Genomic DNA, 57,671 nt, shown 5'->3' with positions numbered 1-57,671 from the left:
GATCACGCCCGGCGCAGCCTCGGCGCTGTACGGCATGAACGCCATCAACGGCATGGCCAACCTGCTTACGAAGAATCCCTTTCAAAGCACCGGCCTCAGCATCTACCAGCGCACCGGCGTCAACCACGTCGACGGCATCGACGCCGCACCTAGCCTGCTCACCGAGTCTGCGCTCCGCTACGCGTACGCGTTCCGCCGCTTCGCCTTCAAGGTCAACGCCGCCTACCTGCAGGGCACCGACTGGCGCTCCAACACCCGCCTCGACCAGAATCCGAATGCCCTCCGGAGCGCCAACCCGCGCTTCCCCGAGCTGGCTACGGCCAACCCTGCCTTCGACGGCTGGAACAAATACGGCGACGATGCGCTGGCCGGCTCCAACGTGGTTTCGATCGGTGGGCTGACGATCAACGGGCAGGCCAACCAATCGTTGCGCGTGGCGCGTACCGGCTACTGGGAAACCGACCTCGTAAGCCCGCGCGTCGACAACCTGAAGGTGGACGTGGGCCTCTATTACAAGCTGGGCGGCGATGGCGAGCTCTGGTATACCTACCGCGTCGGCAAGATGGATGGCGTGTTCCAGCGCGGCAACAAGATCCAGCTCGATAACGTGTGGGTGCAGAACCACAAGCTGGAGCTGAAGGGTGGCCGCTACAGCGTGCGGGCCTATGTTTCGCTCGAGCAGACCGGCGACTCCTATAACGTGAAGCCGCTTGCCGACAATATGGACCTCTATAGCGGCGGCGCCTCCGATACGCGCACCCCTGCAAGCTGGGGCACCAAGTTCCGCAATGCCCTGAACGCCTACGGTGCGGGCAACGGTGGGCTCACCTCCGCCAACCTCGCGGCCGCCACGCAGTTTGCCCGGCAGCAGGCCGATGCGGGCCGCGTACAGCCCGGCACCCCCGAATTCGAGCGCCTGAAGAACACCATCATCCGCATCAACAACTGGGACATCCGCTCCGGTGCCATTCCGGGCGCACCCGAAACCGGCGGCGCCGCCCTTGTGCAAAACAGCCGTATGTACCACCTCGAGGGGCAATATGACCTGTCGCCCCGAAGCAAGTCCTGGAACCTGCTGGTGGGTGGCGATGCGCGCGTGTACGCCGTGATCCCGGACGGCAACAACTTCGTGGATTTCTCAAGGCCGCTCGAGGAACGCAACGTACCCCTCAAGGACGGATCCTTCGGCAGCAACGTATACTACCGGAAAGTGGGCGCCTTCGGACAGGCGAGCAAGACCTTCTTCGCGGAACGCCTGAAGCTGTTCGGCTCGCTGCGCTTCGACTACAATCCCGAGTTCGATCCGGAGCTGACGCCCCGCCTGGCGGCCGTGTACAGCGTGCGCGACCGGCACCACTTCCGGGTTACCTGGCAACAGGGCTACCGCTTCCCTGCGCTCTTCGAGGCGCTTTCCTTCGTCAACAACGGGCGTGTGAAGCGCGTGGGCTCGCTCGCTTATATCAACGAAGGGCTGGGCTACCTCGAGAACAGCTACACGCAAGCCTCGGTGATCGACTTCAACGCCGCCGTGAGCGCGCTGGGCAACACGGATGCCGCGGCGCTCGCCAACCGGAATCTATTGGTCGTTGCTAACCTTCCCAAAGCGCGTCCCGAGCGCATTAATTCCTTCGAGGTGGGCTACAAAAGCGCCCTCCTCCCGCAAAAGCTGTCGATCGATTTCGACGCCTACATGAACCAGTACGACGGCTTCCTGGGGCAGGTGCAGGTGTATGTGCCGAAAGGGGAGTTTGTCGGTTCCGACGCGGCCGTGATCGCGATGCTCGACCGCAACCGCGACGCCACGCAGGCGTCGGGTAGCAATGCCGCCTCGAAAGGGCAGGAGCGTTACCGGGTTTATACGAATGCCAAGAACACCTACTTCAATTACGGCTCCGCGCTTGGCGTCACCTGGAGTTTCTATAAGAAGTTCACCGTTGCCGGCAACCTTTCGTACAACAAGATGCGGAACAACGCCAGGGGCGACATCTTCGTTACCGGCTTCAACACCCCGGAATGGGCGGCGAATTTTTCTTTCGGCAACCGCGAGATCGTCAAGAACATCGGGTTCAGCATCGTCTGGCGCTGGCAGGATGCCTTCCTGTGGGAGAGCCCGCTCGTTACGGGCACCGTGGCCGCCTACAGCACCGTGGACGCGCAGGTCAGCTTCCGCGTACCGAGGTACAAGTCCCTCATCAAGGTGGGCGGCTCCGACATCTTCAACCGCCGCTTCCTGCAGTATGCCGGCGGCCCCACGATCGGCGCGCTGTATTACGCGGCGATCTCGGTAGAGGGATTACTCGCTAAAAAGTAAGCAATGCATTACCGCAATCATATGGTTCTTGCCCTGTTGCTCACGGCAGGTGGCGCCCGGGCCCAAACGAAACGGACGGAGCACGTCGGGCAGACCTGGCTCGGGTATTTCAACCAGGCGCGCCTGAGCGACCGCTGGGGCCTCTGGCTCGAAGCGCAGGGGCGCACCAGGGAGCGGGGCGTGGAGGGGCTTTCGCAGGGCATTGCCCGCCTCGGCCTGACTTATTACCTGAACGATGCCACTAAGGCCACGGCCGGCTACGCCTTTGTGAACCACTTTCCTGCCGATAACCATATGGAGATTTCGCAGCCGGAGCACCGCCTGTGGCAGCAGCTGCAGTGGCATACAAAGTACGGGCGGCTCCGTACGATGCAGTGGTTCCGGCTCGAAGAGCGCTACCGCCGCAGGATCCTCAACGACTCCACGCTGGGCAGCGGCTTCAACTTCAATCTCCGGGCACGCTACAATTTCCTGCTGCAGGTGCCGCTGGCCGCCGAAGTAAAGCAGGGCTCCCTGTCTGTTATCGCCAACAACGAGATCCATATCAACTTCGGCAAGGCGATCGTGAACAACTACTTCGACCAGAACCGCTTTTTCCTCGGTTTTGCCTACCACGTGAACGCCCACGACAACCTGCAGTTCGGCTACCTCAATATCTTCCAGCAACTGGCGGCCGGCAACCGGTACAAAGCAACGCACGCCGCGCGGATCTATTTCTTTCACAACCTCGACCTGCGTAAAAAACGCTCCTGACGAATGATGAAGCATTTGACACGCCTCGATTCGCCGGTGGCACTGCCCATCACCCTGCACGCACCGGGTCTGCGCTGGCTCCTGATCGGCGGCGGACAACAGGCGGCGGCTGCCCTGGAGCAACTGCTCGTGTCCGGCGGCCCACTGGCCGTCACCGTGATCGCACCTGCTGCCGGCACCGCCCTGCGCACGCTGCTCGACGCACAACCGGTTATCGAATGGCAGCAACGCGACTATACGACCAGTGACCTGCACAAGGCCGACCTGCTGATCGCAGCCACCGACGACCCTGTACGCAACGGTATCATCCGCAACGAGGCCGCCGACATCCGCCTCCTGGTATATGTGCCCGATGCGCCGGAAGCCGGCGATTTCAGCCTGCTGGCGATGCATCGCCTGGCACCTGTTGCTCCGACTGTAACCGGCGATAGAGGGGAAGCTGCCTGGAAGCGCATCGCCTCGCGCCTCATCATCGCCTTCGGCCTGATGGTGCTGGGGCATGTGCTGATCTCCTACCTGCCCATTCCGCCGGTGGCGCAGATCTGGCGCGACCTCGGGCCCACCTTCACCGGAGAGTTCTGGCTCTTCGTACTCGCCGGTTTCGTTGCGCAACTGGTAGATGGGCTGCTGAGCATGGGCTACGGGGTTACGTCAGCTACCTGTCTCATGTCGTTCGGCGTCAGCCCCGTGGCCGTGAGCGCGGCGATCCACACTTCCGAAGTGTTCACGACGGGCATCTCCGGGTATAGCCACTACAAGTTCGGAAACGTTAACAAAAAGCTGTTCCGGCACCTGGTGATACCGGGCGTGCTCGGGGCCATCCTGGGAGCCGTAGCGCTGGTGTACCTCGGCGAGCGTTCCGCCAAATGGCTCATGCCGGTGATCGCCCTTTATGCCGGCTTCCTGGGACTGAAGATCCTCGTAAAAGCCTTCCAGGCGGCGCCGGGAAACCGCAAGGTGAAGCGGGTGGGCTGGCTCGCCGGCGCTGGCGGCTTCCTCGACTCCTTTGGCGGCGGCGGCTGGGGACCCATCGTAACCAGCACGCTCATTGCCAAGGGCCGCTCCCCGAAATATACGGTCGGCTCCGTGAGCCTCACCGAGTTCTTCGTGACCCTCGCCAGCGCCTTCACCTTCCTCGTTACCGTGGGGGTGAGCCACCTCGGCATCGTGCTGGGCCTGCTCATCGGCGGCGTGCTGGCAGCTCCCGTCGCGGCGCGCCTCGCCGGAAGGCTGCCGCGCCGGACGATGATGATCTGCGTGGGGATCATGGTGATGGTCTGGTGCGTGCGCGTGTTTCTCAAAAGCATCTAATCAAAAGCAAAAACAACTCCTATGGATATTTTACGGATCGCCACCGCGGGCAGTGTTGACGATGGCAAAAGCACACTGATCGGAAGGCTGCTGCACGATACGGGCTCGATCGCAAAAGACAAGCTGGAAGGCCTCGAGGCTACCAGCCGGCGCAAGGGACTCGACTTCACCGACCTGTCGCTGCTCACCGACGGGCTCATTGCCGAGCGGGAGCAGGGCATCACCATCGACGTGGCCCACATCTACTTCGCCACCGCGCAACGCAAGTACATCATCGCCGATACGCCCGGCCACATCGAGTATACGCGCAACATGATCACGGGCGCCTCCAACGCGCAAGCCTCCATCGTGCTCATCGACGCGCGCAACGGGGTCATTGAGCAAACGCGGCGCCACCTCTTCATCTCCGCCCTGCTGCGCCTCGGTCATGTGTTCGTGTGCGTCAACAAGATGGACCTGGTGCAGTTTGACGAAAACGCGTTCCGCCGCATCGAGCGCGATATGAAGGCGCTGGTACAAAAGATCGGCTATGCCGGCGTCGTGCATTTCATCCCCATCGCGGCCAAGGACGGCGACAACGTCGTGCGGGCTTCCGCTCAAACCCCCTGGTATACCGGGCCTACGTTGTTGCACCTGCTCGAAAGCATCCCGGTGCTGCAGGCAGAGCCGGACCTTCCGGCACGCTTCCCGGTGCAGCTCGTGATCCGCCCGCACTCGGACGAATACCACGACTACCGCGGCTATGCCGGCAAACTGGCAAGTGGGACGCTGACGCAGCACGAGGAGGTGCTGGTGCTTCCCTCACTGAAGCAAACGCGGATCAAGAGCATCCGCTCCGGCATGAGCCCGGTACCGGTTGCGCTTCCGGGGCAAAGTGTGGCCATCGAGCTTGCCGACGATGTGGACGTGAGCCGCGGATCGGTGATTGTAAGCGCCCATACACCACACCGGCAGCTGCAGGCATTTAGCGCGGTACTCAACTGGATGGACGAGACGCCGCTCACTTCCGGGAAATCCTACCTCCTCCAGCACGGCGGCACCCGCGTAAAGGCTAAAGCGACGGCGGTGCAATCGGTACTGGACATCACGACCATGGAGCAGCAGGAAGCACCCGGCAGCCTGCGCCTCAACGATATCGGAACCGTGGAGATCAAGGTGGCCCGCCCCATTGCGGCCGACCCCTTTGCAGAAAACCGCGCTACCGGCTCCTTTATCCTCATCGACGAGTTCAGCAACAACACGGTGGCCGTAGGCTTCATCGGGGCATCCCGGTAAGCCGGGCCGTCGTAATTAAGGGAACCGTAACAGGCCCGCGCGCGGCCCGCACCTACTTTTAACCTGGCAGGAGCGTACTACAATCAACCCGGTATGACCAATGAACGACTGATCGATAAGCTGTGCGCTGCGGCACAACGCGGCTTCCGTACGTTGCCCGACAAGGAGCGGGGGCGCCGTTTCCTGGACGACCTGTTCGGCTTCCTCTTCGCCTGCACGAGTGCGGGAGCAACCGATCGGCCGGCACTGCAAAGCCGGGTGGACGGCTTGCGGAACGACCTCGCGCATTGGTTGCCGGAAGACGGTGCTGTTCATGCAGCCCACTTTTTCGAGGCCTTGCCCGCGATCTACGATGCCCTGCTCGAAGATGCTGCCGCCATCCTGGAGAGCGATCCGGCTGCGCGCTCGCTCGAAGAGGTGCTGGCCACCTATCCCGGCTTCTTCGCCACCTTCGTGCACCGTGTTGCCCACCAGCTCTGGGTGCAGGGCTGCACGCTCGGTGCACGCTTTTTTTCGGAGCATGCCCACAGCCGCACCGGCATCGACATTCACCCCGCCGCCCGCATCGGCAGGGCCTTCGCCATCGATCATGGCACCGGCATCGTGATCGGGGAGACCACCGTCATCGGCGATGGCGTTAAGATCTACCAGGGCGTCACGCTCGGGGCGCTGAACGTGTCGAAGGATGCAGCCAGCGCGCAGCGCCACCCGACCATCGGCGACGGTGTGGTCATCTATGCCGGCGCCACCATTCTGGGTGGCGCTACCCTTGTGGGTGCCGGAAGCATCATCGGCGGCAACGTGTGGCTTACGTACAGCATTCCGCCCAACTCGGTGGTGTATCATAAAAGCGAAGTGCACATCAAGAGCAACGACCCCTTCCCGGAGCCGCTCAATTTCGTGATCTGATTCTATCAACCCCCCAACAATAAACGCAAGCAAATGAAAGCCGCAAACATTCTCGGGATCATTGGCAACACGCCGCACGTGCGGCTCAACCGCCTCTTCGGTCCCGACCACGAAGTGTGGATCAAGCTCGAGAAGCAGAACCCCGGTGCGAGCATCAAAGACCGCATTGCCCTCGCGATGGTGGAGGATGCCGAGCAGAAAGGGCTGCTGCATAAAGACAGCGTCATCATCGAGCCCACATCGGGCAACACGGGCATCGGCCTCGCGCTGGTGGCTGCGGTTAAAGGCTACAAGCTGGTGCTGGTGATGCCGGAGAGCATGAGCATCGAGCGCCGCCGGCTGATGTCGGTGTACGGAGCCGAGTTCGTGCTCACTCCGCGCGAGAAAGGGATGAAAGGCGCCATCGAGCGGGCCCGCGAGCTCGCCGGAGAAACGCCCAACTCCTGGATCCCGCAGCAGTTCGATAATGCCGCCAACACGGAGATCCATCGCCGCACGTCGGCCCAGGAGATCCTTGCTGACTTCTCCGACGGCCTCGACTACGTGATCACCGGCGTGGGCACGGGCGGTCACATAACGGCGATCGCCGAAGTGGTGAAGGAGAAGCTGCCTGGTCTCCAAGTGTTTGCCGTGGAGCCGGAGCTCTCACCCGTGCTCAGTGGGGGCGCCCCTTCGCCGCACCCGCTGCAGGGGCTGGGCGCCGGCTTCGTGCCTTCCATCCTCAACGTGGCCGCCCTCGACGGCGTGATCCAGGTAGGGAAGGACGAGGCCTACCAGTATGCGCAGCGCCTCGCGCGCGAAGAAGGCATCTTCGGCGGCGTCTCGACCGGCGCGGCGCTGGCAGCAGTGGCAAAGAAGCTCCCTGAGATCCCCAAGGGGTCGAAGATCCTAACGTATAACTACGATACCGGGGAACGCTATTTCTCGATCGAGGGCTTGTTCTGATGCATGGCACTTCAATGGAAAGGCGGGCCGGCAGGTCCGCCTTTTTTTGTTCGCTCTTCCCGCGCCGACGCTGCCCCCCAGCCGGAAACGGGTGGAATTGCGTTTTTTTACTTGGGCATCACAAAATGACGTGGCGTAAGTGCTTTAAGGAGAATGGCTTGAGCCTCCGCGCTGCCGGTTTGGAAATCCTACATCCGGATCATTTACCGTTCGTTGCCGCCGGCGGATTGGTCTAGCTTGGGGGTGCCGCCCTACAGTCGGTCGGTCCTAAAATTCCCGGTTATGACCCCTCAGAAAGTCGTCATCTTCGACACCACCCTGCGCGACGGCGAGCAGGTGCCCGGATGCAAGCTGAACACCGCAGAAAAGGTATCCCTCGCCGTGCAGCTCGAGCAGCTCGGCGTAGACGTGATCGAGGCGGGATTCCCGATCTCGAGCCCAGGCGACTTCGAGTCGGTGCGCCAGATCGGTGCCACCATCAGGGACGCCATCGTATGCGGACTGAGCCGCGCGGTGCTCAAAGACATCGAAGTAGCCGCCGAAGCGCTGAAGGGCGCCCGCCGCCCGCGCATTCATACCGGGATCGGCACTTCCGACTTTCATATCCGGAGCAAGTTCAACTCCACGCGGGAAGTCATATTGGAGCGTGTGACGCAATGCGTGCGCTGGGCCCGCAACTTCACCGACGACGTGGAGTTCTATGCCGAGGACGCCGGCCGCACCGACAACGAGTACCTGGCGCGTGTGATCGAGGCCGCCATCCGCGCCGGCGCCCGCACCGTCAACATTCCCGACACCACCGGCTACTGCCTGCCCCAGCAGTACGGTGAGAAGATCGCCTACCTGGTCAACCATGTGCCCAATATCGACAAGGCCATCATCTCCTGCCATTGCCATAACGACCTTGGCCTCGCTACAGCCAATGCGATCGCGGGCGTCATCGCCGGTGCGCGGCAGATTGAATGCACCATCAACGGGCTGGGCGAGCGCGCGGGCAACACGTCGCTGGAGGAAGTAGTGATGGTGCTGCGCCAGCACCGGGACCTCGGCCTGTACACGAACGTTCGCCCGCAGGAGCTGAACCCGATCAGCCGGCTCGTTTCCGAAACGATGCGGATGCCGGTGCAGCCCAACAAGGCCATCGTGGGGGCCAATGCCTTTTCGCATTCGTCGGGTATTCACCAGGATGGCTTCCTGAAGAACGCACAGACCTACGAGATCATCAGCCCGGAGGAAGTGGGCGCGGAGCAGAGCCGGATCGTGCTCACGGCCCGCAGCGGCCGGAGTGCGCTGGCCTATCGCTTCCAGAAGCTGGGCTACCAGTACGTGCGCGACGACATCGATTTTCTCTACGAGGCCTTCCTGAAAGTAGCCGACACCAAGAAAGAAGTGAACGAAGAAGACCTGCTGCAGCTTGCGCAATCCTATGCAAGCGCGCAGGCCGTGTGAAACCAATAGCTATATGGCAAAAACATTAGTCGACAAGATCTGGGACCGGCACGTGGTGCGGTCCATCAGCGGTGGCCCCGACGTGCTCTACATCGACCGCCACTACATCCACGAGGTCACGACCCCACAGGCGTTTGCCGGCCTCCGGCAGCGGGGGCTTCCCGTGCTGCGCCCGGCGCAGGTGATCGCTACCGCGGATCATAATGTGCCCACCGAAAACCAGCACCTCCCGATCCGCGATGCGCTGTCGCGCCTGCAGGTGGAGGAGCTCGTGCGCAACTGCGCGGAGCACGGCATCGAGCTGTACGGGCTCGGGCATCCCTACCAAGGCATCGTACACGTGATTGGCCCCGAGCTCGGGATCACCCAGCCCGGGATGACGCTCGTGTGCGGCGACAGTCATACCTCTACGCACGGGGCGTTAGGCGCGATCGCCTTCGGCATTGGCACGAGCGAGGTGGAAATGGTGCTGGCCACGCAGTGCCTCCTGCAGGCGCGTCCGAAGCGGATGCGCATCCGCGTGGAAGGGACCCTCAGCAGGGGTGTGGTATCGAAGGACATCATCCTCCACATCATCGCGCAGCTCGGCACCGGCGGCGCCACCGGCTACTTCGTGGAGTTTGCGGGCACAGCCATCCGCGCCCTGTCGATGGAGGCACGCATGACCGTGTGCAACATGAGCATCGAGATGGGTGCACGGGGCGGCCTTGTCGCTCCTGACGAGACCACGTTCGCCTACCTGGAGGGCCGGCCGTTTGCACCGAAAGGCGCGGAGTGGGAGCGGAGCCTCGCGGGCTGGAAGGAGCTGTACAGCGACGCTGATGCCGTATTCGACAAAGAGCTGCTGATCGATGCCGCCGACATCGAGCCGATGATAACCTATGGAACCAACCCGGGCCTGGGGATGGCTGTTGGTGGCCGGATCCCGCCGGCCGACAGCATCCCGGACCCCGGTGAGCGCCAGGGCCTGCAAAAAGCGCTCAACTATATGGGCCTTAACAGCGGTGTGCCCATCAAAGGGCTTCCGGTGCAAAACGTGTTCATCGGCAGCTGCACCAACGCCCGCATCGAGGACCTCCGGCTGGCCGCAGGATTGGTGCGGGGTCGCCGCAAGCACGAAGGGGTGCGGGCCCTCGTGGTTCCCGGCTCGCAGCAGGTGGCCGCGCAGGCAGTGGCCGAGGGCCTCGACCGTATTTTTACGGAGGCAGGCTTCGAGTTCCGGCAGGCAGGCTGCAGCGCCTGCCTCGGGATGAACGAGGACAAGGTGCCTGCCGGCGAATACTGCGTCTCTACCAGCAACCGCAACTTCGAAGGGCGCCAGGGCGCCGGCGCGCGCACGCTGCTGGCCTCGCCGCTGACGGCCGCCGCCGCTGCCCTCACCGGCATGGTGACCGATGTCCGTGAATTCTTAAGCTGATACCCCATGCAACCGATCAACCGCATCACAGGCACGTTCGTGCCGCTGCCGCAGGAGAACGTCGATACCGACCAGATCATCCCGGCCCGTTTCCTCAAAGCCACGACCCGCGAAGGGTTCGGCGATAACCTGTTCCGCGACTGGCGCTACGTCAACGACGACGAGCGACAGCCGCGCGCCAGCTTCGTGCTCAATGATCCACGGTATAGCGGCAGCATCCTCGTGGCCGGTAAGAACTTCGGCTGCGGCTCCTCGCGTGAGCATGCGGCCTGGGCCCTCTGCGACTACGGCTTCCGCGTGGTGGTGTCGAGCTATTTCGCCGACATCTTCCGGGGCAACGCGCTGAACAACGGCCTGCTGCCGGTGCAGGTATCGGAGGCTTTTCTCGAGCAGCTCTTTGCGCTCGAAAGTACCGCCACTCTTACCGTGGATCTACGGGAGCAGGTGCTGCGCATCGACGCTAAGGGTGCATCCGAGCCGTTCTTCATCAGCGCCTATAAGAAAGAATGCCTGCTCAACGGATACGACGACATCGATTTTCTGATCAGCCTCCTGCCCGAGATCGCAACCTTTGAGCAGGCACAGGCACAACAACAGCCCGTATGAAAAAACAGATTGCCGTGATCCCGGGCGACGGGATCGGCCCGGAAGTGACGGCCCAGTCGGTAAAGGTGCTCGACGCCGTTGCGGCGCGCTTTGGACACGAATTCAGCTATACGTACTGCCTGATGGGCGCGGCCGCCATCGACGAAACAGGGAGCCCGCTCCCGCTCGAAACGATCGACGCCTGCCTCGATGCGGATGCCATTCTCTTTGGCGCCATCGGCCACCCGAAGTATGACAACGACCCTTCGGCGAAGGTGCGTCCCGAGCAGGGCCTGCTGCAGTTGCGCAAGGCGCTGCAGCTGTTCACGAACATCCGCCCCGTGAGCGCCTATGCCGCGCTGCGGCACCTCTCGCCGCTTAAGGACAAGCAGCTCGAGGGGGTGGACTTCGTAGTATACCGCGAGCTCACCGGGGGCATCTATTTCGGCGAGAAAACGCTGAGCGCCGACGGCACCGAGGCCTCCGACGGTTGTGTCTATACACGTGCCGAAGTGGAGCGCATTGCCCACCTCGCCTTTGCAGCGGCCCGGCAACGGCGTGGCAAGCTGACGCTGGTAGACAAGGCCAACGTGCTCGAGACCTCCCGGCTCTGGCGCCGGGTAGTGCAGGAGCTCGCGACGCAATACCCCGATGTGGCCGTCGACTTTCTGTTCGTGGACAATGCGGCGATGCAGCTCATACTGAACCCTGCGCAGTTCGATGTGCTGCTGACCGAGAATTTGTTCGGTGATATCCTGAGCGATGAGGCCTCCGTGATCGCCGGCTCGCTGGGGATGCTGCCGTCGGCCTCTGTGGGCAAGCGCACCGCCCTGTTCGAGCCGATCCACGGCTCGTACCCGCAGGCGGCCGGTAAAGACATTGCCAACCCACTGGGCTCCGTGCTGTCTGCGGCGATGCTGCTCGATCACTTCGGGATGACCGAAGAAGCGGCGCTCGTGCGCACGGCCGTGGACTGGTCCGTCAACGCCCCGTTCGTATCCAAAGACATCGATCCCGTCAACTTCTATTTTACCTCCACCATCGGCGACCTGTTGGCCGACTACGTGTCGGGCCGTGCCGCGGAAGACACGAACCCGGCCAACGTGGGCCTGCGGAAATCGACACTGATCTGAGGGCGGAAGCGGGGTCGCAGGCGGCAGGCGGGGGAAGCGCCCGACTCCCTACCTTTGTCCCGCATTTACCGTTTTCTCCCGCAAACAAAAAAAGCCGCAGCAACTCCCGGAGCTGCGCCCCAAACGCATGAAGAAATACAACCCCGGCGTCCTCTTCGGTGAAGAGCTCGAGGCGCTCTACAAGGATGCCAAGCAGAATGGCTTCGCACTGCCTGCCGTGAACACGATCGGCACCAACTCCATCAATGCCACGCTCGAGACGGCCGCGAAGGTCAACTCGCCCGTGATCATCCAGTTCTCCAACGGCGGCGCGCAGTTCATTGCCGGCAAGGGCATGCCCAACGACAGCCTCCAGGGCAATATCTCCGGCGCCATCTCCGGTGCCCTGCACATCCACAATGTGGCGAAGTATTACGGCGTTCCCGTGGTGCTGCATACCGACCACGCGGCGCACAAGTGGCTGCCCTGGGTGAGCGGCATGATCGACGCCGGCGAGCAGTATTTCAAGGAGAAGGGACAGCCCCTCTTCAGCTCGCACATGCTGGACCTTTCCGAAGAGCCGATCAAAGAGAATATCGAAACGTCTGTTGAGTTCTATAAGCGTATGGCGCCCCTCGGCATGGGCATCGAGATCGAGCTCGGCGTGACCGGCGGCGAGGAAGACGGCGTGGACAACAGCGGCGTCGAGAACGACAAGCTCTATACGCAGCCTTCTGAGGTGGCCTACGCCTACGAGGAGCTCCGCAAGGTGGGCAACCTCTTCACGATCGCAGCCGCTTTCGGCAACGTACACGGCGTGTACAAGCCCGGCAACGTGGAGCTGCGCCCCGAGATCCTGAACAACTCGCAGCAGCACATCCAGCAGCAGTTCGGTACCGGTGAGAAGCCCGTATACTTCGTGTTCCACGGCGGCTCCGGCTCGCCGCAGGAGCAGATCCGCGAAGCCATCGGCTACGGCGCCATCAAGATGAATATCGACACCGACCTGCAGTGGGCCTTCTGGGACGGCATCCTCGGCTTCTACAAGAAAAACGAGGGCTTCCTCCAGGGCCAGCTGGGCAACCCCGAGGGCGACGACAAGCCGAACAAGAAGTACTACGACCCGCGCGTGTGGCTGCGCAAAGCCGAGGAGAGCTTCAGCAAGCGCCTCGAGCAGGCCTTCGACGACCTCAACTGCATCAACCGCAACGCATAAGTAGATCTACTGTCTAACCTACAGAACGGGTCGCCCAAGGGCGACCCGTTCTTCGTTATGCTGTCTTTGAATCGTACCGAAAAATCGAACTGGCGTCCAACTTGTTTCGTTGGTATCAAAATCAACCAGCGTTCATCGTATCGATCCGATAAAATCTGCGTTCCTTCTCTCCCCGGCCCCGAATGCTGAACAGGACTCCTGCTATTTTCCGGTTTCTTTCAGCTCGATCCACACCGGTCCGTGATCGGAGCTCTTTTCCCAGCCACGCACGAAGCGGTCTACACCCGCCCCTTTCAGCCGCGTTTTCAGGTCGGGTGATAGCAGGAAGTGATCGATGCGGAGCCCGGCGTTGCGGGTGAAGGCGCCGCGGAAATAGTCCCAGAACGTATAGATCGTTTCATCCGGGTGCAGCGTCCGCAGCGCGTCGATCCAGCCGGCATCGAGCCACTCCTGGTAGGCGGCACGGACCTCTGGCCGGAAAAGCGCATCATCGACCCAGCGTTCCGGGCGGTAGGCGTCCTTTTCCGTGGGAATGATGTTATAGTCGCCGCACAGCACGGTGGGTCCGCCGCTTTTCAGCAGGCCGGCTGCGTACTTCTGAAAGCGTTTGATCCACGACAGCTTGTAGTCGTACTTGGGTCCGGGCGCCGGGTTGCCGTTGGGCAGGTAAAGGCAGCCGATGCGTACACCGCGGATCAGGGCCTCGATATAGCGGCTCTGCTCATCGGCATCATCGCCGGGAAGCCCGCGCTGCGTCTCCTCGGGCGTGCCGCCCTTCAGGAGGATGGCTACGCCGTTCCAGCTTTTCTGTCCGTGCCAGAGGGCGCCGTAGCCGGCCGCCTCGATGGCTTCGAGCGGGAACTTCTCCTGCGGCGCCTTGAGCTCCTGCAGGCATACCACGTCGGGCGCCGTTTCTTGGAGCCAGCGCTGCACGATGGGCAGGCGTGCGTTGATCCCGTTGACATTGTAGGTAGCTATGCGCATAGATGGGAAATGGCCGGGTCGGGGCCTGCTTAAAGATAGGGTGGTGCCGGTTTCGCGGGCTGCGGGTGACAAAGAGTCCCCGCGCCGCATCAGGGCCTTTATGTTCGGGCATCGGCGCGTGCGCACCGACAGGGGCGGGGCGGACGCCCCTGTTCACGACGGCACGACGGCAGAAAGGCACGACGTCCGTCGACCCATCCGGGTAAAAAACAATGAGATGCATCGTTGCGCCGTAGCGTTCTGAGGCTGCCGGCGGCCGGCCCTGCCCCCGGGATACCACCGATTTTGATTAAGCGTTTTTTAAAGCACGAAGGTCATGATCGACCGGGGCTTGCTTTGCACGGGCGCGGCATTGCCGGCGATCCAGAGGTGAAAGGGCAGCTCTTTGTTACCTGTATTCATCACCACCACTACGATCTTGCCGTCGCGGTTGCGGAAGGCCGTGGAGAGCAGGGGGCTGCGGCTCGGGCTCGAGCTGATGTGCGTAGCGCCGGGTCGGATGAACTTCGAAAAATGGCCGATGTAGTGGTACGCATTGGTGTAGATCAGCGAGCCGTTGCGCGTGTCGGCGTGGATAGGAGCGAAGCAGAAATTCTTCACGTGGTTGGGACCGCCGGTTTCATCAAGCAGCACGTTCCAGTCGGTCCAGGCAACGGTGCCGTTATTGAAGTCGTTGATCATGGAGCGGCCATACCGCTCGCCGAGCGCCCAGTTCCGCACGCTATCCATATTGAACGGTCCGTTGCAACCCTCGGTGAAGATCAGGTTCTTGCCGCTGAAGTCCTCGCGCACGCGGCGCACGTTGTCGAACACCTGCTCGCCGCCGCTCCAGTCTTCGTACCAGTGGAAACCTACGCCCCACACATATTTAGACGCGGCGGGATCGTTGAGGATGGTGCTGGCGCGCTGGTACAGGAGGTCGCGGTTATGGTCCCACACGATGACCTTGCGCGAGCCGAGGCCGGAGCGCTGCAGCGTGGGCCCGAGGTAGTTCTTCAGGAAATCGCGCTCCTCTTCGGCGGTGAAGAGGCAGGACTCCCAGGTCTGCTTCGCCATTGGCTCGTTCTGGATGGTAAGGCCCCACACCGGGATTCCTTCTTTTTCGTAGCCGCGGATGAACTTCACGAAGTAGTTGGCCCAGCTCTGGAAGTATTCCTTTTTCAGCTTGCCGCCCTGCAGCATGTTGTTATTGTCCTTCATAAAGGCCGGCGGGCTCCAGGGCGATACGAAGAGCGGAATCTTACCGCCGGCGGCCTGCTGTACGCGCTTGATGAAGGGAATGCGGTACTGGCGGTCGTGATCGAGACTGAAGGACCTGAGCTCCTTATCGCCTTCCTGCACATAGGTATACGAGCCGCTCGAAAAGTCGCAGCTGTGGATGTTGGTGCGGGCCAGCGTGTAGCCGATACCTGCCTTCGGATCATAATAAGCTTTCAGGAACTCTTCCTGCTTGTTGCGCGGGAGCTTGGCAAAGGTCTCTGCCGACGCGTCGGTAAGCGCGCCGCCGATGCCCACGAAGGTCTGGTGCTTTTTGGCCGGGTCTACGAACACGCAGGGCTGCGTTTCGAGGGGCTGCCCAAAGCGCGCCAGCGTGAGGGTATCGGTGAGGGCGAGCCGCAGGTCGGTGCCCATGGCGGTAGTATATACCAGCACCTTTCGGCCGGCGCCCGGCAGCGAATCGTGGCGGGGTGCTCCTGTGCTGCCGGCCGGCCTGCCTGCCATAAAGGCGGCGCCGGCAACGCAAAGTCCGCCCAATAAAAGAAGTGATCGCATAGTTGGATGATTGTTGGAAAAGAACGGTGTAAATGTAGGGGCTTACCAGACACAGGTAGCGACGGAGCCGGGCGGCAGGGTCAGCTCGGCATCGCGGCCGCCGGCGCGCACGGTAACGCGGCGCACAGCGGGATCTTCATTTTGCAGGATGAGCACGGTGCGCCCCTCCGGCGTCTGGAAGGCAACGTTGGGAATGGCGCCGGTGCTGCCTATCCGTACGGACCCGTCTCCCACGAACTTCGACGCGTGCCCGATGATATAGTAGCTCACGTTGCGGGTGATGCCGCCGGGACCGATCGTGAGCGCGCCCTTGCACTCGGTGCAGCCGCCAGGGGTATGCGGACCGTGGGCCGGGTCGTTGGCAAGATTCCATTCGAGGACCGTGCGGCTCCAGTTGCGCGGCGCACCGATGATGAGGTTTTTGATATGCCAGTGCAGGTCGCCGCCGAAGGCGCCTTTCGAGCCGGTCCATTGCTCGGTAAAATAGATGCCTTTGTCGGGGTGGGCATTGTGCACGGCGGACAGGGCTTCTACGGGTCCGCCGTACAGGTGAAAGGCCGTGCCGCTGATGAATTGCCGCGCGCCGGCATCGGCCAGCACCGAGAGCGGGTAGTCGGGGCGGTCGGCGTTGTGGTCGTAGATCAGGATCTTCGTCTGCAGGCCGGCCGCGCGCAACGCCGGACCCAGGTGGGCGCGGATGAATGCAGCCTGCTGGTCCGGCAGCATGAGGAGGCTTGGGTTGTTGCCGGGGTGCAGGGGCTCGTTCTGCGGCGTCACCGCGTCAATGCGGATGCCCTCGGCGGCCATGCCCTGCAGGTATTTTATGAAGTAGCGGGCATAGGTACCGTAGAATTGCGGGAGCAGCGACCCGCCGATGCTCGACCGGTTGTCTTTCATCCACACCGGAGGACTCCAGGGGGAGGCCATGATGCGGATCGCCGGCGCGATCTCCAGGATGTCGCGGAGCAGCGGGATCAGGTAGCGGCGGTCGGGGGCGAGCGAGAATTGCGCCAGCGCGGTGTCGGTTGCGCCGACTGGAAGGTCGTTATAGCTGAACACGGCCGAATCGAGATCGGAGGCGCCGATGGAGAGGCGGAGGTAATTGATGCCGATGCTGCCGGGCCCGCGGCCGAACAGCTCCTGCAGGAGGGCCCGGCGCCGGGGGGCGTCGAGGCGGCCGATGAGGGCGGCGCTGCCGCCGGTGAGCGTGTAGCCAAAGCCTTCCATGGCCTGGTACCGCAATGAAGGATCGATGCGGATGGCCGCTGCCGCAGTACTACTGTCGCCGAAGGGAACGGCCGCCAGCGGCGCCAGCAGCTGCGCCCCGTCGTGCGTCGTTACCCAGGCACGGAGGCTGTCGGGCGCCGGAATGCCCCGCTGCGCGCCGGAGGGCGCACTGCAGCCAATGGCGGCGAGGACAGGAAACAACAGAAGGACACGGCCAGGGAGGAGGGGAGCACGCATAGCAGGATGGTTATCGCCGGTGCAACCGCACAGCGGCGCCCGAATATACGATGACGCCGCTACCGCCACCCCCCGGGCCGGCTGGGCAAAACCTTCCAAAACTTCCAAAACCCTTCAAAACCTTTTTACCCCTCTACTTCCCCTCTTCCTTGCGGAACCGGAGCCGCTGCACGAGGTGCGCGCCGATGCGGGTGCCGACCTTGTTGCCTTCTTCGAGGTCCGAGCGGAAGTGAATGCCGCCATAGAGCCGCGACCAGGAAGCTTCCTGGGCGGCCGCCCGGAAGGAGGCGAAGGTGCGCGCCTTGATGCCGAACTCGTTGAGCGAGGTATCGGTAAAGCGCAACCGGTCGCCGAAAAAGTGCGTCATCGTTTCTGCCGCCGCTGCGGAGATCACGGAATGGCCGCTGATGTAGGAGGGGAAGGGCGGCGTCTGGATGTAGGGGCGCCACTCCGGGTCAAGCGCCTTGTTGATGACGGTCTCGGGGCGTATGCTCGCGTACCGGTATTTGGAGTGCCAGCAGGCGATGAACCCGTCGAACAGTGCGATGGAGGTGGCCGTATAGGCCGCTACCGTAGTACTGAAATCGGCGCCGGCCTTTTCTGCGGCGATGCCTACGATGTTCATCCAGTGGCCCGCAGGTGAGAACTTCTTTTTGCTGTACATCACGTGCCCCGCCACTTCGAGCTTGAACGGGTTGTCGTCAAAAAACTCGGCGATATGCTGCTGCTCGGGTGTCAGCCGCGCCACGGTTTCGCGGACCTCGCGCAGCTGCCGGTAGAATTCGGACGCCGTATCCTTCAGGTTGAAGGGCGGCGGCGCGGGCGGGGCAAACTGGCCGGCCGAGTCGAGGGCCAGTGGGCGAATGGCGCCCCAGGAGGGCTCGAGGCCCTGCATATAGGCCGGCGGCGTTGGCGTCCAGCGGCCTTCCTGTGAAGTAATGTGAAAGCGGGTGGCGGTACGCGTCTGGGCGTAGTTATCCTTTTTGCTCCAGCGTAAGACGGCGGCCGCCACCGAGTCGGACCAGGTAACGGTTCGGTCGATGGTGGCTTGCGGCAGGCCGTCGTTGCGTGCCCGGTCGATAAGCTCCCCGTAGTAATCCATCAGCACCCCTTCGGGGAAGGTGACCGAGTTGCCTACCTTGACGAACGACAGGAGCGCGGCCAAGGGGTAGTCGACAGGCCCGGCGGCAGGGCGGGGGAGGGCGGGCAGGTGCGGGATCTGCCCCGATAGGCTCCGGAAGCGGGCATCGCCGGCAGCCACGCACTCGTAGGCCGCGATCTGGGCATAGGCATAGTTGCGCGCCGCGATCATCGGGGGGAAGTTGTTGTACAGCACCACGTCGTTCAGCTTTTTCACCGTGGCGCAATAAAGCAGCGGGGAGGCAGTTGGCGGGGTGACACGCTGGTTTCCCGAACAGGCGGCAAGCAGCAACAGGAGCAGCAGAAGGGGGCTGTTTTTCATATTCAGGATCAGTTTGGCGCCCGGGACGCGCCCCCGGGGGCACCGGCGCCGGTCAAATTTAGAAATTTTTGCCGAGCCGGCCTGTTACTCCCATCTTATCCACAGGCCGGCGGCGCCCTGTTCCGCGGCTAATATGTAACTCTATGATAAGGAATATACTTACAAACGGAAAAAACGCCGCCGTTAAATTTAATGTTCCAACGGCAGAAATACTTTTTTTCCCAAAAGTTTCTACATTTGGTGAAGAATCTGTTAAACATCTGTTGACGGTTCGGACAGCCCTACGTACTACTGTTGGTTGATTGCTTTGCACCATGCTTGCTTTGTTGACTGCGCTTACTTACCATTCCGATTTCTCCGTTTCCTGCTTTCGGGCAGGCACAGGCGCGGGTGCAGGCATTCCCCGACCCACCTGCTTACGTGCCCGCTGCGGGCCCGGGGCAGTAGGTAGTACTACGGCCGCCCGTTCCGTCGATACCTCAGAAACTGCTTTTTAAAAAAACAATGTGATTGCAATGCGTAGAAAGTATTTACTGGCAGCCCTGATGCTGCCGATCAGCATGCAGGTGATGGCGCAGGAGCGCCGGATCACCGGACGCGTCACCGGCGACGGCAACCAGCCACTGGCCAACGTATCGGTGATGGTCCGCGGCGCGTCCACGGGCACGGTGACGAACGAGCAGGGACAGTACAGCATCACGGTGCCCAACGAGCGCGCCGTACTGGTGTTCAGCTTCGTCGGCTTCGGCTCGCGTGAGGAAACGGTCGGCAGCCGCGGCTCCATCGACGTGGCCATGCGCGCCGCCGCCACCAACAACCTGAGCGAAGTGGTGGTGATCGGTTACGGTACGGCGAGCAAGCGCGACCTCACCGGCTCCATCGCCAAGGTTTCGGGCCGCGAGGTAGCCGACCGTCCCAACACCAACCCGGTGGCCTCGCTGCAAGGCAAGGTGGCTGGCCTCCAGGTGACCCCATACGGCACGCCCGGCAAAGAGCCGGACATCCGCATCCGCGGCACCATCTCGATCGGTAACGTGAAGCCGCTGTACGTGGTGGATGGGATTTTCAACGACAACATCAACTACCTCAACCCGAACGACATCGAGTCGATCGAGATCCTGAAAGATCCGTCGTCGCTCGCCATCTTCGGGGTACGCGGCGCCGGCGGCGTCATCGCCGTTACGACGAAGCGTGCGAAGGCCGGACAGACGATCGTCAACTTCAACTCGGCCTACGGCACCAAGAAGCTCGTAGACAAGATCTCGGTGCTGACCTCGGGCGCCGACTTCCGGATGCTGTATGAAGAGGAGAAGGCCAACATCGGTGCCACGACTCCCTTCGACTACTCGGTCTGGAATTCCAACACCGACTGGATCGACGCCGTGACCCAGACGGGCCACTTCAACATGAACAACGTGAGCGTGACGGCCTCTACCGACCGAAACCGCTTTTACCTCGGCGCCGGCTATACCACCGACGAAGGCATCGTTCGCCACGAGCGCCTCGAGAAGATCATGCTCACCTTCTCCGACGAGTTCAAGGTCACGAAGAACATCAAGCTGGGCTTCAACTGGAACGGCCAGCGCCAGAAGAACCCCTACGACGGTACCTGGGCACTCGCCGACGCGCGCCGCATTGCGCCGATCGTGAGCGCCGGCACCAAGAGCTACGTGGTCGACACCGTGCGCGGCATCCGCCAGGACATCTACTCCACGCTTCCGACGATCCAGAACACCCTCGGCAACCCCCTCCTGCACCTGGAGAACAACTGGAACAAGTACATCGGCCGCGAGAACCGCATGGTGGGCTCCGTGTTCGCCGAGATCGGCTTCCTGCAGAACTTTACCTTCCGCGCGCAGCTGTACGGCGACATGAGCCAGGTGACGAGCAATACCTACAACCCGATCTACTACAGTTACGATCCGTCGAACACGAGCAGCTACCCGGTGATCAAGGTGAACCGCTTCACCCGCGTGAGCCAGGAAGAAGCCCGCTACAACAAGTATCAGCAGGATTATATCCTCGGCTATAAGAAGCAGCTCGGCGATCACAGCATCAACGCTACTGCCGGCTGGACCACCTACTACTTCGGCGAGAACCACCTGTACGGCAACGTGCAGCAAAGCCTCACCGGCGACCCCATCCCCGACGACAAGCGCTTCTGGAACATCTCCAACGGCTTCGGCGACCCGACCACGATGCGTTCCTCTTCGTATCAGAAAGAGAACGCCACCACGTCGGCCCTCGTACGGGTGCTGTATAACTACAAGAACAAGTATTACCTCAACGGCTCGTTCCGCCGCGACGGCTCCTCGCTGATCTACAACCCCGACAGCCGCTACCAGAATTTCTGGGCAGTGGGCGCCGCCTGGGAACTGACCCGCGAGCGCTTCCTGGCCGACAATTCGTTCTTCAACACGCTTAAGCTGAAAGCTTCGATGGGTGTGCTGGGCAACCAAAACACCTACGGCGTGGACTACCCGTATTTCCCCCGCATCGTGGCCGGCGGCTCTGCCGTGTTCGGATCGACGATCTATCCGGCTTACCAGCGCGACTACCAGGTGGATCCGAACCTGAAGTGGGAAACGGTGCATGCCAAGGAGATCGGCGTTGAATTCAACATCCTCCGCAATGCGCTGCACACCGAGATCAACTATTACCACAAGCGCACGAAGGACCTGCTGTCGTACCTCCAGAACGGCCCTAACCGTACGCTCGGCAACTTCGGCCAGATCGTGAACCAGGGTCTCGAAGTACAGTCGACCTGGAACACGAAGATCACCCGCGACCTTACGCTTGCGGTTTCCGGTAACCTCACCACTTATAAGAACACGGTGGAGAAGTTCGGTACCTTCCTCGCTGCCGGCGAAACGACGCCGAACCAGACCGAGGTGGGCCAGCCCATCGGCTACTTCTACGGCTACGTGGTGGAAGGCGTATACCAGAGCTATGCCGAAAAGCTGAAGTCGCCCAAAGTGATCGGGTACGAATATGGCCCCGGCGACCTGAAGTACAAGGACATCAACAACGACGGTGTGATCGATACGAAGGACCGCACCCTCATCGGCAACCCGACCCCCGACTTCACCTACGGCGGCTCGGTGAACCTGGCCTACAAGGGCTTCGATCTCGGCATCGACGTAGTGGGCTCCTATGGCGCCGAAGTGTACCGCATCTGGGGTTCCTCGGAGCTTCCGTACTCGCGCTACAACTATGCCTCCTTCAAGATGGACCGCTGGCACGGCGAAGGCACGTCCAACTGGGTGCCGATCCTGGGCGACAACCACGCCATCAACCGCCTGCCCTCGACCTTCGGTATCGAAGACGGCTCGTACTTCCGCCTCCGCAACATCCAGCTCGGTTATAACTTTGCACCGGGCCTCATCAGCCGCATCCGGATGAAGGCTGCCCGCGTATATGTGAACGTGCAGAACCTGAAGACCTGGAAGAACAACTCCGGCTACTCGCCCGAATTCGGTGGCTCGCCCACGGCATTCGGCCTCGACAACGGCGACGGGCCGATCCCGCGCATCATCACCGCCGGCATCAACGTCACTTTTTAATCAACCCGAAAGATGAAGCAAATGAAACATATTAAATTCGTGTGGGCCCTGCTGCTGGCGGTTCCCATACTGGTAGGGAGCACAGGCTGTAAAAAGTTCCTGGACCGCAAACCGCTGACCGCGACGCTCGAAGACCTCGATCAGGGTGGTCTCGAGGGCCAGATCTACGGCCTTTACGGAGGCATCCGCAACCCCGACATCGCCGGCGAAGGCTTCAGCGGCATTCCCTGGCTGGCCATGCACGGCTTCCGCTCCGACGATGCGATGAAAGGCTCCTCCGACGCCGACGGCGCCGACTGGGCCAACATCTACGACAACTTCCAGTACGTGAAGGACCACTGGAGCTCCAACACCTACTACGATCAGCACTATCGCCTCATCGACCTGGCGAACGTAGCACTCAAGACCGCCGACTCGCTTCGGCTTAATGACCCCGCCTCCCTGGTGAACATCGGTGAAGCCAAGTTTTTCCGCGCTTTCGCCTACTTCGACCTCGTACGTACCTATGGCCAGGTGCGCCTCATCACGGCGCCCGTCACGAGTGCCGCCCAGGTGAACGCTATGCCCAAGTCAAACGAAGCAGCCATCTACGCGCAGATCGACGCCGACCTCAACGCCGCCGAGGCCGTGCTGCCTCCGAACTGGGGCAACCGCTTCCCCGGCCGCCTCACCACGTATGCCGCCAAAACACTCCACGCCAAGACCTACCTGTACCGCCAGCAGTGGGCTGCCGCCCTCTCGCTTGCCCAGCAGGTGATCCAGTCGGGCCAGTATCAGCTCGAGTCCAACTTCTCCAACATCTGGAAAGAGGCTGGCGAAAATGGTCCGGAATCCATTTTCGAGATCCAGGCCGAGATCGGCCCCGGAGGCACCAACCCCCTCGGCTCGCGTATCGGCATCACGCAGGGCATCCGCGGCGTAGACGTATGGGACCTCGGCTGGGGCTGGAACACGCCTACCGAGACCCTCGTTAACAGCGGCTTCGAAACCGGCGACCCGCGCCGTCCGAAGACGATCCTCTTCTCCGGCCAGTCGGACGACCCGGCCAACGGCGGCTACGGCCGCACGCTGCCGCCCTACCCGACGCTGCCGCGCCACTACTGGAGCAAGAAGTACTACGCAGACCCTGCCAAGCAGGCCTCGACCGGTGAGCGCCAGGCCGCCTGGATGAACCACCGTATCCTGCGCCTTTCCGACGTGTACCTGATGGCTGCCGAAGCGGCCAACGAACTCGGTGGCACTGCCAACCAGGCTCTCGCCGTGCAGTACCTCGAAGCCGTCCGTGCCCGTGCCCGTGGCGGTAACAGCGCCGTGCTGCCTCCCGTTGCCTTCGTGAGCCAGGCCCAAATGCGTACTGCCATCCAGCAGGAGCGCCGCGCCGAATTCGCGATGGAAGGCGAGCGCTTCTTCGACCTCGTACGCTGGGGCATCGCTCCCGCCGCACTTGGCGGACAAGGCTTCCAGCCGCGCCACAAATATTACCCGCTGCCTCAGCCGGTGATCGACGCCTCTAACGGCGCCCTCGTGCAAAACCCCGACTACCCGTAAGTAATAAAGGCAGTTGCCTGCCCGCAGGCAACTGCCTTTCCCGATTTCTCAAACAACGAAAAAAGCATCCGAATGAAACGCATTACAATATCTAAAGGCTCCTTCGCTCTCGTGGCCGCCCTCGGCCTTGCTTTCGGCAGCTGCCAAAAAATGGAGCGCCCCGCGCTCGGCGATTACCCGAGGGATACCAACCCTCCCGGCGGACCGCTGAAGTTCTACGCCGCCATGGACGGCAGCAGCGTGGACAGCATCCGGGCCACCTACGGCGACGACAAGAACGTCACCTACAGCACCGGCATCAAGGGACAGGCCTACAAGGGGTCCGCTACGAGCTACATCGTGTACCCCTCGGCCAACGACTTCACGCAGTCGGGCTCCTTCTCCGTATCGTTCTGGATGAAGAAGACCCCGCACGCCGCCAACGCCGAGTTCGTGTTCGCGCTGCCCACCACCAACAACATCTGGCACAAAAGCGAGATGTTCATGCTGATCGAAGACCAGAACCAGACCACTACGAGCCTGACGGCCACCAAATTCATGATCAAGGACCAGTGGTTCGAGTTTGTGGGTGCCAACCGTATTCCCAACCTGACCAATGGCCAGTGGCACCACCTGGTGCTGGTGTACGACCAGACCACCTCTAAGCTCACATATTATGTGGACGGAGCTGCTCTCACCGGTCTTTCGGCGAACCAGACCGACGTGCGTTCGGGCGGACAGCCCCGCGGCGCCATTGGCTGGTCCAACGCCTCCAAGTTCGTGATCGGCGGCCCGAGCCACCACGGCCTGAATGCAACGCCGGACGGCTGGATGGCCAACTACTCCGGTGAGCTCGATCAGTTCCGACTCTACGGCAAGGCCCTCACGGCCGCCGAAGTGACCGAGCTTTTCGCCAACAAGAAATAACCAGTTCTTTTTAACGGATCCGCGAAAAGGGCTGCCGCATGGTGCAGCCCTTTTTTTTCAACCTGTCCGCTACCATGCTCCTTCGCTATTACCTTCCTGCCATGTTCGCCACCCGCTCCTTCGCTGTTCTGCTCCTCTGCGGCGCCCTGCTCGCCTGCGGCCGCAAACAAACGCTGTTTGAGGCGCTGCCTGCTTCGCGCACGGGCGTAGCCTTTACCAACAAGCTGCCGGAGCGCGAGCGCCTCAACATTCTCTATTACCTGTATTTCTACAATGGCGGCGGCGTTGCCACCGGCGATGTCAACGGCGACGGGCTGGCCGACCTTTATTTTACCGCCAACACGAAGGGCGGCAACAAGCTGTACCTGAACAAGGGCGATTTCGAGTTTGAGGACATAACCGCCGCGGCCGGCGTTGCCGGGACCGCCGACTGGTGCTCCGGTGTTACGATGGCCGATGTGAACGGCGACGGTCGGCAGGATATCTATGTAGCCGCCGTCGCGAATGCCTACGGCCTCAGCGGGGCGAATATGCTCTACATCAATAACGGCCCGTCCGGCGGGGGTAAGGGGCCTGTGACCTTTACGGAAAGCGCAGACCGATACGGGCTCAGGTTTTCGGGACTGTCGACCCAGGCTGCGTTCTTCGATTACGACCGCGACGGCGACCTCGATCTCTTCCTCGTGAACCACTCGCGGCAGCCGCACGCCAACATCGTGGACACCGCCGCGCGCCGCAAGCCCGACCCGATCTCCGGCGACGTGCTCTACCGCAACGACCTCAGCACGACGGGCCGCTTTACCGACGTATCGGCGCAATCCGGCATCTACCGCAGCAACCTCGGCTACGGCCTCGGCCTCGCGGTGTCGGACTTCAACCACGACGGCTGGGACGACGTGTACGTAGGCAACGACTTTCACGAGAACGACTATTACTACCTGAACAACGGCAACGGCACCTTTTCGGAGAGCGGCGCGCGTCACTTCCGCCACTACAGCCGCTTCAGCATGGGCAACGATGCGGCCGACTACAATAACGACGGGCAGGTGGACCTGATCACCGTAGATATGCTCCCCAACGAGGAGAAGGTGCTCAAGACCTACGGCTCCGACGAGAACGCCGACATCTACAAGGTGAAGCTCGAGATGAACGGATACCAGCACCAGTATTCGCGCAACTGCCTCCAGCAGAATAACGGCGCCGGCTCTTCGTTCAGCGAGGTGGGCCTGCTCAACAACGTGTCGGCGACCGACTGGAGCTGGAGCCCGCTCTTTGCCGACTTCGACAACGACGGCAACAAGGACCTGTTTATTTCCAGCGGTATCGTGAAGCGCCCGGTGGACCTGGATTACGTTCGCTTCATATCGGCATTGCAAAACCAGAAGGCGCTCGACGCCAGCGATAAATACGACCAGCAGGCGCTTGACCAGATGCCCGACGGCGCAGCGCACCCCTTTCTCTTCCAGGGCAACGGCGGCAGCGCTCCGTTCCGCGACGTGAGCGTCGAGTGGGGCACCGGGGAAATGAAGGGTTATTACACCGGCGCCGCTTACGCCGACCTCGACAACGATGGCGCCCTCGACCTCGTCATCAACCCGATCAACGCACCCGCCGTGCTCCTGCGCAACACCGCTCCGACGAAGCGCCACCTTTCGCTTTCCTTCAAAGGCGCCGGCGCGAACACCGCTGGCATCGGCTGCAAGGCCTGGGTATTTGCCGGCGGGCGGATGCAATACCAGCAGCTCATGACCACGCGCGGCTTCCAGTCGGCGTCGGAGCCGCGGATGCACTTCGGGCTCGATTCGGCGCAGCGTGCCGACAGTCTGCTCGTGGCGTGGCCGGATGGCGCCTACCAGGTGCTGCGCAACGTGTCCGCCGGGCAGCGCCTCGTCGTTGACCGGAAAGAGGCGCGCGGCACCTTTGATCATGCTTCCTTCTTCCCTGCGCCGGCACCGGTGCTGCAGCCTGCCGGCTTTGCTGCCTGGCGGCACCGCGAGAATGATTTCCTCGACTACAATGTGCAATACCTCATCCCGCACGGTCTCTCCACGCGCGGACCCAGGCTTGCCGTGGCCGACGTGAACGGCGACGGGCTCGACGATCTTTACGCCTGCGGCGCCAGCGGACAGCCCGGCGCGCTGCTGCTGCAGGGAAGCGGCGGCTCCTTTACCGAAAGCGATCGGGCCACGTTTGCCGCCGACTCCGCCTGCGAGGACACCGATGCGCTGTTCTTCGATGCCAATGGCGACGGCCATCCCGACCTCTATGTGACCAGTGGGGGCAACGAACGCTCGGGCCAGGATACGGCACTACTCGACCGGCTCTACCTGAACGATGGGAAAGGACACTTCACGAAAGCGCCTCTTCCGGCGATCTATAGTAACAAGTCCTGCGTGGCTGCCGGGGATGCCGATGGCGATGGCGACCCCGATCTCTTTGTCGGAACCCTCGCCGACGCGTTGGCCTACGGCGTGCCACAGACCTCACACCTGCTGCTCAATGACGGCACGGGCAGGTTCACCATCGCTTCGAAATCAGTGATCGACCTTGAACAGATCGGCATGGTGACGGGCGCCGTGTTTGCCGACGTGAATGCTGACCGTCGCGCCGACCTTGTGCTGGCAGGGGAGTGGATGCCGGTAACGGTGTTCCTGAACCGGGGCAACTCCTTTGCTAAAAGCGCCATACCGGCATCGACGGGCTGGTGGCAGACGCTTACGGCGGACGATGTAAACGGAGATGGCAAGATGGACCTGCTGGCCGGCAACTGGGGCTGCAATACGAAGTTCTGGAGCGGCAAGAACGGCCCGGCACGGCTCTACGTGTCGGACTTCGACAAGAACGGCCGCACCGACCAGCTGCTTTCCTATACGCTTGATGGCAAAGAGTATCCCTTCCTCGCAAAGGACGAGATTGAGCGGCCACTGCCTGTGTTGAAGAAGCATTATCTCAAGTATGCCGAGTATGCCGGGCTGGAGATGAAAGACGCCTTTTACGGCTTTGCCGAGTCTGTGCAGCCGCTGCAAGCGGAGAAGATGGAATCGGCCGTGCTGTATGGCGACGGGCAGGGGAATTTTACGTTGAAACCATTACCCGCGGCGCTGCAGCAGGCCCCTATATTTGCCTTCGGGAAGCTCGCCGGCGCCGGCCGTAGAACTACGTACGTAGGCGGTGGCAACTTCTACAATACGATCCCTTATGAAGGCCGTTACGACGCGCAGGCGCTGGCGCTCTTCCGGCCGGCGGACAACGGCACCATAGCGGCACTTACCGACAGCGGCCTCGCTGCGCTCAGCGGGCAGGTACGCGACGTGGAGTTGCTGCGCGGCGCCGGCGGTCAACAGCTCGTGGCCGTAGCCCGTAATAATGAACCGCTCCTTTTTTATCGCCTCAACCGGTAAATCATGAAACAACCCCTTACTCCATACACGATCCTGCTTGCCGGCTCCCTGGCGATGCTCCTGGCCTGCAGCAAGAAAAAAGATTCGAACGACGATCCCGGCCCAGCGCCTGCCGCACCCATCCTGCTCCGCACCTGGAGCCTGAACGGCGTGGCCGACCGCAACCTGTATTATGATGTGCCGACGTCGCCGACGATGCAGCTCCGCTTCAATGCGCCGGTGGACCGGAGCACGACAAGCACCGGGATCACGCTCCAGACGGCGAACGGCAACCCCGTGGCGGCGACCATCAGCTACGGCAACGGCGACAGTACCCTAGTAGTAACGCCTATCGGTGCGCTTGCGCACCTGCAGAAATACCAGCTCAACGTAACCGCGCCGCTCGCCGCCCCGGGTGGTGGCAACCTCCAGAATCCCACGACGTTCACCTTCCTGACGTCGATCGATTCTTCGCGCAAGTTCCCGCTCATTTCCGACGACAGCCTCCTCTCAGTAGTACAGCGACAGACCTTCAAGTATTTCTGGGACTTCGGTCACCCGGTGAGCGGCCTCGCGCGTGAGCGCAACACCTCGGGCGACCTCGTGACTTCCGGGGGCTCGGGCTTTGGCATCATGGCTATTATCACCGGCATCCACCGGGGCTTTATCAGCCGCGCGCAGGGGCTGGCGCGGCTGCAGACGATGGTGAACTTCCTGCGCAACACGGCACAGACGCACCACGGCGCCTTCCCGCACTGGCTCAACGGGGCAACGGGTGCCACCATCGCCTTCAGCGCCAACGACAACGGCGCCGATCTCGTGGAAACATCCTACCTGATTCAAGGGCTGATCACCGCCCGGCAGTATTTCAACGGTGCCGGCACGGACGAAGCAAACCTGCGCAATGATATCAACACGATTTGGCAGCGGGTGGAGTGGAACTGGTTCCGAAAAGGCACGGAGAACACGCTGTACTGGCACTGGAGCCCGACGGTAGGCTGGGCCATGAACATGCCCATCCGCGGCTGGAACGAAGCACTCATCACCTATGTGCTGGGAGCCTCCTCGCCGACGTACGCGGTTCCGCGTGCAGTATACGACAACGGCTGGGCAGCCAATGGGGCCATGCGCAACGGACAGACCTATTACGGACAGCAGCTCCCGCTCGGGCCTACCATGGGCGGGCCACTCTTCTTCGCGCACTATTCCTTCCTCGGCATCAACCCCGACCGCCTGCAGGACGCCTACGCCACTTCCTACTTCAACCAGAACAAGGCGCATTCGCTGATCCACTATCAATACAGCATCGCCAACCCGCAACAACAGTTCGGCTACAGCGATTCGGTGTGGGGGCTTACCGCCAGCGACATTCCGAACGGCTATGCCGCGAGCGCGCCCACGAACGACCTCGGCGTCATCGCGCCGACGGCGGCCCTTTCGTCGTTCCCCTATACACCTGTGGAGAGCATGAAGACATTGAAGTTCTACTACTACGTGCTGGGCGACAAGCTGTTCAAAGATTATGGGTTTATCGATGCCTTTTCACTGAAGGAGCCCTGGTTCGCCACCTCGTTCCTGGCCATCGACCAGGGACCCATCATCGTGATGATCGAGAACCACCGCAGCGGGCTGCTCTGGAACCTGTTCATGAGCGCGCCCGAGGTGAAGAGCGGCCTTACGGCGTTGGGATTCACCAGCCCACATATCTGACAACCATGTAACGACCACTATATGAACCGACTATTCCTGTTCCTCTTCGCCACCCTGCTCGCCACCGCGGGCAACGCCCAAAAGAAAGCGGCTCCCTTCAACGCCGCGGCGCGCCCGCGCAACCTTTCCGACTCGGCCCTGCTCGACCTCGTGCAGCGCCAGACCTTCCGCTATTTCTGGGACTTCGCCCACCCGGTGAGCGGCCTCGCCCGTGAGCGCAGCAACGTAGCGTTCGATTATGGCAACGAGGTGGTGACCTCCGGCGGCACGGGCTTCGGAGTAATGTCGATCGTCGTAGCCACCGAGCGCGGCTGGATCACCCGCGACACGGCGGCAAAGCACCTGCTCAGGATGGTGAAGTTCCTCTGGAAGGCCGATGCCTTTCACGGCGTATACCCGCACTGGCTCGACGGCGCCACCGGCAAGGCGATCCGCTTCTCGCGCAAGGACGATGGCGGCGATCTCGTGGAGCATGCCTACCTGCTGCAGGGACTGCTCTGCGCGCGCCAGTACTTCAACCGCGACAACAACACCGAGCGCGAGCTGCGCGACCGTATCAACTGGATCTGGGGTGAGACCGAGTGGAACTGGTATACGAAGGGAGGAGAGGAGGTGCTGTACTGGCACTGGTCGCCGAACAACGGCTGGGCCATGAACTTCCCGTTGCGCGGGTATAACGAGACCCTCATCACTTATGTGCTCGCGGCCTCCGCGGAGCGCTACCCCGTGCCTTCCTCGGTGTACCACCGCGGCTGGGCACAGAGCAATTTCTTCAAGAACGGCAAGACCTTCTTCGGCCACAAGCTCCCGCTCGGATTCGACTACGGCGGCCCACTCTTCTTCGCGCACTATTCGTTTCTCGGCCTCAGCCCGAAGGGCCTCAAGGACGAATATGCCGACTACTGGGAGCAGAATCGCAACCATACCCTCATCAATCGAGCTTATGTGCTCGATAACCCCAAAAAGTGGAAGGGCTATGGTCCCAACTCCTGGGGACTCACGGCTTCGGACTCCTACGTGGGCTATGCGGCCCATTCGCCCGCCGAGGACCTCGGCGTGATCTCGCCCACGGCGGCACTTTCGTCTTTTCCCTATACCCCCGAGTACTCGATGCAGGCGCTCCGGTATTTCTACGAGCAGATGGGCGATAAGATCTGGAGCGAGTACGGCTTCGTGGACGCTTTCTCCGAATCCAAAAACTGGTATGCGACTTCGCACCTCGCCATCGACCAGGGCCCCATCATCGTGATGATCGAAAACCACCGCACCGGCCTGCTCTGGAACCTGTTCATGAGTTGCCCCGAAATCAAGGAAGGCCTCAAGCGCCTCAATTTCGAAAGCCCTTACCTGACTAAATAATGCGAACGATCCACCTCTTTTTTCTGATGCTGCTCGCCGCCGGCGCCGGGGCACAGTCCGACACGAGCGCCTTCGAGCGCCGCTGGCTGATCCGTGGCTCGGATACGATGCCCTACCGGTTGCTGCTTCCGAAGAACTACGATGCAGGGCGCAAGTACCCGCTCGTGCTTTTCCTGCACGGCTCCGGCGAGCGCGGTCGCGATAACAACCTGCAACTTGCCCATGCGGCGCGCTTCTTCCTTGCCGACTCCAACCGCAACGCCATCGTGGTCTTCCCGCAGTGCGCTGCCGGCGACTCCTGGGCCGGCATGCGCTCCGAGGGCCAGGGCTTCGACCGTAAGTTCACCTTTGCCAAAGACAGCGAGCCGACGACTGCCATGCGCCTGTTGCTGCAGCTGGTGGACGAGGTGGAAGAACGGTATAAGGTCGATAAGCGACGTCGCTACGTAGGCGGACTTTCGATGGGTGCCATGGGTACCTTCGACCTCGTACGCCGCAAGCCCCGTACGTTCAGGGCGGCCTTCGCCATCTGCGGCGCGGGCAACCCAGAGACGGCCAGGAAGCTGCGGCGCCCCGACTGGTGGATCCTGCATGGCGAAAAGGACGACGTGGTGCCCCCGCAGCACAGTCGCACCATGGCCGAAGCGATCAAAGCCGCAGGCGGAAGCGTGCAGCTGTCACTTTACCCGAACGCCAACCACAATAGCTGGGACGAAACTTTCTCCGAGCCGAACCTTTCGCGCTGGCTTGGCCTCAACAAACCTGTTACCAGGCACTAACCCACGTATATGTGTAAGCCATTCATCCTCGCAGTTGCGCTCTGCACCGGCCTCGCCGCCGGGGCCCAGGCGCCGAAGACCTACTGCAACCCGGTCAACATCGACTACGGCTATACGCCCATCCCGGGCTTTGCCGAGTGGGGCAAGCACCGCGCCACTGCCGACCCGGTGATCGTGAATTATAAAGGCGACTATTACCTCTTCTCCACCAACCAGTGGGGCTATTGGTGGAGCCCTGATATGAGCACCTGGAACTTCGTATCGCGCAAATTCCTCCGTCGCTGGAACACCGGCACCTACGACGAGCTCTGCGCGCCGGCGGTGGGCGTAAAGGGCGATACGATGCTCGTGTTCGGCTCCACCTACACCGACAAGTTCTCCATCTGGATGTCGACCGACCCGAAGGGCAATGTATGGAAGCCGTTGGTGGACTCCTTCGAGATCGGCGGCTGGGACCCGGCCTTCTTTACCGACGACAATGGCCGCTTTTATATGTACAACGGCTCCTCCAACCGCTACCCGCTCTATGGCATCGAGCTCGATCGCAACACGATGCGGCCGATAGGGACGCGCAAGGAGATGTACTTCCTCGAGGAGTGGCGCTATGGCTGGCAACGCTTCGGCGAATACCTCGACAACACCTTCCTCGATCCCTTCATGGAAGGCGCGCACATGACGAAGCACAATGGCAAATACTACCTGCAGTATGGAGCACCCGGCACCGAGTTCAGCGGCTACGCCGATGGCGTGGTGGTGGGCGATGATCCGCTCGGTCCCTTCACGCCGCAGTCCGATCCTGTATCCTGGAAGGCCGGCGGCTTTGCGCGCGGGGCAGGCCATGGCGCTACGTTCCAGGACAACTGGAAAAACTACTGGCATGTGAGCACGGTGACGCTTTCGGTGAAGAACAACTTCGAGCGCCGCATCGGCATCTGGCCCGCCGGCTTCGACAGCAGCGGGATGATGTATTGCAACACGGCCTTCGGCGACTACCCGCATTACCTGCCCACCGGGGCCGCCAATCACCTCGAGTCCCGATTTACCGGCTGGATGCTGCTCAACTATAACAAGCCGGTAACGGTATCGTCAACGCTGGGCGGCAATGCGGCCAACTTTGCCGTGGACGAGAGCATCAAGACCTATTGGAGCGCAGCCACCGGCAACAAGGGCGAGTGGATCCAGAGCGATCTCGGCGCGCCGTCGACGGTGCGGGCCGTGCAGATCAACTATGCCGACCAGGACGCGGAGTTCCTCGGCAAATCGGGCGGTGTGTACCACCAGTACAAGCTCTATCACTCCATGGACGGGAAGAAGTGGAGCGTACTCGCCGATAAGAGCAACAACAGGACGGACGTGCCGCACGATTACATCGAGCTCGCGCAACCCGTTACGGCCCGCTACATCCGCCTCGAGAACATCAGAATGCCGACCGGGAAGTTCGCCGTCAGCGGGCTGCGCGTATTCGGCAAAGGCACCGGCAACGTGCCGTCGGTACCGAAGACTTTCTTCATGCTGCGCACTGAGAAGGACAAGCGCAGCGGCTGGGTGCGCTGGAGCCCCGTGGACGGCGCCACCGGCTACAACGTGTACATGGGCACAAACCCGAACAAACTGTACAACAATGTGATGGTGCTCAATGCAAACGAATATTATTACAAGGGCATGGACAAGCTGAAGACCTATTACCTGCAGATCGAGGCCTTCAACGAGAACGGCGTGTCGCAGCGATCGCCCATCCTGAAATCAGAATAACCCATTCGCAAACGATACTAAACCCTGAGAAATGATCAAGCAAGTACTAGTAGCCATGGCCCTTGCCGGCGGCGTCACCGCGCCCGCGGTCGGCTATGCCCAGGCAGGAAAAACGGCTTCCGCCGATGCGCCGATGAACACATTCGTGTCGGCCCTGATGAAGAAAATGACCCTCGAAGAAAAGATCGGGCAGCTCAACCTGCTGACGCCGGGCGGCGGAATTCTTACGGGTGCCGTGGTCAACCCCGACGTCGAGTCCAAGATCAAGTCGGGCAACGTGGGCGGCCTCTTCGGCGTCATCGGGGTCGACAAGATCCGGCAGGCACAGGAGCTCGCCATCAACGGCAGCCGTCTTAAGATCCCGCTCATCTTCGGCTCCGACGTCATCCACGGCTACAAGACCACCTTTCCGATTCCGCTCGCGCTCGCCTGTAGCTGGGATATGCCGATGATCGAGCGCAGCGCGCGCGTAGCCGCTACCGAAGCTACCGCGGACGGCCTCTGCTGGGCCTTCTCGCCGATGGTGGACATCGCCCGCGATCCCCGCTGGGGCCGTGTGGCCGAAGGCTCCGGAGAAGATCCCTACCTGGGCTCGCAGGCCGCTGCCGCTATGGTGCGCGGCTACCAGGGCAAGGACCTTTCCGCCGACAATACGCTGATGGCCTGCGTGAAGCACTTCGCGCTCTACGGTGGTGCCGAAGGCGGCCGCGACTACAACTCCGTAGACATGAGCATGCAGAAGATGTACGAGTTCTACCTCCCGCCCTACAAGGCCGCCATCGATGCCGGGGTGGGCTCCGTCATGAGCTCCTTCAACGACGTGAACGGCGTGCCCGCCTCGGGCAACCGCTGGCTGCTGACCGACCTGCTCCGCCGCCAGTGGGGCTTCAAAGGCTTCGTGGTGTCGGACTATACCTCGGTGAACGAGATGATCGCGCACGGCATGGGCGACCTGCAGGCCGTTTCTGCACTCGCGCTGAAGGCCGGTCTCGATATGGACATGGTGGGCGAAGGCTTCCTGACGACGATCAAGAAGTCGCTCGCGGAGAAGAAGCTCACGGTAGCCGACGTTGACCGCGCCTGCCGCCGCATCCTCGAAGCGAAGTACAAGCTCGGGCTCTTCACCGACCCGTATCGCTACTGCAAGCCCGAGCGCGCCGCCAAAGAGGTGCTCTCGCCCGACAAGCGTGCCGCCGCCCGCGAATTCGCGCAGCGCTCGATGGTGCTGCTCAAGAACCGTAATAATACGTTGCCGCTGAAGCGCGGTGCCACCATCGCCCTTGTAGGCGCCCTCGCCAACAACAGGAGCAACATGCTCGGTACCTGGGCGGTGTCGGGCGACGCCCAGCTGTCGATCCCGATCCTCGACGGCATGAAGACCGTAGGCGGCACTGGCACCACGATCCTCTATGCCCGCGGCGCCAACATTACCGACGACACGTTGCTCGCCAGGAATGCCAACGTGTTCGGGGAGAAGGTCGACATCGACCCGCGCGCGCCGCAAGCCCTCATCGAGGAGGCCGTGGCCACGGCCGGCCGCGCCGACGTGGTGGTAGCCGTGGTAGGTGAGGCTTCGGAGATGAGCGGGGAGGCCGCCAGCCGCTCCGACATCACCATCCCGCAGAGCCAGCGCACCCTGCTCGAAGCACTCAAACGCACCGGCAAGCCGCTGGTGATCGTGGTGATGAGCGGCCGCCCGCTCGCGCTGCCCTGGGAGGCCGAGCACAGCGACGCGCTGCTGCAGGCCTGGTTCGGCGGCCATGAAACCGGCAACGCACTTGCGGATGTGCTGTTCGGCAACTATAATCCCTCCGGTAAGCTCACGATGACCTTCCCGCGCAACGTAGGCCAGGTGCCCATCTATTACAACATGAAGAACACGGGCCGCCCGCAGCCCACCACGGAGTTCCGGAAGTTCACGTCCAACTACCTCGACGTGCCCAACGAGCCGCTCTTCGTGTTCGGCCACGGCCTCAGCTACACCAGCTTCAGCTACAGCGGGATCCGCCTCACCGGCAAAACGATGAGCCCCGGCGGTACCATCGGTGCCACGGTAACCGTCGCCAACACCGGCGACCGCGATGGAGAAGAGGTAGTGCAGCTCTATATCCGCGACCTCGTGTCGTCGGTGACGCAGCCGGTGAAGAAGCTGAAGGACTTCCGCAAGATCTACCTGAAGAAAGGCGAGCGCAAGGATGTGACCTTCGAGATCTCGGTGGAGGACCTCAGGTTCTGGAACAACGACCTGAAGTGGATTGCCGAGCCGGGCGACTTCAAGCTGTTCATCGGTACCAGCTCCGCCAATGTGCAGGAGGCCGACTTCACACTGACGAAATAGCCGTGGGGTCGGTGACCGGGAGAGAAGGAACGCTGATCGTTTATGATTGATACGATTGGCGCAGATATAGGCCTGTCTATTCCTATCGGGAGAATGCAGGTATGATCGCCTGTACGATTGATCGGCGTCTGTAGCAAGCCTAACGATACATCATTAGAATGGCGACCCGTTAGAGTCGCCATTCTCGTTTTAATAGCAAGAATCGCCAGCGAAGCAATCCGCGTTAATCTTATCCGATCGTATCAAATCCGCGTTCTTTCTCTCCGATACCACGATCCTAGTGGGGTATCACGATGATACACGGCGGCCGCGGCTTCGTGAGCGAGAGGTTGTCGGGCAGGTCGGTGTCGATGGGACCCGTGGTGGGCGGGATCGGCGTTTGCGCCACGCCGAGGATCTGGGCCTGGTGCGCGCGCATGGCTACGCTCACATTCGACGGAATGTCGGCCATGGAATCGTAATAGTAAATGGCTACGTCGATGCTGTTGGTGACCTCGTTGGAGCCGTCGCGCGTCTTGTAGCGCACCGTCACTTCTTCCCATTCGCCGTTCTCAACCGGCAGGTCGAACATGCCGCGGCGCATACATTCTTTCAGGTTGATGACGCCCGTAGCGGGATCGATGGCGAGGCGCGCGTCGGGCTGGATGCCGTAGGCGCCCGGGGGCAGGAGGCGCCCGAGGCTCGCGTTATAAAGGGGGCGCATCAAGGTGTCGTGCTGCGCAAAGTTGTAGATGCGGTCGAGGTAGTTGATGCCGCCGAGCACGATATAGGTGGAGTCGGCAGGGCCGCTTGCCGGCTGGTAGCGGATGCGGTACCGGATACCGGTCTGGCTCTCGTTGGCCTTGCCGATATTGGTGACCGTGATGGTGCCGGTAGCCGGATCGATGAGCAGGTTGTCGGGGAAAGCCGAGTACTGACCGGCGCCGGTATTGGGTCGAACCGTGTAGCTCGCGCTCTTCAGGTACAGGATGCTGTCGCCGTAGCTGAGGCCGCCGCCGGCAGGGCCGCCTGGCTCGTTGCCGGTGGCCGGGCGCTTGCTGCAGGCAAATACGCCGGCGCAAAGCAGGGAGAAAAGGAGTGCGTGTCTCATGAGTCGGAGTTGGCCCGAAGATAGCAAAGTTGGCCGGAGCGTGCCCCCCTTTTTAACGCTTTGCATACACGCTGCCTGCGCTATCGGGCGGGCTGCCCGGGCGGCCGCGCCATACGCTTCGCCCGACCAACGGAATGCTTCCGGAGCTCATTCAAACGGAATGATCGCTTATGCCCGGCGGCGGTGCAATTGTTGCAGCGACGCCGGCGGCAGCTCCCGCATGGGGGCCGGAAACAACAGACGATGGAAGAAGCCTGGTACCGCAATGCGATCTTTTACTCCCTCGACGTGGAGACCTTTCATGACGGCAACGGCGACGGCATCGGCGACTTCGCCGGCCTCACCGAGAAGCTCGAATACCTGCACGGCCTCGGCATCGACTGCCTCTGGCTGCTGCCCTTTTATCCATCGCCCAACCGCGACAACGGCTACGACGTGATGGACTACTACAACGTCGACAGCCGCCTCGGCTCCCTCGGCGACTTTGCCCAGTTTCTCAATAAGGCGGAGCGCCTCGGCATCCGCGTGCTCATCGACCTCGTGCTGAACCACACCTCGGTAAAGCATCCCTGGTTCCAGGCGGCCCGGCGCTCGCCTGAGGATCCGCACCACGACTACTACGTATGGAGCCCGAAGCCGCTCCCGCACGATAAAAGCGAGCTCATGTTCCAGGGGGAGGAAGAGCGCGTTTGGACCTGGGACAAAAAGGCCCGGAAGTATTACCTGCACCGGTTTTACCGCGAGCAGCCCGACCTCAACATCGCCCATGGGCCGGTGCGCGCCGAGATCCTCAAGATCATGGCCTTCTGGCTGCGCCTCGGGGTGCACGGCTTTCGCATCGACGCCACGCAGGCGTTGATCGAGACCTATGGGCTCAAGGGGTTTACCCGCAAGCAAGGACTGCAGTTCATCGGGGAGCTGCAGGCGTTCGCGCGCGGCCGCCGCGCCGACGTGCTGCTGCTGGCCGAAGTGAATGCCGGGGTGGGCGAGATGAACACCTTCCTCGAAGGCGGCCGCCTGCACATGCTCTTCAATTTTTACCTCAACCAGCACCTGTTCCTGGCGCTCGCCACCGGTCGCAGAACCGCCCTGGAGCGAGCCCTCGATCGCCTGCCGGCGCTGCCGCCGAACCAGCAATGGCTCCAGTTCCTGCGGCACCACGACGAGCTCAACCTCCGCCTGCTCAAGCCGGAGGAGCGCGACCGGGTGTTCTCGGTGTTCGCACCCGAGGAAGACATGCGCATCTACGGCTTCGGGATCAGGCGGCGCCTCGTGCCCCTGTTCGGCGGCCCCGGCCGGTGGGTGCAGCTTGCCTACAGCCTGCTCTTCTCCATGCCAGGGGCGCCGCTGCTGCGCTATGGCGACGAGATCGGGATGGGCGAGCAGTTGCGGCTGCCGGGCCGCGCCAGCGTGCGCACGCCGATGCAGTGGTCTGATGCGCCGAAGGGCGGCTTTTCGGACGGCGCGGGCCGCACGGTGGCGCCCGTAGTGGCCAGGGGGCCTTATGGTTTTGTCCAGGTGAACGTGGCGCGGAGCCAGCAGGATCCGGGCTCGCTGCTCAACTGGCTGGAGCGGCTCATCAGCACGCGCAAGCAATGCCCCGAGATCGGCAACGGCCGGTACTTCAAACGGGTGGCCGCCGACCGGGCGCTGCTGCTGCACGGCTTCGAAGGCGCGAAGCGGCGCCTGCTCTTCCTGCACAACCTCTCCCCCGAGCCCGTGCTGGCCACCTGGAAGGAGCTTGGCTTCCGTGCCGGCGAAGCCACCGGGCTCTTCGCCGACGGCGCGGCGGACGACGATCCGGACGGCATCCGCGTGGCGGGGCACGGCTTTCGCTGGCTTTCTATTCATCATTAAAAAAAACGGCATGATCGGATACCACGCTTCCCACGAACAATTCACCCCCTCGGAGCTGCTGCGCCTCGCGCGCGCTGCCGAGGCGGCCGGCTTTACCGCCATCAATTGCTCCGACCACTTTTATCCCTGGAGCGAGCGGCAGGGGCAGAGCGGCTACTCCTTTGCCTGGCTGGGCGCGGCCATGGCGCAGACCACGGTGCCCTTCAGCGTGGTGTGCGCGCCGGGCTACCGCAACCACCCCGCCATCGTGGCCCAGGCGGCAGCCACCCTGTCGGAACTATTCCCCGGACGCTTCGCCGTATCGCTCGGCTCGGGCGAGGCCCTCAACGAAAGCATCACCGGGGAGAAATGGCCGAAGAAAGACGAGCGCAATGCCCGCCTGCTCGAGTGTGCCGACGTGATGAAGCGCCTGCTGGCAGGGGAGGAGGTCTCCCACCGCGGTCGCATCACGGTGGAAGAGGCCCGGCTCTACACCCTGCCCAAGGACCCGCCCCTGTTGCTGGGCGCCGCCGTAACGAAGGAAACGGCGGCCTGGATGGGCGCCTGGGCCGATGGGCTCATCACGGTGCACCAGCCGCACGAGCAGCTGAAGGAGGTGGTGGACGCCTACCGGCAGAACGGGGGCGCCGGCAAGCCCGTGTTCCTGAAGGTGCAGCTGTCGTATGCCCGTACCCGGCCCGAGGCCGTGGACGGCGCGCACGAGCAGTGGCGCACCAATATCTTCCACAGCACCGTGCTGGCCGACCTCAATAAGGTGGCCCAGTTCGACGCCCTTGGCAAATACGTGCAGCCGGAGGAGCTCGAAGGCATGGTGCGCATCTCGGCCGACCCTGAGGAGCACCTCGCCTGGATCCGGAAGGATCTGGAGCTCGGCTTCGACCGCATCTTCCTGCACAACGTGAACCGCGGGCAGGAGCTTTTTATCCGCGACTTCGGCGAAAAGGTGTTGCCGGGGCTGCGCTGATCCTTCAACAAGTGCGTTATGGTCGTGATCGTCATGGGGGTTAGCGGCAGCGGTAAGAGCACCGTAGGCCGGCTGCTGGCGGCCCGGCTCCGCCTGCCCTTCATCGATGCCGACGACGTACACAGCTCCGAAAACATCGCACAGATGCAGGCGGGGTTGCCGCTCACCGACGACCAGCGGGCGCCCTGGCTCCGGGCGTTGGCCGAGCGGCTGCGGGCCGGGGAGGCCCAAGGAGGGGTGGTGCTGGCCTGCTCCGCGCTGAAGGAGCGCTACCGCGGGCAGCTGCGGGCCGGCCTGCAGCGGGAACCCGAATGGATCTTCCTCGATGGTACCGAAGCGGTGCTCCGGGAACGTTTGGCGAAGCGCAGCGACCATTTTATGCCGGAAGCGCTCCTGGACTCCCAGCTCGCCGCGCTCGAGCGCCCCTCCTATGCGCAGTACTTTGATGTGACCGAGGCGCCAGTGGCGATCGTGTCGGCGGTAGCCGAACGGCTGAAAGGCCGGGAAGCGCTTTAGCAAACTCTTTGCATCCACCGCAAAATATCCGCGCGCCTTTTGAGTTAAGGGGACAAATCCCGAGCCCATGAAGAATTGGTCCCTGCTTACCCTGATCGCGGTCGCGGTCGCTTCCCTTTCCTTTTCGACGGCCCCGGCGAAGACGCCGGCTAAGAAGAAGCGCAGCGTGGCCGCGGCGAGCCGTACCGTAGTGTTTCCGGTGGCCGGTAAAAGCCGTATCCTCGATAAGTGGGGCGCCAGCCGCGGCGGTGGCGTGCGCCGGCATAAGGGCATCGACATCCACGCCCGCAAGGGTACGCCCGTAGTGGCCCTCGCCGACGGCCGTATCGTGGAGCGCGCCCATACGCCCATCGGCGGCAAGACCCTCTGGCTCAAATCGGCCACCCACCCCTGGACGGCTTACTACGCCCACCTCGACAAGCAGTATGTAACTGAAGGCCAGTATGTGCGCAAGGGCCAGGTGATCGGCACCGTGGGCAACACCGGCAATGCCCGCACCACGCCCCCGCACCTGCACTTCGGTGTAGCCCGCGGCAAGTCCTGGGTCAACCCCCTTCCGTTTGTGAAGAACGCGCCTAAGGTGGCGGCCAAAACCAGCACGAAGAAGAAAGCGACCGCGAAGCGCAGCACGCGGGGCAGGAAAGCCCGCCGCTGATCCCGCCTGTTGATGCATCCGTACCCACAGCCGCCGGTAACCCGGCGGCTGTCTGCGTTCGGTCCGGGCGCATTGGGCACGTTGCCCCGGGGCCACGCTCGGCGCGCTCGGCGCTTTTTGTTATTTTTAGCGGGATACCCTGCGGGCGACCTTCGCGGTATCCTTGCCCCTTGTACGCCAACCTATCAACAAGGCTTCTGTATGCGCCGTTCACGAATCGGGTCAGTGTTCTTTTGCTTGATGCTCCTCTTACTTCAGGCGGGGCAGGCCGCCTTTTGCCAGGCGGTTTCCGACGATTCGCTGCATGCCCGGGTTGTGGGTCCCTACAGCGCCCATTTCAGCCCGAAACGGGAGGTGTTTTATATCCATGCCAACAAGGAATTGTTCCTGGCCGGCGAGCCTTTGGCGTTCAAAGTGTACGTATCCGATGCGCGTCACAAAAGGCCGTTCCTCGAAACCCACAATATTCGTGTGGATCTCTACGGGCCGACCGGCGAAAAGATCGCGCAGCAGGTGCTGTATGCAGAAGGCGGCTGCGCCGCCGGAACGCTCCCGCTACCGGCCTCGCTGAAAACCGGCCGGTACTGGCTGCGGGCCTACACGGCCTGGTCGCTCAATTTCAGCGACCACTTCCGGTTCACGCTACCCGTGCAGGTGCTGGGAAAAGGACCGGCGGACAAAGCGGTTTTCGATGATGGTTCCGGGCTGGGGATCTACGCCGAGGGCGGAGCCTTTGTGGCGGGGGTGCCCACCCGGTTCGGGCTGAAGCTATCCGGTACCGATGGTTCAGGATATGGCGCCACGCTCGAGATCAGCAAGAACGGCACGCTTTACGAGACCCTTACCACCAATGAGCTGGGTTTTGCCAGTACCAACCTTACCGCCTGCGTGGAAGACAGCGTCACGGCCACGTGGGTGCAGCCCTCCGGTGTGCGCAGGTCGGTCGCCTTCCCGAAGCCGGTGGCGCGGGGCGTAAGCCTTTCGGTTACCACCGGCGCTTCGGGCGCGCCGCTGGTCGTATCCGTGCATACCAACCGCGAAACGCTCGCCGACCTGGGCGAAAAAAAGTTCTACCTTATGCTGCACCGGCAGGGCGTGGTCAGCAAGCTCCATTGGATCAGTTTCGTCAACAGGCGAACCACCGTCGGGCAGACTTTTTCTTCCGATGGGCTCCCGGAAGGGGTGCTGCATATTACCCTGTTCGGGCCGGACCTGAAGCCGATCGCCGACCGCGCCGTGTTCCTCGCTACCGACGCTCCGGCGCCCCGGGTTGAAGCGTCGCTCCGGCGGGTGAAGGACTCGGTACGCGTCGACATTACGACTGTCAGCGGCTCCGGGCGGCCGGTGGCGGCTAACCTGAGCATGTCGTTCCTTCCGGCTGGCACGCGGGCCGATGGGTTCCGGTCCTCCCTGCTCACAAAGAACCTGCTGGAGCAGGAATTGAGGGGCGTTATCGAGTATCCCCTCTATTATTTCAAGGACCGCGACCCGGTGCGCCTCCGGCACCTCGATGAGTTGCTGATCGTACAGGGCTGGAGCAGCTACGACTGGAATGCGATCCTGAGCGGGGCGCCCCGGCCGGAACGGTTTCCGTTCGAGCAGGGGTTCAGCATCCGGGGTCGTGTGGTCGAGCCGCGTACGTCCCGGAAGAACGGCAACCGCGAATTGGTGCTGTCGGACCTGCGGCATCATCTGTTCCTGAAAACCGCGGTCGACAGTTCGGGAGCCTTCCGCTTCGATCGGGTGTTCCTGCACGACCCGGCCAGCGTCTCGCTGCTCACCACCGATGGCCAGAACGGGAAGCGCCGCCGGAGCATCGTCATCGATACGGCTACCGCTTATTCCGACCCGGCGCGGCCCGTGTCGCCTCTGATGCTTCGGGTGGCAGCGCCGGAAGCCGAAACCGGCATCGGGGTCGAAGACCTGCAGGAGGTCATCGTGGATGCCCGCATACGCAACCGGTGGTCTGCCGGGCAGGACCTTACCCCACTCCGCGAGCGGGTGGTTCGTTTTTCCGACAACGACCGGTTGCGGTACGTCAGCCTGAAGGACTACCTGAAGGTCCATTACAGCCTCCGGGAGTACACCCGCGTCCACCCCGTCACCAACATCGAAACGTACCATGTCAGCTTTAGCTTCAGCAGCTCGGTACTGCTCGCGAACGACCCGGTGCTCGTGATCGACGGGGTCCAGGTCAGCGACCTGCAGCTGCTGGGCCGGATCAGTCCGCAGGATATCGAGTCGGTCTCGGTCAATACCACGGGAAGCATGGATGTCCCGTTCGGCTCCGGCGGGCACATCATCGTGAAAATGCGTAGTCCGCTCGACTATCCCGACCGCGACGTCCCGTCGAACGTATTGAAGCAACTGCTGCTGCGGGGGTACAGCCTGCCTTCGGCCTATTACCGTCCTGCCTACCGCATGCCCCCGAGGAGTGCCCTGTTCGAGCAATTTGCCTGTCTTTTCTGGGTGCCGGATATCGTTACGGATACCACCGGCCGCTGTTCCTTCATGATGCCGGACCCCGACAAACGGGCGGAGATCGGCTTCCTGATCGAGGGCAAGGGAAGCGGGGGTGAGTGCTTTTACGCGCGCGGGCGCACCATCATCAACGAATAGCGGTAAGCACCGGCGCCCGGCCGGCGGGCCGCCTTGTGGGGTCCAGCCGCGAATTAGCCTGAATGTGGATGAATAAGCCTAGCTTGCAGTGCCTTCGCGCAGTACCTGCGCTTCACGCCCGGCAGGCCCCGCCCACCCCGGCGTGTACCCTTTCACTAATCGCGCTTTCTATGCCCCGCTACCCGAAATTCCTGGTCGGATCTGCCGACCCGTTGACCCCTGCTCAAATTACGGTGCCCGTGACCCACTACCGGCCGCTTGAAGAGGCCACCGATGAACCTGTGTCCTTTACCGTGTTCCATGAAGGCGCTCATTTCCGTGCCGTGCCTTCGCTCACGAAGGAGGAGCGGGTGCTCACGGGACTGCCCGGAGAGCTCGTCTTTTGCTTCCAGGACCAGTGCATCACCCGTGCCAACGATCCTGGCGACGATGCGCTGAAAGTGATCAAGCAGATCCTTCTGGAGCTCGAGGCCCGGGAGCTGTTGTAATGCCACTTCAACTCCATCAGGGCAGCACGGAGGAACAAGCCGCGAACGGGTACCGGTGTGTGCCGGCCGCCGGGGAATTAGCCCTGTCTCACCAGTTGCAGGATATGTGCTGCCTGCTGCGCTGCGGCGGGAAACAAAAAAGCCGCTCCAGGGAGCGGCTTTATACGTTCGTCGGATCTTAGTAATGGTTGCCGATCGGGATGCCCGCCGGGCGCGCCGGTTTGGCATTCGCTTCCTTTACGTTGATGGTGCGTCCGCCCACTTCGGTAGCGTCGATGGTGCTCATGGCCGTCCGCGCCGCTGTATCATCGGTCATTTCCACGAAGCCGAAGCCGCGGGAGCGTCCTGTGAATTTGTCGCTGATGACGTTGCTGGAAGTGACTTCGCCAAAGGGCGTAAAGAGGTCCTGGAGTTCCTGATTTCCCATATTGAAATCAAGGTTGGATACGTAGATGTTCATACGTGTGTAATTGAAAGGATCAGATAAATATCTGAGGATGCAAGGAGTAGAGGGGAACTGAATGCGGAAGCAGGATGAGTGCGAAGGCAAGGGAAGCCGGTACTGAATGCGAGGCTCAAATGATAACGGATGTAAGGTAGGCTTATTCGGTGACACCGTTCTTTTTATTTGCGCCGGTACCTTTCTTCGTCAGCTATGGGGCGGGCAACCACATCGGCGCGAAGGTGCTTCTTCCGTATTAATACGGACGCGGGCGCCCTGCCCTAATGATGATTCCCGGCAACGTCACTTTTGGTAGGAGAGGAGCAGAGCGTCCAGTATTCCAGGATCACCCGGATCGTGTTTTCGAGGGCCGAAACGGAATTGGGCTTGACGAGAAAGCCCTGTACCGATTTGCTGTAGGCGTCGATAATGACGCTCTGCTCGCTGGCGGTAGTAAAGAACAGGTAGGGAACGCATTTCACCTGGAGCTTCGCATCCATCTTCACCTTGTCGCGCATGGCAAAGCCGTCGAGCACTCGCATATTGATATCGGAAAGGATCAGTAGGGAAGAATTTCCACCTTGTTCAGGTAGCCCAGGGCGGCCTCTCCATCGGCAAAGAACAGGATCTCGTTGGGGTAGTCAAGCTCCCGGAAGACTTCCGTGAGCAGTTCCTGGTCATCCACGTCGTCTTCGATCACGATCACCGCTCCGGTGTTCTTCATAGAATTCTAGTTGAGCATTTGAGGCTGCCTGACAGAACAGGCAAGAACGTCCGGTACCGCGCCGCGTGGGCTTCCGGAAGCGCGCTTCCGCCCGCGATCGCCGTGATTGTTTACCTTATCTCCCGGAGCGCTTGGCGCGTTGCGCGCCCTGGCTGCGTGGATCGATCCGGTGTGCGTATGCAGTCCTGGCTTGTTGACGCGGATCATCCTGCGGATACTGTCATGGTCCGTAATAGCGGACTTCGCGCAATAACCGGTCCGCATCTGCCTGTGTGCCTTAATCGCGGTTATCGCGTACCCTTCGCCAGCGCCGGGACAAAAAGGGCGTTACAGGATACCCGCCCGGCAGTTCCCGCAATGAGCGGCCTGTTCCTTCAGGAACTTGGATCGGTTTGGAAGGCGTCGTTAGGCAGCAGGCAACACCCGACAGGAGCGGCTTTCTGCTCACGCCTCACGCTTCACGAATTTTCAGGGTCTCCTGTTTCAGCGGCAGCTTCTACTTCAACTCGAGCACCAGCATCCCCATCGGGGGCACGGTAAGGGTACCGCTCGTGGCATAGGTGCTCCCCGACAGTACGTCGCGCGCCTGCGTGAAGCCCGCGGTCCGCTCCGGAAAGCGGGAGAACGGCACGGCTGCCGCAGTAGCGCCGGCATTCAGGATGCACATCACGGTCTGGCGTTGGTCGTAGCGGAAATACGCGTACACATTACCCACCGGCACATACTGCATCAGCCTGCCGGTTTGCAGCGCCGACGAGGTTTTGCGGTAGGTGCCGAGCTTGCGCACGTGGTCCAGCACCTCTTTTTCCTTCTGGCCAAGCCCAGCACCGGTAAACGCATTCACCGCATCGCCGGGCCAGCCCCCGGGCATATCGGCGCGCACGAGCCCGTCGGGGTGGGCAACGCCCCTCATCCCGATCTCCGAGCCGTAGTAGGCCTGCGGGATGCCGCGGCACGTGAGCAGCCAGGTATAGCCGATCTTGAGCTTTTCCCAGTCTTCGCCCACCACCGAAAGAAAGCGCGGCTCATCGTGGTTGTCGAGCAGCAGCACGTTCCGGGTGGCATCCTGGTTGAGGAAGTCGTTGGCCAGCGTGTTGTACAGGCTGTTGACGCCCTCCATCCAGCCGGTAGCCTGGGTAAGCGCGGGCCTGATGCCGAAGTACAGCAGCTGGAAGTCGACCGAGCCGGGGAGGTTGCTTTTGTACTTCGTCGTAAACACGTTCCGGTTGAAATAGGCCTGGTTGGCCGACCCGAACACGCGGGTCTCTCCGAACAGGTGGATCCGCGGGTATTCGGCCAGGATGGCGGCGTTGCAGCGGTTGGAGAAGTCGAGGTCGCTGTAGGTATACGTATCGATGCGCACGGCATCGACGCCGAACTCCTCGATCTGCCAGATCATGCTTTGAATGAGGTAGGCCGCCATATGCGGGTTATGGTGGTTGATGTCGGGCATACCGTCGTCGAACCAGCCGTCGCTCATGCGCTTCGTATCGGAGGGAGCCGCATAGGGGTCGAAGAGGGTCTGCTCGCGGTAGGTGGTCTGCGTATAGCGGGGCCAGCGGTGCATCCAGGTGCTGTCGGGCGGGTCGAGCTCGAGGTGGTGCTGGAGGCCGGTGTGGTTGTAGACCGCGTCCATCACGAGCTTCATGCCGCGGGCGTGCAGTGCGTCCGACAGCTCGCGATACGCCGCGTCGCCGCCGAGGCGCGGGTCTACGCGGAAGTGGTTGGTGATGGCGTAGCCATGCTCGGTGCGCGCGGGCCGGTCGTTCTCGAGCACCGGCAGCAGCCAGAGTGCCGTTACGCCGAGGCTTTCGAGGTAGCCGAGGTTTTTGCTGATGCCCTGCAGGTCGCCGCCATGACGGTGGTACATCGAGTCGCGGTTCAGCGTCTGCTCACGCAGTCCCGGCACGCGGTCGTTGGAAGGGTCGCCGTTGGCGAAGCGGTCGGCGATGGCCAGGTATACGAAGTCGGACGGCGTGATCCCCTGCGCAAAGCGGGTGCCGCGCCCCGGACGCCGCTCCTTAAGCATCCACTGCAGCTGTACCGGCGTTTTGCCGGCGCCGCGGAGCGTGATCGGCACGTGCCCGGGGCGGGCGCCCGGGGCGATGGCCAGGTCGAGCGCCAAGTAGCGGGGATTGCTGAAGCGATGGATCTTCAGCACGCGCACGCCGGGATGGGCAACCGAGGGCTGCAGCCCCGAGAGGTCACGGCCCTTGTCGTGCACCAGCAGCTGTACCCGGTTCATCGTCATCCCGCTCCACCAGTGGGCAGGGTAGAGGTCGGGGGCTTGCGCGGAGAGGAGGCCTGTGCGGAGGCAAAGCAGGAGGAGCAGGAGTATCGGTCGGTTCATGTAGCAGCGTTTTACGCCAAATTAGCGGGCTGGAAAACGCGCCGCGGCGTACCGGTGCAGACAACGGGATTTGCCGTGCAGACAACAGCGGCGCGCCGCTGCCTGCGGGGCGGCGAGTGCGGCGAAGCCACTATCTTTCCGGTCCTGATGCAGCATTCGACGCCTCCCCCCGTTTCCCTGCCCCGAAAGCGCACCCTTTACGTGTTGTACTGGTCGGCGTACGTGCTGTTGTTCGCACTCGCGCAGGGGCTGCCGGCGCGGGATTTTACCACGGCCCTCGGCAACGAGCTGCTCAGCCTGCCCCCGAAGCTGGGGTTCTCGCTGCTGGTTGTAGAAATACTGATGCCGCGCGCCTGGGGCAACTGGCGGGTCTTCGTTCCGCTTTACCTGGTGCTGCTGCTCGCGGCTGCGTTGCTGCAGCGGCTGATCGACAACTTCGTCATCCTGCCCTACTTCCTCACGCATTGGCGCCCGGAGTCGCTGTGGAGCGTACCGCCTTTCCTGTACCATGTCGTCAAGCTCCAGTTCGTGGTGACCCTACCTGCCTGCGTGCGCCTGTTGCAGTACGTGGCCCGCGAGCGTAATGGCGCAGCGGCGGCCCGCGCCGAGAAGCTGCAGGCGGAGCTGGCGGTGCTGCGTCACCAGTTTCACCCGCACTTCCTGTTCAACGTGCTCAACAGCCTCTATGCCAAGGTGCTCGAGCGGTCGGAGGAGGCGCCGGGCATGGTGCTGCAACTCTCCGGGATGATGCGCTACCACGTGTATGAGGCGGGCGAAGGACCCGTGCCGCTGGCACGCGAGGTACACTACCTGCAAAGCTACATCGCGCTGCAGCAGCAGCGCTTCGGCAACCGGCTGGCGCTCAGCGCCGACCTGCACGGGCCGTTCGAGGGCCTGCTGATCGAGCCGCTGTTGCTGCTGCCCTTTGTGGAGAACGGCTTCAAGCACGCGCTCCGCGGGGAGCCGGACGGAGGCGCCTGGATCACCCTTTACCTCAGCGTGGACGCGGGCTGGATGACGCTCCGGATGGAGAATAGCCGCGCCACGCCGGAAGAGGCGGCAACAGCCGAAGGCGGCTTCGGCCTGCCGAACGTGCAGCGACGGCTCGAGCTGCTCTACCCGGGACGCCATTTGCTCGAGCTCGTACCCGAGCCGGACCGCTTTTTCGTACTGCTCAAAATCCGGCTGCATGCTGCATGAGCGCGTACGCTGCCTCATCGTGGAGGACGAAGACGACGCGGTGCGGGTGCTCCGCCACTACCTGGCGCAGGTACCGCGCTTCGAGCTCCTGGGCGTTTGCCGCGATACGCAGAGCGCGGAGCAGTGGTTGCGTGAAGCATCCGTAGATCTGCTGTTTCTCGATATCAACCTTCCGGGCAAGAGCGGCATCGAATGGCTGCGCGGGCTCGATGCCCGCACCCGCGTCATCTTCACCACGGCCGATGCGGCCTTCGGTGCCGAAGGCTACGAGCTCGACGCCGTCGACTACCTGCTGAAGCCTTTCTCATACGAGCGCTTCGCGCGTAGCCTCGACCGCTACCTGCGGCTGTACGGCGCGCCGGCGGCGGAGTCGCCGGCGGCGAACCCCCCGGAAGAGCGGCCCTTCCTGATGGTGCGCGCCGGGCGTCTCCTGCAGAAGATCTACCTGGATGAAGTCTGGTACATCGAGGCAAAGCGCAACCACCTGCTCGTTTACGGCGACGCCGGTGAGCTGAAGGTATATCAGTCGATGAGCAGCCTGGAGGACCGTCTGCCGCAACGCTTCTTCCTGCGCATCCACCGGTCGTTCATCGTGGCCACAGGCCGCGTGCGCGCCTTTTCCGCAACGGCCGTGCAGGTCGGCGCCGTACGGCTGCCCGTAGGACGGTCGTACGGGCCGTCGGTACAGGCGGCGCTGGCGCGCTGAGTGCAAGGGTGAGGCGTCAGCAGAGCATTGCGCCGGTCAGGTACTTATACGCGCGCTTCACGCCGCACGATGCGCCCGGGAAAACTCAATTCAGAGAAGAATTACGGGTCGGTACACCGTATTATTACGGAGGTCGGCATGGCCTTTTGTTGTCCGGGTACATGGTGCGCGATAACGGAAGCGGGTATCGGCGATTCCGGAAGCCCGCTTATCAGCCGGCGAGCGAGCGCTCCAGCTCCAGCGCCTTCGGGAAAAGCAGGTTGTTCTCCAGGTGCATATGCCGGTGCAGGTCGGCTTCGAGGCCTTCGAGCATCGCATACAGCAGCGTAAGGCTGTTGCAGGCGCCTTCGGGCGCTGTGTAGCCATCGGTGAGCGCCCGGATGCCTTTCAGCAGCTCGCCGGCGGCCTCGTGGTCGGCCTCCATCAGCTGCACCGGCTCGCGCAGGGAGAATTGCCGGCGTAGCGGACCTGTGTCGCCCGTTTCTTTTGCCAGCGCCAGCGCGCGGATGAAGGGAAACAATACCTTTTCTTCTTTGGCGAAATGGGCACCCAGCTCTCCGGCGAGCACGGTATAGGCCTCTTCGAGGCGCAGCAGCTGAGGGAGTGCCTCTCCGTGACGGACAGCTACCTTGTTCAGAAGATCGGCGATCACGGGCCCTTCGGCGTAGTAGTAGCGGTGGTGCCTGTTGTAAATGTAATCGGCCAGGAAGGCGGGATCCCATTGATCGTAGTTCTCGGCCGGGGCAATGCTGCGGGTGGCCGCATCGAGCTCCGCTTCAACGGTGGCCAGGTCAAGCCCTTTCTCTGCACAGGTTTGCCGGAGCGATTGCTTCCCGCCGCAGCAGAAGTCGATGCCGTACCTGCGGAACACATCGGCCTTGCGCCCGTCTTTGGCGGCGATCTCGCCGATCGTTTCGCTTGCGGCGGTATCCAGCTTCCTGATGGCTACAAGCCACCATTCGGGGCCCTTCTCGAGGTAGGTCCAGGTGAATACGTTTCCGCGCTCGGCGATGAGCTGGTAGTAAAGCGGCTTCGGGTCGTGGTCGTTGCGGATGCGAAAGGAAGTGCCGGGCGCGAGCTCGTCGAAATGCCGGAAGATCGTGGGGTGCTTGAGGCGGGGCTCGATCGTTGCCACCTCCAGGGTGAACAGGTCGGAGGCTGATTCCGTTGATACGTTAGTTGTTTGCATGGTGATTGATTTCGCGGTAAAAGTATCCGGGTGCACCGGCCGGCGCTCCTGACCCTGGTCAGCCCGCGACCTGATCCGGGCACGCCCGGTGCTCCCACCCGGCCGGCACGGGTATCCGTACTCTGCGCTCCCGGGTGCTACGGTGAAGGCCGTGATGGCTTTCGGTGCCTCCGACCACGATGCGCCTGCACGCCGCGCGCCACCCGAACAAAATCAACCGGATAGCGCAGATTCAGTAGTTTAGTAACCCAAAATGAACCGTGTTGCGAAACAGCGACCATAGCAGTGAGCCCGATTTGTTGCAGCTTGTAGCCGGTGGTGACGAGGCCGCCTTTGCGACGCTGTTTCACAACTACCGGAATAAGATCTACTCCATTGCCTACGAGCTTTCGGAGTCGCATGGGGTAGCTGAGGAAATCGTTCAGGACGTTTTTTTGAAGATGTGGCAGCGCCGCGAAACGCTGGGCGAAGTACAGCATTTCAAGGCGTTCCTGTTTACCGTTACCCGGAACTATGTTTTTTCCGCGCTCAAAAGCATGGCGCAACGCAAAGGCCTGGAGCAGCAGGCCGTAGCCGGCATGCCTACGTATTATTCGGATGCCGATAACAAGCTGGTACAAAAAGAGTATGCGCAGATCCTGAAAAAGGCGGTGGACTCACTGCCCCCGAAGCAAAAGCAGGTGTACCTGCTCGTGAAGGAAAAGGGCTATACGCGCAACGAAGCAGCCGCCGAACTGCAATTGTCGCCGGAAACGGTCAAGACCCACCTGGCGCAGGCGATGCGTGGGATCAGGGCGTCCTGCCTCGCCCAGATCGATACCTTGCTCCTGCTGCTGTTCCTGAAATACCTGTAAGCGGGAAACGTTGCTTCGTTCCCGGGTCCCTGAAGCGAAAAAAATATTTTTGGCCGCACTCACCCAAAAGCTTCCGGTGATCGTCTCTTTATCATCGTATCTGCCGCCGGCAGGTAGTTACTGCTTATTTCAGACCTTATGCAAGCAACGCTCGAGTATTTATTACAACGCTATGCGGACAAGACGGGCACCGAACAGGAGCGGGAAGCGCTGATGCAGTTGCTCCGGCAGGACGACTCCGACGAGGAGGCCGCGCGTTTGATCGGGCAGATGATCGCCGAACGGACGCCGCGCCATGAAATGCCGGCCGATGCCGCGGACGCGGTGCTGGCAGCGATCCTGCAGGCAGGAAGAGCGCCCGTGATCCCGATCGGCCGTCGTGCCGGCGCCAGCCGGCGCCTGTGGGTCCGCAGGTCGGTAGCCGCCGCGGTCATCTTACTGCTGGCTTCCGGCGCGTGGATGTGGCTGGCCCGCAACCCGCGGCCGGCAACGGCTACGGGTGAAGGACCGGAAGCAATGGTCGCCGACCAAAGGCCGGGAGGCAGCAAGGCGCGGCTGACGCTCGACGATGGGCGCACTATCGTACTCGACAGCCTGGCCAATGGGGTCGTCGCAAAGCAAGCCGGTGCTACCATCCTGAAAACGGGCGCCGGGCAACTCGCTTATGATCCCGGCGACGACGGAACCGGCGACGTGGTCTACAATACGCTGAGCATTCCTTTCGGCGGCCAGTACCAACTGGTGTTGCCCGACGGAACGAAGACCTGGTTGAACTCGGGAAGCTCGATCCGCTATCCAACGGCATTCCGCGGCGCGGTCCGGAAGATCGAGCTGACGGGTGAAGCCTACTTCGAGGTGGTGAAGAATGCATCGAAGCCCTTTATCGTTGACGTGGCCCGGAAAGCGGAAGTGGAAGTGCTCGGCACCCACTTCAACATCAATGCGTATGCCGACGAGCCGGCGATCGCCACCACCCTGCTCGAAGGGAGCGTGCGGGTAACGGGCTCCGCAGCGCGCGACAGCAGGCGCCTCGAGCCCGGGCAGCAGGCACGGATCGACCTGCAGGGGCGGCTTTCCGTGAACAGGCAGGCAGATCTCAACCAGGTGATGGCCTGGAAGAACGGAATCTTCAATTTCGAGAATGCCGACCTGCCTGCCGTTCTGCGGCAGCTGGCCCGCTGGTACGACATCGAGATCGTGTACGAAGCCGGTGTGCCCCGCCGCGAGTTCGGAGGAAAAATACAGAGGGACCTCAATCTGTCGCAGATCTTACGGATCCTTGAAAAGAACAACGTGCATTACCGCACCGAAGGCAGAAGGTTGATCATCATGAAATAAAGACCGGGCAACGGCGGGGCCGCCATCCGCCTGCAGCAGGAGGGTCCTGCGCTGTACCCGGTACCTGCCCGCATCGCAGTAAGAACAGCATTCATTGCGCCACGAGCCCGGGTGCCACCGTTGCAGCAACCTGCAAAGAACCGGTTCGGGGGCCATTCCCATACCTATCAATTAACGCTTGCTATGAGATGTAAATTGCTTGTTATCCTGATTGCATTGGTGCACCTATCCGTGTCAGGAAATGCTCAGAAAGTCAGTTTTGCCGGTACCTCGGTTCCCCTGAAGCAGGTCTTTCCCGTGATCGAGCAGCAGACCGGCTACGTGTTCTTTTACGATGCCGCCCTGCTGCGCGAAGCGAATCCGGTGACGGTACGCCTGACGGATGCCCCGCTGGAAGACGCGCTCAAGGCCATTTTCCGGGACCAGCCGTTGAACTGGCTGATCGAGAACCGCACGATCACCGTTCATCGCAAGGCGGACGCCCAGGTGGGCACGGGTAACCGCAACGCGGCCGCATCGGCAGCGGAAGCGCGCCGGCCGGTACGCGGCAAGGTGACCGACGAAGGCGGCCAGCCGCTCGAAGGCGTTTCCGTAGTGCTCAAGGGAACCCGTAGAGGCGTCGCTACGAATGCAGCGGGCGAGTTCCTCATCGAGCTCCCGGAGCAGGGCGCCGGCACCCTTGTCTTTTCGTTCATCGGGCGGGAGACCCGGGAAGTCGGCACGGGCGATCAAACCTACCTGCAGGTGGTGCTCCAGAGCGTCGCCGACAAGGGGCAGGAGGTGGTCGTGATCGGCTACGGATCCCAGCGCAAGATCGACGTTACCGCGCCGGTGGCCGTGGTCCGCGGCGCCGAGATCGCGAAGCAACCTTCCATCAACCCGGCCAGCGGGCTGCAGGGAAAGGTCGCCGGGGTGCACATCATCAACGATGGTTCGCCCGGTGCTTCGCCCCAGATCCGCATCCGCGGTGTGGGCTCGGTCAATGGCGGCCTGGCTCCATTGTACGTGGTGGATGGGGTATGGACCTCCGACATCGGCTTTCTCAACTCGGCTGATATTGAAACGATCAGTGTGCTGAAGGATGCATCCGCCGCGGCAATCTATGGAAACCGGTCGGCGAACGGCGTCGTGATCATCACCACCATCAAGGGCAGAGCCGGTACCCCGATGATCAGCTATACCGGCTCTGCCGGCTGGCAGAAGATCACCAACAAAGTGCAGATGGCAAACGCGCAGCAGTACGCCACGATGGCCAACGAGGTGAGCATGCTCAACGGCGGCACTCCGGTTTATGGTCCCGCTGCGATGTACAACCCGGGTACCAGCAACCCGGAGGGCACGGATTGGTTTGGCCAGTTGTTCCGGCACGCGTTCATCACCAACCACCAGCTCTCGTTCCGCGGCGGCTCCGAAAACAGCACCTACAACTATTCGCTGTCGTATGTAGATCAGCAGGGCATCGTGGAAACGCAGAACTACAAGCGCTTTACCGCCCGCCTGCAGAACGAGTTCAGGGCCGCCTCCTTCCTGAAGGTCGGCTACAATATGTTCGGTACCATCAACCGCTCCCGCGATATCAACGGCGACATCTTCCGGCAGGCCTACGCCGCGCCCCCGGTAGTGCCGGTGCGTTATAAGGACGGCTTCTACGGCGATCCGCTGGACTATTCGCTCAATTCGATCGCCAACCCGCAGGTTACGCTCGACTTCCATAACCAGCGAACCCAGCAGTACCTCATCGTCGGCAACACGTACGCTGACATCAAGCTCCCGCTCAACCTGACCTTCCGGAGCATGTTCACGTTTGAATACAACAAAGGCGAGCAGCGCAATTATGTGCCGGTATACAATGCCACCACCAACCAGCGCAACGACATCTCCTCGCTGAACGTGACCCGTTCGGAGGTGAAGAACTGGCAGCTGGAGAACACGCTCTCCTTCGAGAAAACGATCAGCCGCAGGCATCACCTCCGCATCATGGCCGCCCAGTCGGCCCGGAGCGACCGTTCCTATTTTATTTCCGGCTCCGCGAAGAATGTACCGCATAACTACGACGGGCAGCTGTACCTGAGCCTGGGTGCCAACTCCTCTGCCTTCCCCAACGTAGCCACCGATGGCGGTGCGCTTGCCACCGGCGCTTCTTATTTCGGCCGCGTCAATTATGCCTTCGACGGCAAGTACTTGCTCAACCTCACCTACCGGGCCGACGGCTCCTCGAAGTATGCCGGTGAGCACCGCTGGGGCTTTTTCCCTTCCGTGGGCGCGGCCTGGGTGATCAGCCGGGAGCGGTTCCTGGAAGGCAGCCGCCTGATCAACTCGCTCAAGCTGCGCGGCAGCTGGGGGGTGAACGGCAACGTGAACGTTCCGGCCAACCTCACGACACTCACTGCATCCTCGCTCGGGTACGCGGTGTGGGCCGGGGCCGCCGCACCGTCAAGAAGCATCATCTCCGTGGTGCCGCCCAGCCTGTTCTGGGAGAAGGGCGTCAGTGCCGACATCGGCCTCGAGGCCTCCCTGTTCCGGTCGAGGCTGACGGTGGAAGCGGATGTCTACACCCGCGATACGAAGGACGCCATCTTCACGGTGCCGATCCTGGCGTCGAGCGGTCTTGGGGGTGGCATCAATGCCAACCAGGCCACGATCCGGAACCGCGGCGTTGAGCTGAGCCTCGGCTGGCGCGACCGGATCGGGAAGCATATCCAGTACTCCGTGTCCGGCAACTATGCCTATAATCAGAACGAGATCCTTTCGGTGAACTCGGGAGCCAACGCGCTGTTCGGCGGCTATTACAGCAATCCCTCGCAGATACCCCTTACCCGCACCGTGGTCGGACGCCCGATCGGCATGTTCTACGGGTACGAGGTGGAAGGGGTGTTTCAAACCATCGGCGAGGTGCAGCGCTCCCCGCAGAGCCGGTCGGCAATGGTGGGCGACCTCCGGTTCCGGGACCAGAACGGCGACGGCGCGATCGACGACCAGGACAAGGTGGAGATGGGCAACCCGAATCCGAAGCACCTGTTCGGGCTTAACCTCGGCTTCAGCTACAAGCACCTCGACCTGTCCGTTGACCTGCAGGGTGTAGCGGGTGTTGATGTGTACAATGCCAATATGGGCCGGCGCTTCGGGCTGGAGAACTTCACCGAGGAGTTCTATGCCAACCACTGGCGCGGCCCGGGCACCTCCAACACCCATCCTTCCGCCAACCTGCTGCACGGCATGAACACGCACCCCAACACGTTCTGGGTGGAGGACGGAAGCTATATCCGCGTCCGGAACATCAATGCCGGCTACAACTTCCGGTCGCTCAGCAACTGGAAGATCAGCAGCCTCCGGGTATTCGCGGCCATCCAGAACCCGTTCAACTTTTTCCGGTACAAAGGCTTCTCGCCGGAGGTAACGGCCGCCGGCAACAGCCCGGTGAACGCCGGGATCGATGCCGGTGTGTATCCGTTGTCGGCCTACTACAACTTCGGCGTTACCCTAACCCTTTAAATGATTGCTGTATGAGATTCAGAACTTATAAAAAGCATGCAGCGCTGCTGTCTGTCCTGTTCGTGCTCGCACTCGGTGCGTGTAAAAAAGATTTCCTGGAAGTAGAGCCGCAGGGGCAGACCACCGCCGAGCGCTTCTGGCAAACGAGCGCCGACGCCGATGCCGCGGTGAACGCGATCTATGGCAACCTCCGGAGCGCCGGCCAGGTGGGCATTGCGTCGGTGGCCCTGGAAAGCCTCGGCGCCGACGATGCCGATCCCGGGGCGCGGCAGAGCGACCTGCCCGAAATGTACCAGTTCGATAACTTCAGCGTCACATCCTCCAACCAGTTCGTCGGATCGTTCTGGGCGGGGCTGTACGGCGAGATCAACCTCTGTAACCAGGTGTTGGATCATGTAGACACCATGTCGGCCGTTGACGCCACCCTGAAAGCGCGGTACCTGGCCGAAGCGAAATTCGTCAGGGCCTGGTGCTATTTCCGCCTCGTGCGCTCGTTCGGTGGCGTACCCCTGCACCTGAAGGTGCCCAGGACACCTGCCGAGTTCAACCGCGAGCGGGCCACGGCGTCGGACGTGTGGCTGGCGATCGAGCGGGACCTCGACGAAGCCGAACCGGTGCTCCCCGCAACCTATGGCACGCCGGCCGACCGGGGCCGGGCCACGAAGGGAGCCGCGCAGGCGCTGCATGCGAAAGTGGCCCTGTACCAGCGCAAGTGGAGCGAGGTCAAGCTATTCGCCGGCCGGGTGATCGCCTCCGGCAACTACTCCCTTTTCGGAAACTACGGAACGTTGTTCACGATCCCGAACGAGCTGAATGCGGAATCCGTTTTCGAGATCCAGGCCGAGCTGGTGGTGGGTGCAGAGAACGGCGCCTCCTTTCCCTGGTC

Annotated in this window: 42 protein-coding genes (2 of these 42 only partly in view); 32 read left to right on the top strand and 10 right to left on the bottom strand. The window is 62.1% G+C overall.

Annotation, left to right across the window (positions count from 1 at the left end; translation table 11 throughout):
* From ABD937_RS12680 to fbaA, 11 genes are all read left to right on the top strand, one after another.
* Positions 1-2,311, top strand: the 3' portion of a protein-coding gene (locus ABD937_RS12680; RefSeq protein WP_345256114.1) for a TonB-dependent receptor. It extends 629 nt beyond the left edge of the window; the window shows 2,311 of its 2,940 coding nt (coding positions 630-2,940); the start codon falls outside the window, past its left edge; the stop codon is at positions 2,309-2,311.
* A gap of 3 nt (positions 2,312-2,314) precedes the next feature.
* Positions 2,315-3,064, top strand: coding sequence for a DUF2490 domain-containing protein (locus ABD937_RS12675; protein WP_345256113.1), 750 nt, complete (start codon positions 2,315-2,317; stop codon positions 3,062-3,064).
* Positions 3,065-3,067: 3 nt separating this feature from the next.
* Positions 3,068-4,375 (top strand): TSUP family transporter, encoded by a 1,308-nt coding sequence (locus tag ABD937_RS12670; RefSeq protein WP_345256112.1) that lies wholly within the window; start codon positions 3,068-3,070, stop codon positions 4,373-4,375.
* A gap of 21 nt (positions 4,376-4,396) precedes the next feature.
* Positions 4,397-5,650 (top strand): sulfate adenylyltransferase subunit 1, encoded by a 1,254-nt coding sequence (locus ABD937_RS12665; RefSeq protein WP_345256111.1) that lies wholly within the window; start codon positions 4,397-4,399, stop codon positions 5,648-5,650.
* Positions 5,651-5,743: 93 nt separating this feature from the next.
* Positions 5,744-6,559: a serine O-acetyltransferase gene (locus ABD937_RS12660; protein ID WP_345256110.1), complete on the top strand. Its 816-nt coding sequence runs from the start codon at positions 5,744-5,746 to the stop codon at positions 6,557-6,559.
* Between the two features lie 33 nt (positions 6,560-6,592).
* Complete coding sequence (gene cysK, locus ABD937_RS12655) at positions 6,593-7,504, top strand: cysteine synthase A (protein ID WP_345256109.1); 912 nt, start codon at positions 6,593-6,595, stop codon at positions 7,502-7,504.
* A 282-nt stretch (positions 7,505-7,786) separates the two neighbouring features.
* A complete protein-coding gene (locus tag ABD937_RS12650; RefSeq protein ID WP_345256108.1) occupies positions 7,787-8,953 on the top strand; it encodes a 2-isopropylmalate synthase in 1,167 nt (388 codons plus the stop codon).
* 13 nt (positions 8,954-8,966) lie between these two features.
* A complete protein-coding gene (gene leuC, locus ABD937_RS12645; protein WP_345256107.1) occupies positions 8,967-10,370 on the top strand; it encodes a 3-isopropylmalate dehydratase large subunit in 1,404 nt (467 codons plus the stop codon).
* Positions 10,371-10,376: 6 nt separating this feature from the next.
* A complete protein-coding gene (leuD, locus tag ABD937_RS12640; protein WP_345256106.1) occupies positions 10,377-10,976 on the top strand; it encodes a 3-isopropylmalate dehydratase small subunit in 600 nt (199 codons plus the stop codon).
* Entirely contained in the window at positions 10,973-12,088 is a 1,116-nt protein-coding gene (gene leuB / locus ABD937_RS12635; protein WP_345256105.1) for a 3-isopropylmalate dehydrogenase, read from the top strand. The genes leuD and leuB overlap by 4 nt, the downstream gene beginning before the upstream one ends.
* A gap of 127 nt (positions 12,089-12,215) precedes the next feature.
* Positions 12,216-13,283, top strand: a complete 1,068-nt coding sequence (gene fbaA / locus ABD937_RS12630; RefSeq protein ID WP_345256104.1) for a class II fructose-bisphosphate aldolase — start codon at positions 12,216-12,218, stop codon at positions 13,281-13,283.
* Positions 13,284-13,484: 201 nt separating this feature from the next.
* On the opposite strand, the gene xth is transcribed toward fbaA, so the two are convergent.
* The 4 genes from xth to ABD937_RS12610 all read right to left on the bottom strand — a co-directional run bounded on the left by xth (position 13,485) and on the right by ABD937_RS12610 (position 18,966).
* Positions 13,485-14,267, bottom strand: a complete 783-nt coding sequence (gene xth, locus ABD937_RS12625) for an exodeoxyribonuclease III (protein ID WP_345256103.1) — start codon at positions 14,265-14,267, stop codon at positions 13,485-13,487.
* A gap of 300 nt (positions 14,268-14,567) precedes the next feature.
* Positions 14,568-16,040, bottom strand: a complete 1,473-nt coding sequence (locus ABD937_RS12620; protein ID WP_345256102.1) for a glycoside hydrolase family 30 protein — start codon at positions 16,038-16,040, stop codon at positions 14,568-14,570.
* A 42-nt stretch (positions 16,041-16,082) separates the two neighbouring features.
* Positions 16,083-17,504, bottom strand: coding sequence for a glycoside hydrolase family 30 protein (locus ABD937_RS12615; protein ID WP_345256101.1), 1,422 nt, complete (start codon positions 17,502-17,504; stop codon positions 16,083-16,085).
* 133 nt (positions 17,505-17,637) lie between these two features.
* Positions 17,638-18,966 (bottom strand): vanadium-dependent haloperoxidase, encoded by a 1,329-nt coding sequence (locus ABD937_RS12610; RefSeq protein ID WP_345256100.1) that lies wholly within the window; start codon positions 18,964-18,966, stop codon positions 17,638-17,640.
* A gap of 515 nt (positions 18,967-19,481) precedes the next feature.
* On the opposite strand from ABD937_RS12610, the gene ABD937_RS12605 reads away from it, so the two are divergent.
* The 9 genes from ABD937_RS12605 (at position 19,482) to bglX (ending at position 36,301) form a co-directional block, all read left to right on the top strand.
* Positions 19,482-22,529: a SusC/RagA family TonB-linked outer membrane protein gene (locus ABD937_RS12605; RefSeq protein WP_345256099.1), complete on the top strand. Its 3,048-nt coding sequence runs from the start codon at positions 19,482-19,484 to the stop codon at positions 22,527-22,529.
* A 21-nt stretch (positions 22,530-22,550) separates the two neighbouring features.
* On the top strand, positions 22,551-24,077 hold the full coding sequence (locus ABD937_RS12600; RefSeq protein WP_345256098.1) for a RagB/SusD family nutrient uptake outer membrane protein: 1,527 nt from the start codon (positions 22,551-22,553) through the stop codon (positions 24,075-24,077).
* 72 nt (positions 24,078-24,149) lie between these two features.
* Positions 24,150-24,983 carry a LamG domain-containing protein gene (locus ABD937_RS12595; RefSeq protein WP_345256097.1) on the top strand — a complete coding sequence of 278 codons (834 nt, stop codon included), beginning with the start codon at positions 24,150-24,152 and terminating at the stop codon, positions 24,981-24,983.
* Positions 24,984-25,057: 74 nt separating this feature from the next.
* Positions 25,058-28,384, top strand: a complete 3,327-nt coding sequence (locus tag ABD937_RS12590; RefSeq protein ID WP_345256096.1) for a VCBS repeat-containing protein — start codon at positions 25,058-25,060, stop codon at positions 28,382-28,384.
* A gap of 3 nt (positions 28,385-28,387) precedes the next feature.
* Entirely contained in the window at positions 28,388-30,073 is a 1,686-nt protein-coding gene (locus ABD937_RS12585) for a glucoamylase family protein (RefSeq protein ID WP_345256095.1), read from the top strand.
* A gap of 21 nt (positions 30,074-30,094) precedes the next feature.
* Positions 30,095-31,432, top strand: a complete 1,338-nt coding sequence (locus ABD937_RS12580) for a glucoamylase family protein (protein WP_345256094.1) — start codon at positions 30,095-30,097, stop codon at positions 31,430-31,432.
* The gene (locus ABD937_RS12575) at positions 31,432-32,211 is read left to right on the top strand and encodes a carboxylesterase family protein (protein WP_345256093.1); all 780 of its coding nucleotides are present in this window, start codon (positions 31,432-31,434) and stop codon (positions 32,209-32,211) included. The genes ABD937_RS12580 and ABD937_RS12575 overlap by 1 nt, the downstream gene beginning before the upstream one ends.
* A 9-nt stretch (positions 32,212-32,220) precedes the next feature.
* Positions 32,221-33,963, top strand: a complete 1,743-nt coding sequence (locus ABD937_RS12570) for a family 43 glycosylhydrolase (protein WP_345256092.1) — start codon at positions 32,221-32,223, stop codon at positions 33,961-33,963.
* Between the two features lie 31 nt (positions 33,964-33,994).
* Positions 33,995-36,301: a beta-glucosidase BglX gene (bglX, locus tag ABD937_RS12565; protein WP_345256091.1), complete on the top strand. Its 2,307-nt coding sequence runs from the start codon at positions 33,995-33,997 to the stop codon at positions 36,299-36,301.
* Positions 36,302-36,578: 277 nt separating this feature from the next.
* Here the strand turns inward: bglX and ABD937_RS12560 are convergent, their stop codons facing one another.
* Complete coding sequence (locus tag ABD937_RS12560; protein ID WP_345256090.1) at positions 36,579-37,391, bottom strand: hypothetical protein; 813 nt, start codon at positions 37,389-37,391, stop codon at positions 36,579-36,581.
* Between the two features lie 243 nt (positions 37,392-37,634).
* On the opposite strand from ABD937_RS12560, the gene ABD937_RS12555 reads away from it, so the two are divergent.
* The 6 genes from ABD937_RS12555 to ABD937_RS12530 all read left to right on the top strand — a co-directional run bounded on the left by ABD937_RS12555 (position 37,635) and on the right by ABD937_RS12530 (position 44,490).
* Positions 37,635-39,248, top strand: a complete 1,614-nt coding sequence (locus ABD937_RS12555; protein ID WP_345256089.1) for an alpha-amylase family protein — start codon at positions 37,635-37,637, stop codon at positions 39,246-39,248.
* Between the two features lie 10 nt (positions 39,249-39,258).
* Complete coding sequence (locus ABD937_RS12550; RefSeq protein ID WP_345256088.1) at positions 39,259-40,212, top strand: TIGR03885 family FMN-dependent LLM class oxidoreductase; 954 nt, start codon at positions 39,259-39,261, stop codon at positions 40,210-40,212.
* Between the two features lie 18 nt (positions 40,213-40,230).
* Positions 40,231-40,728, top strand: coding sequence for a gluconokinase (locus tag ABD937_RS12545; RefSeq protein ID WP_345256086.1), 498 nt, complete (start codon positions 40,231-40,233; stop codon positions 40,726-40,728).
* A gap of 67 nt (positions 40,729-40,795) precedes the next feature.
* Positions 40,796-41,383, top strand: a complete 588-nt coding sequence (locus ABD937_RS12540) for a M23 family metallopeptidase (protein WP_345256084.1) — start codon at positions 40,796-40,798, stop codon at positions 41,381-41,383.
* 240 nt (positions 41,384-41,623) lie between these two features.
* On the top strand, positions 41,624-44,002 hold the full coding sequence (locus tag ABD937_RS12535) for a hypothetical protein (RefSeq protein ID WP_345256083.1): 2,379 nt from the start codon (positions 41,624-41,626) through the stop codon (positions 44,000-44,002).
* 170 nt (positions 44,003-44,172) lie between these two features.
* The gene (locus tag ABD937_RS12530; protein WP_345256082.1) at positions 44,173-44,490 is read left to right on the top strand and encodes a hypothetical protein; all 318 of its coding nucleotides are present in this window, start codon (positions 44,173-44,175) and stop codon (positions 44,488-44,490) included.
* A 178-nt stretch (positions 44,491-44,668) separates the two neighbouring features.
* Here the strand turns inward: ABD937_RS12530 and ABD937_RS12525 are convergent, their stop codons facing one another.
* From ABD937_RS12525 to ABD937_RS12510, 4 genes are all read right to left on the bottom strand, one after another.
* Positions 44,669-44,950 (bottom strand): RNA recognition motif domain-containing protein, encoded by a 282-nt coding sequence (locus ABD937_RS12525; RefSeq protein WP_345256081.1) that lies wholly within the window; start codon positions 44,948-44,950, stop codon positions 44,669-44,671.
* Positions 44,951-45,213: 263 nt separating this feature from the next.
* Positions 45,214-45,474 (bottom strand): response regulator, encoded by a 261-nt coding sequence (locus tag ABD937_RS12520; protein ID WP_345256080.1) that lies wholly within the window; start codon positions 45,472-45,474, stop codon positions 45,214-45,216.
* A 17-nt stretch (positions 45,475-45,491) separates the two neighbouring features.
* Positions 45,492-45,656 carry a response regulator gene (locus ABD937_RS12515; RefSeq protein ID WP_345256079.1) on the bottom strand — a complete coding sequence of 55 codons (165 nt, stop codon included), beginning with the start codon at positions 45,654-45,656 and terminating at the stop codon, positions 45,492-45,494.
* Positions 45,657-46,152: 496 nt separating this feature from the next.
* Positions 46,153-48,006, bottom strand: coding sequence for an alpha-amylase family glycosyl hydrolase (locus tag ABD937_RS12510; RefSeq protein ID WP_345256077.1), 1,854 nt, complete (start codon positions 48,004-48,006; stop codon positions 46,153-46,155).
* A gap of 54 nt (positions 48,007-48,060) precedes the next feature.
* On the opposite strand from ABD937_RS12510, the gene ABD937_RS12505 reads away from it, so the two are divergent.
* Both ABD937_RS12505 and ABD937_RS12500 read left to right on the top strand, forming a co-directional pair.
* Positions 48,061-49,206, top strand: a complete 1,146-nt coding sequence (locus tag ABD937_RS12505) for a sensor histidine kinase (protein WP_345256076.1) — start codon at positions 48,061-48,063, stop codon at positions 49,204-49,206.
* Positions 49,196-49,912, top strand: a complete 717-nt coding sequence (locus ABD937_RS12500; RefSeq protein WP_345256075.1) for a LytR/AlgR family response regulator transcription factor — start codon at positions 49,196-49,198, stop codon at positions 49,910-49,912. Before ABD937_RS12505 ends, ABD937_RS12500 begins: the two co-directional genes overlap by 11 nt.
* Positions 49,913-50,123: 211 nt before the next feature.
* On the opposite strand, the gene ric is transcribed toward ABD937_RS12500, so the two are convergent.
* A complete protein-coding gene (gene ric, locus ABD937_RS12495) occupies positions 50,124-51,101 on the bottom strand; it encodes an iron-sulfur cluster repair di-iron protein (RefSeq protein ID WP_345256074.1) in 978 nt (325 codons plus the stop codon).
* Between the two features lie 260 nt (positions 51,102-51,361).
* On the opposite strand from ric, the gene ABD937_RS12490 reads away from it, so the two are divergent.
* The 4 genes from ABD937_RS12490 to ABD937_RS12475 all read left to right on the top strand — a co-directional run.
* Positions 51,362-51,955: an RNA polymerase sigma factor gene (locus tag ABD937_RS12490; RefSeq protein WP_345256073.1), complete on the top strand. Its 594-nt coding sequence runs from the start codon at positions 51,362-51,364 to the stop codon at positions 51,953-51,955.
* A gap of 138 nt (positions 51,956-52,093) precedes the next feature.
* Complete coding sequence (locus ABD937_RS12485) at positions 52,094-53,293, top strand: FecR family protein (RefSeq protein ID WP_345256072.1); 1,200 nt, start codon at positions 52,094-52,096, stop codon at positions 53,291-53,293.
* A 183-nt stretch (positions 53,294-53,476) separates the two neighbouring features.
* Positions 53,477-56,785, top strand: a complete 3,309-nt coding sequence (locus tag ABD937_RS12480) for a TonB-dependent receptor (RefSeq protein ID WP_345256071.1) — start codon at positions 53,477-53,479, stop codon at positions 56,783-56,785.
* 11 nt (positions 56,786-56,796) lie between these two features.
* Positions 56,797-57,671, top strand: partial view of a RagB/SusD family nutrient uptake outer membrane protein gene (locus tag ABD937_RS12475; RefSeq protein WP_345256069.1) — the 5' portion only. Its footprint extends 604 nt past the window's final position; only the first 875 of its 1,479 coding nucleotides appear in the window; the start codon lies at positions 56,797-56,799; its stop codon lies beyond the right edge, outside the window.

This window comes from Flaviaestuariibacter amylovorans (assembly GCF_039541815.1).
In the GTDB taxonomy this organism is placed as follows: domain Bacteria; phylum Bacteroidota; class Bacteroidia; order Chitinophagales; family Chitinophagaceae; genus Flavisolibacter; species Flavisolibacter amylovorans.
The sequence above is the reverse complement of the archived record's forward strand: the minus strand, read 5'-3'. Positions and strand labels throughout refer to the sequence as shown.

Bases quoted from the DNA above. Each gene is read 5' to 3' on its own strand.
- ABD937_RS12500 (WP_345256075.1), top strand. From the start codon at position 49,196: ATGCTGCATGAGCGCGTACGCTGCCTCATCGTGGAGGACGAAGACGAC.
- ABD937_RS12610 (WP_345256100.1), bottom strand. From the start codon at position 18,966: ATGAAAAACAGCCCCCTTCTGCTGCTCCTGTTGCTGCTTGCCGCCTGT.
- ABD937_RS12515 (WP_345256079.1), bottom strand. From the start codon at position 45,656: ATGAAGAACACCGGAGCGGTGATCGTGATCGAAGACGACGTGGATGAC.
- bglX (WP_345256091.1), top strand. From the start codon at position 33,995: ATGATCAAGCAAGTACTAGTAGCCATGGCCCTTGCCGGCGGCGTCACC.
- ABD937_RS12570 (WP_345256092.1), top strand. From the start codon at position 32,221: ATGTGTAAGCCATTCATCCTCGCAGTTGCGCTCTGCACCGGCCTCGCC.
- ABD937_RS12660 (WP_345256110.1), top strand. From the start codon at position 5,744: ATGACCAATGAACGACTGATCGATAAGCTGTGCGCTGCGGCACAACGC.
- leuC (WP_345256107.1), top strand. From the start codon at position 8,967: ATGGCAAAAACATTAGTCGACAAGATCTGGGACCGGCACGTGGTGCGG.
- ABD937_RS12525 (WP_345256081.1), bottom strand. From the start codon at position 44,950: ATGAACATCTACGTATCCAACCTTGATTTCAATATGGGAAATCAGGAA.
- ABD937_RS12535 (WP_345256083.1), top strand. From the start codon at position 41,624: ATGCTCCTCTTACTTCAGGCGGGGCAGGCCGCCTTTTGCCAGGCGGTT.
- ABD937_RS12545 (WP_345256086.1), top strand. From the start codon at position 40,231: ATGGTCGTGATCGTCATGGGGGTTAGCGGCAGCGGTAAGAGCACCGTA.
- ABD937_RS12510 (WP_345256077.1), bottom strand. From the start codon at position 48,006: ATGAACCGACCGATACTCCTGCTCCTCCTGCTTTGCCTCCGCACAGGC.
- ABD937_RS12520 (WP_345256080.1), bottom strand. From the start codon at position 45,474: ATGCGAGTGCTCGACGGCTTTGCCATGCGCGACAAGGTGAAGATGGAT.
- fbaA (WP_345256104.1), top strand. From the start codon at position 12,216: ATGAAGAAATACAACCCCGGCGTCCTCTTCGGTGAAGAGCTCGAGGCG.
- ABD937_RS12590 (WP_345256096.1), top strand. From the start codon at position 25,058: ATGCTCCTTCGCTATTACCTTCCTGCCATGTTCGCCACCCGCTCCTTC.
- ABD937_RS12555 (WP_345256089.1), top strand. From the start codon at position 37,635: ATGGAAGAAGCCTGGTACCGCAATGCGATCTTTTACTCCCTCGACGTG.
- ABD937_RS12580 (WP_345256094.1), top strand. From the start codon at position 30,095: ATGAACCGACTATTCCTGTTCCTCTTCGCCACCCTGCTCGCCACCGCG.
- ABD937_RS12595 (WP_345256097.1), top strand. From the start codon at position 24,150: ATGAAACGCATTACAATATCTAAAGGCTCCTTCGCTCTCGTGGCCGCC.
- ABD937_RS12650 (WP_345256108.1), top strand. From the start codon at position 7,787: ATGACCCCTCAGAAAGTCGTCATCTTCGACACCACCCTGCGCGACGGC.
- ABD937_RS12585 (WP_345256095.1), top strand. From the start codon at position 28,388: ATGAAACAACCCCTTACTCCATACACGATCCTGCTTGCCGGCTCCCTG.
- ABD937_RS12615 (WP_345256101.1), bottom strand. From the start codon at position 17,504: ATGCGTGCTCCCCTCCTCCCTGGCCGTGTCCTTCTGTTGTTTCCTGTC.
- xth (WP_345256103.1), bottom strand. From the start codon at position 14,267: ATGCGCATAGCTACCTACAATGTCAACGGGATCAACGCACGCCTGCCC.
- ABD937_RS12560 (WP_345256090.1), bottom strand. From the start codon at position 37,391: ATGAGACACGCACTCCTTTTCTCCCTGCTTTGCGCCGGCGTATTTGCC.
- ABD937_RS12605 (WP_345256099.1), top strand. From the start codon at position 19,482: ATGCGTAGAAAGTATTTACTGGCAGCCCTGATGCTGCCGATCAGCATG.
- ABD937_RS12540 (WP_345256084.1), top strand. From the start codon at position 40,796: ATGAAGAATTGGTCCCTGCTTACCCTGATCGCGGTCGCGGTCGCTTCC.
- ric (WP_345256074.1), bottom strand. From the start codon at position 51,101: ATGCAAACAACTAACGTATCAACGGAATCAGCCTCCGACCTGTTCACC.
- ABD937_RS12480 (WP_345256071.1), top strand. From the start codon at position 53,477: ATGAGATGTAAATTGCTTGTTATCCTGATTGCATTGGTGCACCTATCC.
- ABD937_RS12575 (WP_345256093.1), top strand. From the start codon at position 31,432: ATGCGAACGATCCACCTCTTTTTTCTGATGCTGCTCGCCGCCGGCGCC.
- cysK (WP_345256109.1), top strand. From the start codon at position 6,593: ATGAAAGCCGCAAACATTCTCGGGATCATTGGCAACACGCCGCACGTG.
- ABD937_RS12620 (WP_345256102.1), bottom strand. From the start codon at position 16,040: ATGCGATCACTTCTTTTATTGGGCGGACTTTGCGTTGCCGGCGCCGCC.
- ABD937_RS12485 (WP_345256072.1), top strand. From the start codon at position 52,094: ATGCAAGCAACGCTCGAGTATTTATTACAACGCTATGCGGACAAGACG.
- ABD937_RS12550 (WP_345256088.1), top strand. From the start codon at position 39,259: ATGATCGGATACCACGCTTCCCACGAACAATTCACCCCCTCGGAGCTG.
- leuD (WP_345256106.1), top strand. From the start codon at position 10,377: ATGCAACCGATCAACCGCATCACAGGCACGTTCGTGCCGCTGCCGCAG.
- ABD937_RS12665 (WP_345256111.1), top strand. From the start codon at position 4,397: ATGGATATTTTACGGATCGCCACCGCGGGCAGTGTTGACGATGGCAAA.
- ABD937_RS12670 (WP_345256112.1), top strand. From the start codon at position 3,068: ATGATGAAGCATTTGACACGCCTCGATTCGCCGGTGGCACTGCCCATC.
- ABD937_RS12600 (WP_345256098.1), top strand. From the start codon at position 22,551: ATGAAACATATTAAATTCGTGTGGGCCCTGCTGCTGGCGGTTCCCATA.
- leuB (WP_345256105.1), top strand. From the start codon at position 10,973: ATGAAAAAACAGATTGCCGTGATCCCGGGCGACGGGATCGGCCCGGAA.
- ABD937_RS12675 (WP_345256113.1), top strand. From the start codon at position 2,315: ATGCATTACCGCAATCATATGGTTCTTGCCCTGTTGCTCACGGCAGGT.
- ABD937_RS12530 (WP_345256082.1), top strand. From the start codon at position 44,173: ATGCCCCGCTACCCGAAATTCCTGGTCGGATCTGCCGACCCGTTGACC.